The sequence below is a fragment of the Holdemania filiformis genome, from assembly GCF_003459085.1.
Taxonomy (GTDB): Bacteria; Bacillota_I; Bacilli_A; order Erysipelotrichales; family Erysipelotrichaceae; genus Holdemania; species Holdemania filiformis.
In genome coordinates this window covers 624-55,632 of sequence record NZ_QRUP01000023.1, presented here as the reverse complement: position 1 = coordinate 55,632, position 55,009 = coordinate 624, and the positions used below count along the sequence as shown (strand labels likewise).

General features: G+C 50.6%; 61 protein-coding genes (1 of these 61 running past the window's edge). 13 read left to right on the top strand and 48 right to left on the bottom strand.

All coding sequences use genetic code 11. The annotated features are described in order from the left end of the window. From DWY25_RS14935 to DWY25_RS14925, 3 genes are all read right to left on the bottom strand, one after another. On the bottom strand, window positions 1-246 hold the 5' portion of the coding sequence (locus DWY25_RS14935) for an Hpt domain-containing protein (RefSeq protein ID WP_208854942.1). Its footprint begins 126 nt before the window's first position; 246 of the gene's 372 nt are visible here — the first part of the coding sequence; the start codon lies at window positions 244-246; its stop codon lies off the left edge, out of view. A gap of 328 nt (window positions 247-574) precedes the next feature. Then, window positions 575-1,258 (bottom strand): rhodanese-like domain-containing protein, encoded by a 684-nt coding sequence (locus DWY25_RS14930; RefSeq protein WP_006058183.1) that lies wholly within the window; start codon window positions 1,256-1,258, stop codon window positions 575-577. 23 nt (window positions 1,259-1,281) lie between these two features. Beyond that, window positions 1,282-2,031: a hypothetical protein gene (locus DWY25_RS14925; RefSeq protein WP_006058184.1), complete on the bottom strand. Its 750-nt coding sequence runs from the start codon at window positions 2,029-2,031 to the stop codon at window positions 1,282-1,284. 234 nt (window positions 2,032-2,265) lie between these two features. On the opposite strand from DWY25_RS14925, the gene DWY25_RS14920 reads away from it, so the two are divergent. Beyond that, complete coding sequence (locus DWY25_RS14920) at window positions 2,266-3,483, top strand: FAD:protein FMN transferase (protein ID WP_006058185.1); 1,218 nt, start codon at window positions 2,266-2,268, stop codon at window positions 3,481-3,483. Continuing rightward, entirely contained in the window at window positions 3,473-4,156 is a 684-nt protein-coding gene (locus tag DWY25_RS14915; RefSeq protein ID WP_006058186.1) for a hypothetical protein, read from the top strand. The genes DWY25_RS14920 and DWY25_RS14915 overlap by 11 nt, the downstream gene beginning before the upstream one ends. A gap of 121 nt (window positions 4,157-4,277) precedes the next feature. Here DWY25_RS14915 and DWY25_RS14910 read toward each other — a convergent pair whose 3' ends face one another. The 11 genes from DWY25_RS14910 to DWY25_RS14860 all read right to left on the bottom strand — a co-directional run bounded on the left by DWY25_RS14910 (window position 4,278) and on the right by DWY25_RS14860 (window position 13,199). Then, window positions 4,278-5,201 (bottom strand): transketolase family protein, encoded by a 924-nt coding sequence (locus tag DWY25_RS14910; protein ID WP_006058187.1) that lies wholly within the window; start codon window positions 5,199-5,201, stop codon window positions 4,278-4,280. Next, the gene (locus DWY25_RS14905) at window positions 5,198-6,013 is read right to left on the bottom strand and encodes a transketolase (protein ID WP_006058188.1); all 816 of its coding nucleotides are present in this window, start codon (window positions 6,011-6,013) and stop codon (window positions 5,198-5,200) included. The genes DWY25_RS14910 and DWY25_RS14905 overlap by 4 nt, the downstream gene beginning before the upstream one ends. Continuing rightward, window positions 6,001-6,819, bottom strand: coding sequence for an HAD family hydrolase (locus DWY25_RS14900; RefSeq protein ID WP_006058189.1), 819 nt, complete (start codon window positions 6,817-6,819; stop codon window positions 6,001-6,003). Before DWY25_RS14900 ends, DWY25_RS14905 begins: the two co-directional genes overlap by 13 nt. Further along, entirely contained in the window at window positions 6,812-7,672 is an 861-nt protein-coding gene (locus tag DWY25_RS14895) for an L-ribulose-5-phosphate 3-epimerase (protein ID WP_244264301.1), read from the bottom strand. The genes DWY25_RS14900 and DWY25_RS14895 overlap by 8 nt, the downstream gene beginning before the upstream one ends. Beyond that, a complete protein-coding gene (araD, locus tag DWY25_RS14890; protein ID WP_006058191.1) occupies window positions 7,659-8,354 on the bottom strand; it encodes an L-ribulose-5-phosphate 4-epimerase in 696 nt (231 codons plus the stop codon). Before araD ends, DWY25_RS14895 begins: the two co-directional genes overlap by 14 nt. 10 nt (window positions 8,355-8,364) lie before the next feature. Continuing rightward, window positions 8,365-9,396, bottom strand: coding sequence for a hypothetical protein (locus DWY25_RS14885; protein WP_006058192.1), 1,032 nt, complete (start codon window positions 9,394-9,396; stop codon window positions 8,365-8,367). Window positions 9,397-9,467: 71 nt separating this feature from the next. Next, window positions 9,468-9,758: a PTS sugar transporter subunit IIB gene (locus DWY25_RS14880; protein WP_006058193.1), complete on the bottom strand. Its 291-nt coding sequence runs from the start codon at window positions 9,756-9,758 to the stop codon at window positions 9,468-9,470. Next, window positions 9,755-11,248 (bottom strand): PTS ascorbate transporter subunit IIC, encoded by a 1,494-nt coding sequence (locus DWY25_RS14875; protein WP_006058194.1) that lies wholly within the window; start codon window positions 11,246-11,248, stop codon window positions 9,755-9,757. The genes DWY25_RS14880 and DWY25_RS14875 overlap by 4 nt, the downstream gene beginning before the upstream one ends. A gap of 20 nt (window positions 11,249-11,268) precedes the next feature. Then, a complete protein-coding gene (locus DWY25_RS14870) occupies window positions 11,269-11,730 on the bottom strand; it encodes a PTS sugar transporter subunit IIA (protein WP_006058195.1) in 462 nt (153 codons plus the stop codon). Between the two features lie 195 nt (window positions 11,731-11,925). Continuing rightward, a complete protein-coding gene (locus tag DWY25_RS14865; protein ID WP_039863859.1) occupies window positions 11,926-12,558 on the bottom strand; it encodes a class II aldolase/adducin family protein in 633 nt (210 codons plus the stop codon). 11 nt (window positions 12,559-12,569) lie between these two features. Continuing rightward, window positions 12,570-13,199: a ribulose-phosphate 3-epimerase gene (locus DWY25_RS14860; RefSeq protein WP_006058197.1), complete on the bottom strand. Its 630-nt coding sequence runs from the start codon at window positions 13,197-13,199 to the stop codon at window positions 12,570-12,572. Between the two features lie 165 nt (window positions 13,200-13,364). Here DWY25_RS14860 and ulaG point away from each other — a divergent pair, with 165 nt between their 5' ends. Genes ulaG through DWY25_RS14845 form a run of 3 tightly spaced genes read left to right on the top strand, consistent with a single transcriptional unit; the run spans window position 13,365 to window position 16,005 of the window. Continuing rightward, a complete protein-coding gene (ulaG, locus tag DWY25_RS14855; protein ID WP_006058198.1) occupies window positions 13,365-14,471 on the top strand; it encodes an L-ascorbate 6-phosphate lactonase in 1,107 nt (368 codons plus the stop codon). A 41-nt stretch (window positions 14,472-14,512) separates the two neighbouring features. Further along, window positions 14,513-15,358: an L-ribulose-5-phosphate 3-epimerase gene (locus DWY25_RS14850; protein ID WP_006058199.1), complete on the top strand. Its 846-nt coding sequence runs from the start codon at window positions 14,513-14,515 to the stop codon at window positions 15,356-15,358. Beyond that, on the top strand, window positions 15,355-16,005 hold the full coding sequence (locus DWY25_RS14845) for an orotidine 5'-phosphate decarboxylase / HUMPS family protein (RefSeq protein ID WP_006058200.1): 651 nt from the start codon (window positions 15,355-15,357) through the stop codon (window positions 16,003-16,005). The genes DWY25_RS14850 and DWY25_RS14845 overlap by 4 nt, the downstream gene beginning before the upstream one ends. Before the next feature lie 164 nt (window positions 16,006-16,169). Here the strand turns inward: DWY25_RS14845 and DWY25_RS14840 are convergent, their stop codons facing one another. Both DWY25_RS14840 and DWY25_RS14835 read right to left on the bottom strand, forming a co-directional pair. After that, window positions 16,170-16,955, bottom strand: coding sequence for a DeoR/GlpR family DNA-binding transcription regulator (locus tag DWY25_RS14840; protein WP_006058201.1), 786 nt, complete (start codon window positions 16,953-16,955; stop codon window positions 16,170-16,172). Continuing rightward, complete coding sequence (locus tag DWY25_RS14835; RefSeq protein ID WP_006058202.1) at window positions 16,952-17,680, bottom strand: hypothetical protein; 729 nt, start codon at window positions 17,678-17,680, stop codon at window positions 16,952-16,954. Before DWY25_RS14835 ends, DWY25_RS14840 begins: the two co-directional genes overlap by 4 nt. Window positions 17,681-17,882: 202 nt before the next feature. Between DWY25_RS14835 and DWY25_RS14830 the strand changes: the two genes are divergently transcribed. After that, window positions 17,883-18,698 (top strand): BtpA family protein, encoded by an 816-nt coding sequence (locus DWY25_RS14830; protein ID WP_006058203.1) that lies wholly within the window; start codon window positions 17,883-17,885, stop codon window positions 18,696-18,698. Window positions 18,699-18,805: 107 nt separating this feature from the next. On the opposite strand, the gene DWY25_RS14825 is transcribed toward DWY25_RS14830, so the two are convergent. The 4 genes from DWY25_RS14825 to DWY25_RS14810 form a co-directional block, all read right to left on the bottom strand. Beyond that, window positions 18,806-19,648 carry a class II fructose-bisphosphate aldolase gene (locus DWY25_RS14825; protein ID WP_006058204.1) on the bottom strand — a complete coding sequence of 281 codons (843 nt, stop codon included), beginning with the start codon at window positions 19,646-19,648 and terminating at the stop codon, window positions 18,806-18,808. A 183-nt stretch (window positions 19,649-19,831) separates the two neighbouring features. After that, window positions 19,832-20,926, bottom strand: a complete 1,095-nt coding sequence (locus DWY25_RS14820) for an alpha/beta hydrolase (protein WP_117895888.1) — start codon at window positions 20,924-20,926, stop codon at window positions 19,832-19,834. 19 nt (window positions 20,927-20,945) lie between these two features. After that, window positions 20,946-22,811 carry a PTS glucose transporter subunit IIA gene (locus tag DWY25_RS14815; protein ID WP_117895887.1) on the bottom strand — a complete coding sequence of 622 codons (1,866 nt, stop codon included), beginning with the start codon at window positions 22,809-22,811 and terminating at the stop codon, window positions 20,946-20,948. A gap of 73 nt (window positions 22,812-22,884) precedes the next feature. After that, complete coding sequence (locus DWY25_RS14810) at window positions 22,885-23,805, bottom strand: 1-phosphofructokinase family hexose kinase (protein WP_181981852.1); 921 nt, start codon at window positions 23,803-23,805, stop codon at window positions 22,885-22,887. A 192-nt stretch (window positions 23,806-23,997) separates the two neighbouring features. Here DWY25_RS14810 and DWY25_RS14805 point away from each other — a divergent pair, with 192 nt between their 5' ends. Then, window positions 23,998-24,753 (top strand): DeoR/GlpR family DNA-binding transcription regulator, encoded by a 756-nt coding sequence (locus DWY25_RS14805; RefSeq protein ID WP_181981851.1) that lies wholly within the window; start codon window positions 23,998-24,000, stop codon window positions 24,751-24,753. A gap of 70 nt (window positions 24,754-24,823) precedes the next feature. Here DWY25_RS14805 and DWY25_RS14800 read toward each other — a convergent pair whose 3' ends face one another. The 8 genes from DWY25_RS14800 to DWY25_RS14765 all read right to left on the bottom strand — a co-directional run bounded on the left by DWY25_RS14800 (window position 24,824) and on the right by DWY25_RS14765 (window position 33,543). Then, entirely contained in the window at window positions 24,824-25,519 is a 696-nt protein-coding gene (locus DWY25_RS14800; protein ID WP_181981850.1) for an MBL fold metallo-hydrolase, read from the bottom strand. Between the two features lie 503 nt (window positions 25,520-26,022). Next, the gene (locus DWY25_RS14795; protein WP_244925991.1) at window positions 26,023-26,847 is read right to left on the bottom strand and encodes an SDR family NAD(P)-dependent oxidoreductase; all 825 of its coding nucleotides are present in this window, start codon (window positions 26,845-26,847) and stop codon (window positions 26,023-26,025) included. 142 nt (window positions 26,848-26,989) lie between these two features. Further along, window positions 26,990-27,682, bottom strand: coding sequence for an ABC transporter ATP-binding protein (locus DWY25_RS14790; protein ID WP_117895883.1), 693 nt, complete (start codon window positions 27,680-27,682; stop codon window positions 26,990-26,992). Between the two features lie 13 nt (window positions 27,683-27,695). Next, entirely contained in the window at window positions 27,696-29,237 is a 1,542-nt protein-coding gene (locus DWY25_RS14785; RefSeq protein WP_117895882.1) for an ABC transporter permease, read from the bottom strand. Between the two features lie 157 nt (window positions 29,238-29,394). Beyond that, window positions 29,395-30,633: a sensor histidine kinase gene (locus DWY25_RS14780; RefSeq protein ID WP_117895881.1), complete on the bottom strand. Its 1,239-nt coding sequence runs from the start codon at window positions 30,631-30,633 to the stop codon at window positions 29,395-29,397. Continuing rightward, on the bottom strand, window positions 30,620-31,306 hold the full coding sequence (locus tag DWY25_RS14775; protein ID WP_117895880.1) for a response regulator transcription factor: 687 nt from the start codon (window positions 31,304-31,306) through the stop codon (window positions 30,620-30,622). Before DWY25_RS14775 ends, DWY25_RS14780 begins: the two co-directional genes overlap by 14 nt. A gap of 88 nt (window positions 31,307-31,394) precedes the next feature. Beyond that, window positions 31,395-32,315, bottom strand: coding sequence for a magnesium transporter CorA family protein (locus tag DWY25_RS14770; RefSeq protein ID WP_117895879.1), 921 nt, complete (start codon window positions 32,313-32,315; stop codon window positions 31,395-31,397). A 232-nt stretch (window positions 32,316-32,547) separates the two neighbouring features. Further along, on the bottom strand, window positions 32,548-33,543 hold the full coding sequence (locus DWY25_RS14765) for an NADH:flavin oxidoreductase (RefSeq protein ID WP_117895878.1): 996 nt from the start codon (window positions 33,541-33,543) through the stop codon (window positions 32,548-32,550). 102 nt (window positions 33,544-33,645) lie between these two features. On the opposite strand from DWY25_RS14765, the gene DWY25_RS14760 reads away from it, so the two are divergent. After that, the gene (locus DWY25_RS14760) at window positions 33,646-33,993 is read left to right on the top strand and encodes a winged helix-turn-helix transcriptional regulator (RefSeq protein WP_039863865.1); all 348 of its coding nucleotides are present in this window, start codon (window positions 33,646-33,648) and stop codon (window positions 33,991-33,993) included. A gap of 163 nt (window positions 33,994-34,156) precedes the next feature. On the opposite strand, the gene DWY25_RS18100 is transcribed toward DWY25_RS14760, so the two are convergent. From DWY25_RS18100 to DWY25_RS14695, 13 genes are all read right to left on the bottom strand, one after another. Next, the gene (locus DWY25_RS18100; RefSeq protein WP_420809879.1) at window positions 34,157-34,315 is read right to left on the bottom strand and encodes a MarR family transcriptional regulator; all 159 of its coding nucleotides are present in this window, start codon (window positions 34,313-34,315) and stop codon (window positions 34,157-34,159) included. 620 nt (window positions 34,316-34,935) lie between these two features. After that, entirely contained in the window at window positions 34,936-35,316 is a 381-nt protein-coding gene (locus DWY25_RS14750) for a hypothetical protein (RefSeq protein ID WP_117895876.1), read from the bottom strand. A 77-nt stretch (window positions 35,317-35,393) separates the two neighbouring features. Continuing rightward, window positions 35,394-36,248: a peptide chain release factor N(5)-glutamine methyltransferase gene (prmC, locus tag DWY25_RS14745; protein WP_117895875.1), complete on the bottom strand. Its 855-nt coding sequence runs from the start codon at window positions 36,246-36,248 to the stop codon at window positions 35,394-35,396. Next, the gene (gene prfA / locus DWY25_RS14740; protein ID WP_072683188.1) at window positions 36,241-37,320 is read right to left on the bottom strand and encodes a peptide chain release factor 1; all 1,080 of its coding nucleotides are present in this window, start codon (window positions 37,318-37,320) and stop codon (window positions 36,241-36,243) included. Before prfA ends, prmC begins: the two co-directional genes overlap by 8 nt. 12 nt (window positions 37,321-37,332) lie before the next feature. Further along, on the bottom strand, window positions 37,333-38,709 hold the full coding sequence (locus DWY25_RS14735; RefSeq protein WP_117895874.1) for an MATE family efflux transporter: 1,377 nt from the start codon (window positions 38,707-38,709) through the stop codon (window positions 37,333-37,335). Next, a complete protein-coding gene (locus tag DWY25_RS14730; RefSeq protein ID WP_039864017.1) occupies window positions 38,702-39,307 on the bottom strand; it encodes a thymidine kinase in 606 nt (201 codons plus the stop codon). Before DWY25_RS14730 ends, DWY25_RS14735 begins: the two co-directional genes overlap by 8 nt. A 97-nt stretch (window positions 39,308-39,404) precedes the next feature. Next, entirely contained in the window at window positions 39,405-39,917 is a 513-nt protein-coding gene (locus DWY25_RS14725) for a DMP19 family protein (protein WP_117895873.1), read from the bottom strand. A 97-nt stretch (window positions 39,918-40,014) separates the two neighbouring features. Further along, window positions 40,015-40,221 (bottom strand): 50S ribosomal protein L31, encoded by a 207-nt coding sequence (gene rpmE / locus DWY25_RS14720; RefSeq protein WP_006058230.1) that lies wholly within the window; start codon window positions 40,219-40,221, stop codon window positions 40,015-40,017. A 260-nt stretch (window positions 40,222-40,481) separates the two neighbouring features. Continuing rightward, on the bottom strand, window positions 40,482-41,261 hold the full coding sequence (locus DWY25_RS14715) for a coenzyme F420-0:L-glutamate ligase (RefSeq protein ID WP_117895872.1): 780 nt from the start codon (window positions 41,259-41,261) through the stop codon (window positions 40,482-40,484). A gap of 96 nt (window positions 41,262-41,357) precedes the next feature. Then, a complete protein-coding gene (locus tag DWY25_RS14710; protein WP_117895871.1) occupies window positions 41,358-42,044 on the bottom strand; it encodes a hypothetical protein in 687 nt (228 codons plus the stop codon). After that, complete coding sequence (locus tag DWY25_RS14705) at window positions 42,031-43,530, bottom strand: ATP-binding protein (RefSeq protein WP_117895870.1); 1,500 nt, start codon at window positions 43,528-43,530, stop codon at window positions 42,031-42,033. Before DWY25_RS14705 ends, DWY25_RS14710 begins: the two co-directional genes overlap by 14 nt. Beyond that, on the bottom strand, window positions 43,527-44,186 hold the full coding sequence (locus DWY25_RS14700; RefSeq protein ID WP_181981849.1) for a response regulator transcription factor: 660 nt from the start codon (window positions 44,184-44,186) through the stop codon (window positions 43,527-43,529). The genes DWY25_RS14705 and DWY25_RS14700 overlap by 4 nt, the downstream gene beginning before the upstream one ends. Before the next feature lie 311 nt (window positions 44,187-44,497). Further along, on the bottom strand, window positions 44,498-45,949 hold the full coding sequence (locus DWY25_RS14695; RefSeq protein WP_117895869.1) for a glycoside hydrolase family 1 protein: 1,452 nt from the start codon (window positions 45,947-45,949) through the stop codon (window positions 44,498-44,500). 172 nt (window positions 45,950-46,121) lie between these two features. Between DWY25_RS14695 and DWY25_RS14690 the strand changes: the two genes are divergently transcribed. The 5 genes from DWY25_RS14690 (at window position 46,122) to DWY25_RS14670 (ending at window position 50,436) form a co-directional block, all read left to right on the top strand. Continuing rightward, on the top strand, window positions 46,122-46,496 hold the full coding sequence (locus DWY25_RS14690) for a RidA family protein (protein ID WP_117895868.1): 375 nt from the start codon (window positions 46,122-46,124) through the stop codon (window positions 46,494-46,496). Window positions 46,497-46,509: 13 nt separating this feature from the next. Beyond that, the gene (locus DWY25_RS14685; protein WP_006058242.1) at window positions 46,510-47,886 is read left to right on the top strand and encodes a PTS transporter subunit EIIC; all 1,377 of its coding nucleotides are present in this window, start codon (window positions 46,510-46,512) and stop codon (window positions 47,884-47,886) included. Between the two features lie 147 nt (window positions 47,887-48,033). Further along, window positions 48,034-49,245: a pyridoxal phosphate-dependent aminotransferase gene (locus tag DWY25_RS14680; RefSeq protein ID WP_117895867.1), complete on the top strand. Its 1,212-nt coding sequence runs from the start codon at window positions 48,034-48,036 to the stop codon at window positions 49,243-49,245. Then, the gene (locus DWY25_RS14675; RefSeq protein ID WP_117895866.1) at window positions 49,238-49,732 is read left to right on the top strand and encodes a PTS sugar transporter subunit IIA; all 495 of its coding nucleotides are present in this window, start codon (window positions 49,238-49,240) and stop codon (window positions 49,730-49,732) included. The genes DWY25_RS14680 and DWY25_RS14675 overlap by 8 nt, the downstream gene beginning before the upstream one ends. Before the next feature lie 35 nt (window positions 49,733-49,767). After that, on the top strand, window positions 49,768-50,436 hold the full coding sequence (locus DWY25_RS14670; protein WP_117895865.1) for a helix-turn-helix transcriptional regulator: 669 nt from the start codon (window positions 49,768-49,770) through the stop codon (window positions 50,434-50,436). Window positions 50,437-50,496: 60 nt separating this feature from the next. Here the strand turns inward: DWY25_RS14670 and DWY25_RS14665 are convergent, their stop codons facing one another. The 7 genes from DWY25_RS14665 to DWY25_RS14635 all read right to left on the bottom strand — a co-directional run bounded on the left by DWY25_RS14665 (window position 50,497) and on the right by DWY25_RS14635 (window position 54,879). Next, window positions 50,497-50,829, bottom strand: coding sequence for a thioredoxin family protein (locus DWY25_RS14665; RefSeq protein WP_117895864.1), 333 nt, complete (start codon window positions 50,827-50,829; stop codon window positions 50,497-50,499). A gap of 13 nt (window positions 50,830-50,842) precedes the next feature. Next, entirely contained in the window at window positions 50,843-51,856 is a 1,014-nt protein-coding gene (locus DWY25_RS14660; RefSeq protein WP_117895863.1) for a permease, read from the bottom strand. Between the two features lie 76 nt (window positions 51,857-51,932). Beyond that, a complete protein-coding gene (locus tag DWY25_RS14655; RefSeq protein ID WP_117895862.1) occupies window positions 51,933-52,223 on the bottom strand; it encodes an ArsR/SmtB family transcription factor in 291 nt (96 codons plus the stop codon). Window positions 52,224-52,449: 226 nt separating this feature from the next. Then, window positions 52,450-52,890, bottom strand: coding sequence for a pyridoxamine 5'-phosphate oxidase family protein (locus tag DWY25_RS14650; protein WP_117895861.1), 441 nt, complete (start codon window positions 52,888-52,890; stop codon window positions 52,450-52,452). 188 nt (window positions 52,891-53,078) lie between these two features. Next, window positions 53,079-53,612: an HdeD family acid-resistance protein gene (locus DWY25_RS14645; protein WP_181981848.1), complete on the bottom strand. Its 534-nt coding sequence runs from the start codon at window positions 53,610-53,612 to the stop codon at window positions 53,079-53,081. A 205-nt stretch (window positions 53,613-53,817) separates the two neighbouring features. Beyond that, on the bottom strand, window positions 53,818-54,669 hold the full coding sequence (locus tag DWY25_RS14640) for a hypothetical protein (protein ID WP_147336697.1): 852 nt from the start codon (window positions 54,667-54,669) through the stop codon (window positions 53,818-53,820). A gap of 48 nt (window positions 54,670-54,717) precedes the next feature. Then, entirely contained in the window at window positions 54,718-54,879 is a 162-nt protein-coding gene (locus DWY25_RS14635) for a helix-turn-helix domain-containing protein (protein ID WP_117895858.1), read from the bottom strand. Window positions 54,880-55,009: the final 130 nt, after the last annotated feature.

Sequence of the window (55,009 nt, the reverse complement as noted above, 5' to 3'; positions counted from 1 at the left end):
CAGCTCACTGATCACCCGGGCCTGGGACGTCAGGCTTAAATTCAACAAAACGCCTTTTAACGTATGGGAAGCACGGAACGCCGTTTCGTAATCTTCGTTTTCCAGCGCAGTTTTCAGCTGACAAAACGAATCATCCCGCAAAAGCATGCCCAGAAATTTAATTACCCGCTCATCTGTGCGCATCCGCCGGATAATATCCGCGTAATCGCCCCCGAGCTGTTTATAACATTGTTCGACAGTCATCATAAAATGATTTCCTCCTAGGTTTCTGAAATCTCCCGGTTCAGATCTGCGGTCAAAATAAACAAGTTGTTCGCCGCCAGGACGCCGAATTTCCGAAAGCATGACGGAATCTGCCATGAACCGCAGTCCTTTTCGCTAAGACCGCCGTCGTTTTCTTTAAACTTGACCAATAAATCAGCCCGGAACACAGGAACCGGCTGGTTATAAAAACATCATTATTATACCATTGTTAAAGCAGCGAACGCAATCGGCCCATCCCCTAAGGATCGGTAAAAAAAGCGCATAAAAAGCAGCGTAACGTTACGCTGCTTCTTTTGATTCAGAATTTAACTTATTTCGTAGCCGGTGTCAGACCTTCAAACGAATAGGTCGCTTCCAGAACGATTTCCGCATTGTCCGTCGTGTACGGAGCGAACTTGGAATCTGTGAACTGGCCCATGCCGCCGACATTGTAAACCTTGCTCATGTCATAGCCTAAGGAGTTCATCAGCTTCATCATCTGAGCGACACGTCCGCCGGACTGGCACATTAAGAAGATTGTCTTATCCTTCGGGAACATCGCTTCCAGCAGCGCTGCGGATTCTTCATACGTCGCAACCGGAGCGTCTAAAGTTCCGCCGTACAGCTGCGGCTTGCCTTCGGTTCCTGCAGCTTCGTCAAAAATCAAGGCGAAGTAAGGAATGACTTCAAAGTTTCTCAGATGCTTTTTCGCATAGTCGTTGTAATCGCGCAGGTCGATATACAGAACGTCGTCGCGGCCCAGGTATTCCGTCAGATTGTCGACGTTGATGCTGGAGCAGCCGGTAGCCCAGACTTCAGCGGTGCAGGCTTCGTCCGCCGCATCCTTGGAAGGCTTGTAGGTCTTTGTTGTATCACGCGGTTCTGGCAGCGGTGCCGGAGCCGCCGTCGTCGGTTCAGAAGCATCCGGTGTTGCGCACGGCGGGCATTCCTTCGGTGTGGAAGCGCAGCCGGCCAGCAGCAGAACAGACAGAGCGATCGCAAATAACTTTTTCATTGGAATTTTCCTCTTTTCCTTTTTTATTCAGCGCTGAAATATTCGTCAGTGCCGTGATATTCCATCAGCGCGTTCAGCATTCTGATGATGTTGTTGGACGATACGGAAGAACCGGTAAACGTATCGAGTGTCAGACCTTCACGGCCTTCACCGGCTGTATAATCTTCAGCCGCGATATCGTCGACCGTGCTCAGCGTCTTAATGTACGCATAGTCCTTGTCGATGAAGTACGGAATGTATTCCGCCTTGAACATGTCGTAAGTCGCGCCGGCCGGGGTCGGATTGCTGTCGCCCCAGAAGCCTGCCGTATACTTATCGGCGCTGTCGCGGTCAAACGACAGGAAACGCACCTGGGCGTCGTCCAGCTTCTTGCTTTCCGGCAAGGTCAGTTCAACATACGCTGTCATCCAGTAATTGACATCTGCCGAACGGCAGGTGCAGGATAAATACGTGATCTGATACTTGATGTAATTTCTCGCCTTGTACTTGAAATTGACAAAGGCATAGAAATCACTTTCCTCACGCGGACCGTTGATATGGCTGATTGGAACAACGGCGACGACGTTTGCCATCGAACCTTCGCCCATATCGGCGCTCTGATTCAGATATTCGTTGATGCTGTCGAGTGTGATCTCACCCTCCGCCGTGCATGGCGTCGAGGAGCCGCCCTCGGTTCCCTGAGTTGGCGCCGGTGTTCCGCTGCCGCTGTTGCCGCAGGCCGTTAACGTCAGCACCATCAGTGAGGACAGAAGAATTGCCCAAACTTTTTTCATGAATTCCCTCCTTGTTTTCTTTACTCCCTAAACTGTATTAAAGTGCCCTGCCGGCGTTCCCAGCGCCGCTCACAGACGAAAAGCAGTACTGGATGAAGCCTGCTTTTCTGCTTTTGATAATCACTGTGCGTAAGACTCTTTAATATGTTATTATTATAACAACTCGGCTGGCGGAAAACAACTGATGAAGTTGTTTCATATTTTCACAGCCGTTTGATTAAGGAGTCCCGATGGATGAGAAATTTTCTGAAAACGCTTTCTATTTCTAGTATTTTCCTTTGTTTAAGCCTGTTTTCCGGATGTCAAAAAAACATTCCTTATGAAAATACGGAGGGAAAAACTTTCACAAATTATTTTGATGTTTTTACGGACAGCGAGGGAAATCTCGTCCTGCCGCTGAATACGACAATCCAGCTGACAATGACGGATGAAAAAAAATTAGCGGAAGCGACGACGCTTGTCGAAGCCCAGCTGCCGTTCTGGCACAAACTGGCCGATTCCCATCATCGCTACCTTGATGATCAGGGAAACGAGCTGCACAACGTCGCTTATATCAATCAGCATCCCGGAGAAACTATTTCGATTGAGCCCGAACTCGCCGCGATGCTCAGCGCCGCGATCGAACTGTCGCAGCTGAGCGACGGTCTGTTTCATCCTCTTCTGGGATCCTTGAGCGCTTTATGGGAACCGAAATTCGCACCGTTTCCGACGGAAAATACCGATCCGGATTCCGCTCTGATCGCGCAGATCACCGGCTGCCTGCCCGCCGCGGCGGATCTGAATGAAGTCCTTCAGCTGGATCCGGAACGCCGGACTGTCCGGTTTGAGCCGGGGGCCTGTGAAAATTCGCTGCAAATCAGCCTGGGTGCGATGGCTAAGGGATATATTCTCGATCAGCTGGCCGCCGAACTGAAGCCGCTGAACACGCCGTTTCTGCTGGACGCCGGAAGCAGCTCGATCATCGCCTGGTCGCCGGACGACGCGCCTTACAGCTGGAAAATCGGCGTGCGTGATCCTTCCGGACAGACTTCGCTGCTCTATGCGTTTACGCTGACCCAGGGGGTCGTTTCCACCTCGGCTGACGATCAAAATTACTTTCTGATTCAGGATGGCGATCAACAAATCCGCCGTCATCACATTCTCAATCCCCGCACCGGCTACAGTGAGAACTGGCTGCGCAGCGTAACCTTAAGTGCGCCGGATCAGGCGGGAACGCTGGATGTTTTAAGCACTGTCCTTTATAATATAGAAGATGCGGCTCAGCGCCGCGCGATGATCGGCCGCTTTGAAGCCAAAACGCAGCTTGCGATGGACTACGCCTGGTGCGAACCCGCTGACGCCGGTTTAAAACTGACGGTCAGCGAAGGAATGGATCAAAAACGGATGACCTCCGCCGCCATTCCGGACTTTGTCGATTATCAAATTCAACGAGGTGAAAAACATGAAAAATAGAATTTTACTTTCCGTCCTCTGCGTTCTGTTAATCGGCGGATGCGCCGCCCAGCCGCAGACCCCGCCTGCATCAGACGACCTTCCAGCGCCTTCCGCACTGCCGGAGAAAACGATTCCGCAGAGCGCGCTGATGAGTGAATCGCCGATCAGTCCGACCAATCTGGACGACTATTTATTTCTTGACGATGTGCTCTACTTTGACCTGCGTTCCCCGGCGCAGCTGGCTGAGGAGGGCTCCGTCGCCGGCTTTGTCAACGTTCCGTTTTACGGCGTGCTGGTCGATTATCAGCGCGGGGACAATGTCTTATATCGGATGACAAAAGTTCGGGATGACAGCGGCAAGGTGATTGCGCAGATGGGTGACGTCGGCAGCTTCTTCCCTAATTATGAAGAATCGGAAAGTCTTGTCCGCGACTTGTTTCCGCAGGATCAGCCGATCGTCTTCATCTCCACCGCCGGGGTGGAAGCGGCGTACACAATCTGCCTGTTAGAACAGCTGGGCTACGATGGATCGCAGCTGTATAACGCTGGTACGTTCTCCAACGGAATGGGGAACATTATCGCCTACAAGGATTATCCAGAGGCAAAATATCATGTTCCGGGAACGAATGTCTATACCATTGCCAGTCAGTTTATCTGGAATGAATCGCTGACGCCGATCTTAGATGAGTAAGCTGGATAAATACCTTTTGATAAAAAAGCATCAGAAACGCCGATGCTTTTTTATTCTTGTAAAAATCCCATGACGCCTGGAAATCATGAAATTGAAATTTATTGACTTCACAGAAAAAACACTAACGAGATACGTTTTCTACAAAAGCCTGAATATGCCGGGCGTCCAATCCGTAATAGTCAAGCAGAGCCGCAGGTGTTCCGCTGCGTCCGAAAACATCCTGCATTCCCAAACGATAATGCCGGCAAGGAAGTCCCAGCGGCGAAAGCACCTCGGCTACGGCGCTGCCCAACCCGCCGATGACGCTGTGCTCCTCAACCGTTACGATCACTTCATGTGACCTTGCGGTTTCGATAATCAATGCTTCATCTATCGGTTTAATCGTAGGCAGATTGATTACCGTCGGCGTGATCTCAGTCATCTTCGAGACAGCTTTCAGACTTTCCTGAACCATCAGTCCGCTGCAAAGAATTGCCGTCCTCACACCTTTTCTCAATATGATGCCCTTCCCATATTCAAATTGATAGCTGTCGTCGTAAACATCTTCGACCGCCAGCCTGCCCAACCGCACATAACAAGGACCATCAAGATGATAAACAGCTTTGATCACAGCTTCGGTTTCACGGGCGTCGCAAGGCTGGAAAACCTTCATATTCGGCAAAGCACGCATTAAGGCCAGATCTTCTATCGCCTGATGTGAAGCGCCGTCTTCGCCAACACTGATGCCTGCATGCGTGGCGCAGATTTTTACATTCAGACTCGGATAACAAATACTGTTACGAATTTGTTCAAAAGCCCTGCCTGCCGCAAACATGGCAAAACTGGAAGCGTAGACAACCTTACGGCTGGCCGCCAGACCGGCCGCGACCGACATCATGTTTCCTTCCGCAATGCCCATATTAAAATGCCGCTGAGGACACGCTTTCTTCGCCTCAATCGTCTTTGTCGATTTCGTTAAATCCGCATCCAGCACCACGATATCCTTTTTTTCAACAATCAGTTCTGCGAGCGCACGGCCATAAGCTTCCCGGGTTGCGGTATTCATTCTGCTTTACCTCCTAATTCCTGCATTGCCTGACTGTATTGCGCGGCATCAGGCGCGGTCCCATGCCAGGCCGCTTTCTTTTCCATATACGAAACACCTTTGCCTTTTACGGTATGAGCGATAATGACCGTTGGTTTGCCTTTCAAGGTTTTCGCTTTGTCCAACGCTGTCAGAATTTCCGTCATGCAATGCCCGTTGATCTCCAGCGTATGAAATCCAAAAGCCGCAAACTTGGGTTGAAATGGTTCAGGGCTGATGACTTCTTGAAGATCACCGTCAATCTGAAGATGGTTATAGTCTAAAATCACGCATAAATTATCCAGCTGATAATGTGCGGCAGCCATGCAGGCTTCCCAGACCTGACCTTCTTCCGATTCACCGTCACCGATCAGAACATAAATACGATGTTCGTTCTGATCCAGTTTATTCGCCAGCGCCATGCCCACAGCACAGGATATCCCCTGACCCAGCGAACCGGTCGACATATCCACCCCGGGTACATAGTTCATATTCGGATGTCCCTGCAATTTGGAATTCAAGGTGCGGAAACCGTTTAATTCCGCATCATCAATCAATCCTTTTTCCGCTAGAACCGCATAAAGCAGCGGCGAGGCATGGCCCTTGCTCAGGACAAACCGGTCGCGGTCTATTGAATTCACATTCTGTTCGTTGATATCCATCACTTTGAAATACAGCGCGGTTAGAAGATCAGCGCTGCTCAGGCTGCCGCCCGGATGTCCGCTTTTTGCGAAATATACCTGCCTTACGATATTCTGACGAATATGTTTGGCATGATTGGTTAACTCGTCCATAATTCCTCCTTTGAATTTAATAGTTTTCTGATCAGATACTGACTGACGCCATTTTCATTATGGGATAGCGTAACTTCATCAGCGCTTTGCTTTACCAGAGAATCACTGTTGCCCATCGCCACACTGTGTCCGCTGATTTCAAACATGGCGATATCGTTGAAATTATCGCCGATGCTCAAAACATCGCAAAGTTCGATCTTCAGCGCTCCGGCAATGCTTTTCAGCGCTTGCCCCTTGCTAGTTCCTGCCGCCGTTATCGTATACAACGAATCTTCCGATCGCTTAAAAGCAATCTTCGGACATTTTTCTGTTACTTCCCGGACCAGATTTTCAATATCGGGATATTCCGCCGAATCCAACGTCAATTTATAAATATCCCCATCCGCAAATACCGCGTTTTCTCTGACCTGTTTCAGTTTTAACCGTCCTGAAAATAAACCGCGGATTTCATTCAATTTTTTTGAACTGGAAAAGCTGTAGCCGCATTGTTGATCAAAAAAAGTAAACGGAATCCCTTCTTCCATCAGCCGCGTGAGGATCCACTCTGAATCCTTTTTTTGTAGGCTTTCACTTTGCAATAACCGATGGCGACAGTAAATATTGGCGCCGTTATCCGCAGCATAAGGAATTTCAATGCCCAGCTGATCGACATAATCCCTGGCAATCGCTTCATTCCTGCCAGTGGCCAAAGTAAAAAGAATATGCTTCTTTCGCAATGCATCCAGCACTGGAAGAATCTGACTGTCCAGCTGTTTCCTGTCGTTAAGAAGCGTACCGTCCAGATCACAGACAATCAATTTAATCATGAAACACTTCATCCAGCTGACAACGCAGAAAACACGCGGCTTGCCGGCAAATTTCCGGATAATCAGGATTTTGCGCGGTATGCCAGAATTCGCCTGTGAACATCCGGACCCCAAGCTCTTTCAGTTTCCGCAGATCTTCCGGGTAGTTCGTATGTCCAGTCCCAAAAGGCACTTCCCGATAAACTCCCGGACGGGTCTCTTTCAGGTGCGCTGCAAACAGATGTCCTTTTCCTTTTTCAATATCCTTCGGGACGGGAACATGATACAGTTGGGAAGCATTGGTCAAATTTCCTATATCAGGATAGATTCCCAGATAAGGACTGTCGATAAGCTGAACATAATCCATGGCTTTTTCCACTGTATCCATAAACGGTGTTTCCATAGTTTCAAAGCCCAGGATTACGCCTTTTTTCGCCGCCATGCCTACCGCCGTGCGCAGATTCCTGATAAATTCGCGGCGAGTTTGATCTGAGCCTTCTTCATAATAAACGTCATAGCCTGCCAGCTGGATCAGTCGGATACCCAAGTCGGAAGCAAGGTCAATTGCCTTTGCCATAATTTCCAGCGAACGCCGATGACCTTTTGGATTCAGCGAGCCCAACGGGTATTTGCGATGGCCTGACAAGCACATTGTAGAAATCGGAACACCGCACGCCTGCATCGTTTTGATCAACGCCTGACGCTCACCTGGCGTCCAATCCAAGCGGCTTAGTTTCGCCTCTGTTTCATCAATGCTGATCTCAAGCCAGTCAAAACCAAAAGCCCGGCAGTTTTCCAGTTTTTCTTTCCAGGACAGATCTGCCGGCATACTCTTTTCGTACATTCCCAACAGATACGGTTTATTTCTGTCCATAATAAGCTCCTGGTCCATGCTTGCGCAGATAATGTTTGTCAAGAAGCGTCTGCTGCATCGAAGAAACCTCGGAATTAATCAGCCGGGTTTTCCATGCCATCTCTGCCAGTTCTTCCAGAACCACTGCGTTATGAACAGCGTCGCCTGGATTTTCTCCCCAGGTAAACGGGCCATGGCTTTGAACAAGAACGCCCGGCATCTGTGCAGCGTCAAGCTGCAGCGTTTCAAAAGTTTCCACAATCACTTTTCCAGTATTCAGCTCATAATCCGAACGGATTTCCGCCTCGCTCATCAGGCGGGTGCATGGAATCGGCCCATAGAAATAATCACCATGCGTTGTCCCCAGCGCGGGGATTGCTTTCCCCGCCTGACACCACGCCGTCGCATTTTGCGAATGAGTATGCACAACGCCGCCGATCGTTGTGAAGTGCCGATACAATTCAAGATGCGTCATCAGATCGCTGCTCGGTTTGTATCGGCCTTCGACCACCTTACCCTGCCAATCGCAGACGACCATATCCTCCGCCTGCATCGACTGATAGTTGACGCCGCTGGGTTTGATCACAATCAACCCGCGTTCTCTGTCAATGCCGCTGACGTTTCCCCAGGTAAAGGTAATCAGCTGATATTTCGGCAAAAGCAAATTTGCTTCATAAACTTCCTTTTTTAATTGTTCCAGCATTTCTTTTCTCCTATTCCACTACCTTATAGATTGCAGCTTCATTTTTTGTATGATTTGCGGAAAGGATATAGTCAATCCCCTCTTTATGAATCACTGCCACGTTTGCCGGACCAACACCGTCTTCAACAGAAGTCACCATATAGTTTCCATTCTGAAAGCGGATGATAAAGAGTTCAGCGTTCACCCGTCGGACGCCGCCTACAAAACAAGGTTTTCCATTTAACTGGGCGCCCACCAGCGTATGCGCAAATTCCACTTCTGTCGGATAGACAAAATCACATTCATAGCGGCCTTCTTTTAATTTATAAATTTTCATGGAATTTCCATGAAAAGGTTCAATGGTCATCATTTCTTCCAAGCCGTCGCCGTCGATATCGGCAAAGGCGATCTCACCAACCTGACCCTCAAGAATCTTTTCAACCCGCCATTCTCCGCCAGGACTATCCGGCGGCATCACCCGCAGCACGCCTTGATCGCTGGAAAAATAACCGCAGACACATCCTTCATAAGTTCCCCGGCAGTAGCCATGATTGCGGTAACACCCGTCGACCAGCAGGGTTAACGCAACACCCTGGGAACAATCCGGACCTAAAACACCGACGTAGATCTGCCCCGGTTCGCTCCAGTCTTCTTTATTTTGTTTATTTCTGGCAATCGTCGCGCAGATCAGATAATCAATTCCATCGACATGATATAGATCAAACCGATGCAGATAAGGCAGTGAGAAGACATCCTTTATCTCCCAGCCATTTTCTGTTTTTCGGCCATGAACAATTTTTGCCAGGCTTGGGGTCACTTTCAGATAGAATTCGTTGACCGCCAGAAACTCGCCTTCTCTTGTCTGAAATGGAACGATCGACATACAGCCGCCGCGATCATTCCAGACAACCTCACGGTTTTCAAAATTTTTGCCGGAATAGGAATAACATACGCTTTCCGGATTTTCACTGGCAAACAAAGCGTACGCTTCTTTGCCGATCGTGATGGAACTCGCACAATAGCAGCGTGTGATGTCGTCTAAATGAATCTTCTCAAATTTCATTATTTACCTCCCGTCAGTCATGAAGAAAGAAGAGCTATCGGTCAGGATAGCTCTCTTCTACTTCTTTGAATTTAAGAAATGTATCCCGCCGCTTTCAGAGCAGCAATAATTTCATCTTGAGAAAGCGGATTTTTCAGCGGATAAACATTAACGCCCGCAGCTTTGGCAGAATCAAACATTTTGATGAAAGCCGGAGAGGTCAGCACGAGATCATAGTTTCGTGCAGATGATTTTCCCTCCGCAATCGGGCAATGCTTGACATTGGCCTCCACGCCTGCGCTCTTACAGGCTTTTTGAGCGGTGATCGCCATCAGCTGGCTGGTCCCCGATCCGCTCGCACAGCAAATTAAGATTTTAATCATAAAGCAGCCGCCTCTTTCTTTTTCATATGTTCTTTATAAGCTTCATAATCGCTAACACACAGGAAGTACCCTTCCGGATCTTTTTTGTACTGCAGCTGAGGAATCATGACCAGAACCAGAATAACGATCGCAACGCCGATATACGACAGGTACTTCATGATGAAAGTGAAGATCGGCCAGATTACCGCCCAGTCAAACATTGCCATGTATCCGCCGAACTCAACCACGCCGATACCGTTATAAGTGAAGGCCATCGCTGCAATGACAGAGCAGACAACCTGCAGAATACCGGAGAAGAAGGTTGTGACCATCGCCGCTTTTGCGCCTGCTTTCGCATTGACATAAATCGCGATCGTCGCATTATCGAAGAAGACAGGGACGAATCCCGCAATCGCCAGAACCGGCGATTTAAAGAGAATCAGACCAATGATAGCCAGGAATTGACCTAACGCACCGAACATAAAGCCAAAGGTCACTGCATTTTCAGAACCAAAGCCATAGCCTGCAGCGCAGTCGACGCCGACGATAGCGCCTGGCAGCAATTTGCTTTGAATGCCCTGGAAAGACGCTGTCAGTTCACCGACGAAGGTTCTGACGCCGAGTTTCAGGATTGACAGGTAAACCGCAAAGGCCAGTGAGGTATCCAAAATATAGAATAGGAAGCTCTTGCCTTCGCCCAGCATACCGGCGCTGACCAGATAATCTTTACCCAGTACCAGCAGAATTACCGCAAAGAAGAGCGTCATCAGTAAAGCTGTGGAAACCATATCTTCATTAAAAATAGACAACCAGCCCGGCAGTTCGTAATCTTCAAGACGCTTAACTTTTCCATCTTTTCCCTTGAAGAACTTATAGCCAATCGCCGACCAGATCGCAATGCCGAACATCTGTTGATGGGCAACGCAGAACCCTGCACCATCCGTCAGATTCTGAGCTACTTCAACCGTTAAGTTTGAGCCGACCGCCCAATACAGTCCCAGCAGAACCGACATGATCAACATCAACGGCCAGTCGCCCAGCTGCGGGAAGCAGGTGAAGATAAACCAGAAAGCGATGGTCGCCTGCTGCGTCTGAATATGACCGGTCGTAAAGACGGCACGCATCTTCGTATATTTCTGGAACTTAACCAGCAGCAAGTTAAAGACAAAGGCAAACAGTAACAGAAGCATCGCCTGGGAGAAGGACTTCCCGGCAGCTTCCAACGCGGACTGCGCTGCCGCCTGGCCCATATATGTATCCAGAACGATAGCACTCAGATTAAACTTATCCTGCAGCGCCGCAATAATCGGCTTGAAGGTGCTGCTTAATCCGCCTGAACCCACCGTCAGAATTTTGTAACCTACAACCGCTTTAATAAATCCGGCGCAGGATTCGTGGAAAGGTTTTTTCATCAACATATAGCCGATGATGACCAGTAAACCGATAAAATATGCTGGCTGAGTCAAGAAATTGTTAACAAAATACGCCCAAATCAATTCGAGAAATCCCATAATACCCTCCTTATTAGTAATTATTCAGAATATTTGCAGTGTGCTTTCATCAAGTCATCGGCATTTTTTGCTTTTAATAAGTCTTCAATGGCCCCCTCTTTAAGTAAAAATTCAGCTAATGCAACCATATTGCTCAAATGTTTTTCATTATCGGTAGCTGCTAAAGTAAAGAACAAACGAGCATTTTTAGTTGGATCGTTTGGATCAAAAACCACTGGTTTTTCTGTTTTCATGAAGCTGATGCACGTATCATGCACTCCAGATCCGCCTAACGTTGAATGCGGCATGGCTACTTCGGGGGCAATTATAATGTACGGTCCATATTCTTTAACATTTTCAATGATGGCGTCAACATACGTGTTTTCAATAATCCCCTCGGCAAGCAGCGGAGCTGCCGCTGCCTTGATCGCCTCTGTCCAGTCGGAAAAACCTTCGCAAAAAATGTAATGCTTTGAATCAACGATATCCTTAAGAATTTCCAAACCCTCCTTTCCCGCTTAAGCTGATTAAAGTGTAACACGCCAAGAAACCACTTTCAATCAATTATATGAATCATTGTTCATATTTAAGATTTTTGTCTCTTTATTCCCAATGATCAGCCCAGTTTTGATAACATTTAATGATTATTTAATCATTTTTATGTTCTATTTTAAGTCTGACAAGATTATTGTTAACTCCTACTGTCCGTAGTTCAGCCAACCCGCAGCCTCTTTCGCAATCTCGTCTTCAGAAAGTTCAGGAACCGCCCCCATGATCCGCGCCATGCAATAGGTCTTCGCCGCTTCCTCAAGATAAACCGCAGAATACAGTGCTTCTTCAAGATCTTTGCCATAGGTGATTACGCCATGATGCTTCATAATCAATGCGGTCGCATCATTGGCATATTTCACAGCCAGCTGCCCCATGCCGACATTCGAGGAAGGAGTAAACGGCGCAACGGGAATCCGTGCATGCGCCGCGTCAATTAACGTTACCATACAAGCGGGCAAAGAGTCGTTATTAAACCCTATCGCCGTGGCATAAGGCTGGTGAGTATGGATGATCGCTTTTACCGGCAGATGATCAAAGATATAAATTAAAGCTGAAGCATCGGAAGAAGGTTTGCGCTTTCCTTCTATAACCTGACAATCATGATCGATCAGAACAATATCCTCAATCGTCATCTTTTCATACAACATGCCTGACGGTGTCACTAAATATCGGTTTTCGTCCACCACCATGGAAACGTTGCCTCCGGTCAGCGATATCAGATGGTATTCCTTCATTTTTAAGCAGGCATCCAAAATGGCCTGTTTCTCATTTTCGTACATCATTTTTCCTCCTATATTTTTTCAAAACGACGAATACTTTCAAGTGGGTTATCACAATTCCAAACGGCTCTTCCCATAATCATAGCATCAGCACCAGCTTCTTTTAATTGGTAAATATTTCCTTCGTTTATTCCTCCATCCGCCCAAATTTCAACATTTTGCGGCAAATACTCGCGGGCTTCTTTCATTTTTTCCAGCATGCTTGATTGAAATTTTTCTTCTTCGCCATCCGGCTCCGCAGTCATGATCAGAAGATACTCTATCTGGGACAAAAAGGGAGTCAATTCTCTGATTCCCGTTTTAAAATTCAATGCAATGCCCGGCTTAGCTCCCATTTTTCTGATAAGATTGATTTCCCGAAGTGGATAAGCCGAAGCTTCAAAATGAAAACAGATATGGGAAAAATGACAGTCGCTGATCTGCTGCAGAAACTCGTATGGACGTGTCGTCAACAGATGCAGATCATAAACAAAATCCGGATTCTGCATCAGTTTTCTGACCGTTTTCTGACCGAATGTGATATTCGGCAGAAAATTACCGTCTTCGATATCCACATGGACTCGTGGATGTCCTCTGATCTTGTCAAGCTCCTCTGCGATTCGTAACGGATCGGCAGAGGCTATTGATGGATAAACCTTCATGGTATCCCCTCCTTTGATTCTGTTTTCATTCTATATTCTTTTAAGCACATTCTGCTATATCATTCTTATTTTTATTCTTAAAACGTTCACATCGTTCATATAAAAGGCTATTCATCCTAAAAACTGGCATGTATAATGAAAACATAAATTAAAGGAGGTCATAAAATGCCTAACGTAAACGACGTAACACGCGAAAAATGGGTCCTCGGCACCTTCCCGGAATGGGGAACCTGGCTCAATGAAGAAATTGCCGAAACCACAGTAAAAAAAGGAACTTTTGCCATGTGGTGGCTGGGCTGCACCGGTTTATGGATTAAAACTGAAAACAACACAAATATAGCGATGGATTATTGGTGCGGTTCAGGAAAACGTTCCCACTATGATGATCAGGGAAAGCGAAAGATGATGGATCCGGATCATCAGATGGCCAGAATGTCCGGAGCCCGTCAGCTCCAGCCAAACCTGCGGGCCGTTCCAGCCGTTCTTGATCCGTTTGCGGTTACTGAAATCGATGCTGTTTTCGCTTCCCACACCCATACCGATCATATCGACATCAATCTTGCCGCCGCGGTTTTAAGCAACGTCAAGAAGAAAACAATCATCAACGGTGAAGAACGGGACGTCCCATTCATCGGTTCCAAATTTGCCACGGATTTATGGCGCAGCTGGGGCGTACCGGAAGAAAGGCTGATTACCGTCCGTCCAGGCGACGTCATCAAAATTAAAGACATTGAAGTTACTGCCGTTGAATCCGTTGACCGGACGATTTTAATTACCGCTCCGCCGCATGGCGACATTAAGGGCCTGCCCTGTGACGACATGGATGATCGCGCAGTCAGCTATGTCGTAAAAACGCCGGGTGGAACAATTTATCACAGCGGCGATTCCCACTTCGGCAATATGTATGCGAAGCACGGAAATCAATTTGACATCGACGTCGCCTTCGGTTCTTTCGGCGAAAATCCTCGCGGAATTACTGATAAGATGACAGCCAGCGATATTTTAAGAATGGGCGAAGACTTGAATACGAAAGTCATGATTCCTTACCATCATGATTTGTGGACAAATTTCAAAGCGGATACCAACGAAATTCTCGTTCTGTGGTATATGCGGAAGAATCGCCTGCAATATAAATTCAAGCCGTTTATTTGGGAAGTTGGCGGAAAATTCGTTTATCCGGATGATAAAGATAAGATTTCATATAACTATCCAAGAGGGTTTGACGATATCTTTACACACGATATAAATCTGCCATTCCCAAGTTTCCTCTAAACTTTGTCAGGAACAACTATCGGGTTGTTCCTTCTTTTGTCATGACAGATTTAGAACGCATTCCTCTTGGAATTTATGAAAAAGGAATCCCCCTGGCTCTATCCTGGCGCGATAAATTCGTCATTGCCAAAAAGGCCGGTTTTGATTATATCGAACTGAGCATCGACGGCAAAGATCCAAGAATCAAACGTCTGGATTGGACGGATGAGATGATCGCGGAATTGGGAAAACTTGCCGATCATTTTGAGATGCCGTTTCGGACAATGGCACTCAGCGCCAACCGCTTCTATCCCTTAGGCGATCCGAAGTACTTTGACGCAGGCATTGAAATTGTAAAAAAAGCGATCATCCTCGCCACAAAATTAAAGATCCCGATCATACAGTTAGCACCTTATGATGTTTATCAAAAAGAAAGCACCGCGGACACCAGAATCCGTTTTGCTTCCTCATTATTTGAAATTCTGGAACTGATTCAGGCTTATCCGGTCACGCTGGCCATGGAGGTCCTGGAAGATGTGCCTCATTTTTCCACAATTACTGAATGCGCAGCGTTTGTCAGGAAGGTGAATCATCCTCAGTTTAAACTTTATGCCGATACTGGAAATGTCGCTTATAACGGATTCGACGTCGTGAGCGACCTCGCCGGCGGTCAGGGTGAAATTGTGGCCTGTCATCTCAAGGACGCTATTTCAAAAGATGAACACAATATTCCCTATGGAACGGGATTAGTTGATTTCAACAGCGTCCTGAGACACTTTAAAAATACTGATTTTCAAGGGACTTTTACAGCAGAAGTCTGGTGTGAAGAAGAACTTGGTTTTATTCGCCAGCTTCCAAGTATTCAACGTTTTTTAAGAAATAAAATAAAGGAGGAGAACAAAGAATGAAAATCCCTACAGTGCAGCTTGCTTTAGACTGTTCCAGCACCGAAGAAGCGATCCGCGATTGCCAGACCGGTGTTGTTGACGAAGTTGATATTCTGGAATGCGGTTATTCCCTGATCGCTGCGGAAGGTGCCCGCGTCGTAAAAATTTTCCGGGAGATGTACCCGAACAAGCCTTTGCTTGCCGATCTGAAAATTGTGGATGCTGGAAGCAAAATTGGCGGAATGCTTTTGGATGGCCGGCCGGATTTCACAACGATCTTATGCGCCTGCGAGCCAGGCACGATTACTTCTGTTCAGGCAGAAGCGAAAAAGCGCGGATTAAACACAAAGCTGCAAATTGAATTGTATGGCCATTGGAGTTTTGAGGACGTTAAACTGTGGAAAGAATTAGGCATCTCACAGCTGACGCTGCAGCATTCCGGCGATAAACCCGGCGGTTGGGATGAAGAAGAAATCGCCACTTTAAAAAAATTATGCGACATGGGTATCGACGTTGCGGCTACCGGCAGTATCGGCTATGACGATCTGGAGAAATTCCGAGGGATCCCGGTTTCCTGTTTCATCTTTGGACGGGCAATCCGCAAAGCTGCGGATCCAGCTAAAGAAGCTCGCCGAATGAAAGAAAAAATCAAAGAAATCTGGTCATAATCGAAAAAAGCAATGAAATCCACTCAAAGATTTCATTGCTTTTTCATTATGGAGATCCGGTTTTGTTTTTTCTATTCTGAGACTTTCTGTATTGAAAATGAGCTTTTCATGGAGATCAGGCTACCGTTTTCCGACACCGCGCTCATTTTTCATACAGTTCAATTTTATATTTTCCATCCGCCTTTTAGCGGTTCCACTTTGATGACGTTAATTCCGGTATTCTCTTTTACTTTTTCGATCACTTCGTCATCTGCTTTCACATCCGTTATCAGATAATCAAAGCCTTTCAAACTGGAATAGAAGAATGAATAACTGACGCCGATCTTCGTACTGTCACATAAAACGAAGCGTTGGCCGCTTGTCCGTTTGATCATGGTCTGATTGATTAACATCTCTTTCATTAAACCTGTTGAGATTCCATTCTCAGTCAAACCGCTGCAGCCTACAAAACACTTGGTCGCCGTAATATTATTCAGAGCCGCCACCGCAAAATCTCCAGTCATTGAATTTTTAGGGAAGCGCACCTCCCCGCCGGTGAATATGATGAGAACCTTGGGATCCGGCGTATAATTAATCGCTCTGGCATTATTGGTAATAATCGTTACGTGTTTGTCCTTGATATAATCGACGATCATTAAAGCTGTTGTGCTGGAATTAATAAAGATGACGTCGTCTTCCTCAATATATAAAGCTGCCCTCTTGGCGATTGCTTTTTGAAAGGTCGTTCTTTCATATTCTTCATCTTCAACAAATTCCTGGATTAACGATGCTCCTCCATAATTCCGGATAATCGCTCCCTTGTCTTCCCAATACTGGAGATCGCGACGAATTGTGATTGGAGAAACATGATATTTTTCGACAAGCTCATCCACGCTGACTGAACGTTTTTCCTCAATCAGACGCATAATTTTAACCCGCCGGTCATTGACTATTGCTTTGCTTACTTTCATGGATTTGCAACTCCTTTTAATTGCGCTATTCTGCGCTGATACTCCGCACGTTCCTCACCTGCGGTGAGTTCTGCCAGCTGACTGTAAATAAAGAGGATTTCCTTGGGATTCATTTTTGAACCGTCCACCTGTTTAAAATAGTCGCAGGCTTTCTTTTTATTTCCCAATGCCAGTTCATGCAATCCGTCCAACTCATGATAATTGATGATATTCGGTCTTTTTTTCATTTTCCGAATTACCAGAGCGTCGCTGTAAACTTCATTTACTTTTTTAGCATTTCCCAACAACAGATAAGCTCTGATTTGATAATAATACATAATGATTAACAATTCAACATTGCTTCTAAATCTCTTTTCATTTTTTTTAATCAATTCCAGCGCTTTAACAGGGGCGTTTTTTTCGATTGAAATCATTACCTCAAAAATCCCTGTATTTTTTTCATAATTATGGGTGATATCAAGTTTGCATAATTTTTTATATTTCTCCTCTGCGGATTGCGGATCCAGTAAAAAGTTTAAAGTATACAGAGCATCGTTATATAAATACTTTAAATACTCATAATAGAGCGCGCACGCAAAGATACCGAGACAGATCAGCAGCATTGCCCAATCCAGTCCTGTTTTCTTTGATTCAAAAAACGTTGAAAGCGTTAATCCCAGAAAGCCTAAAAAAATCGCCGCGTTTACCAAAGTAACGATCCGTTGTTTCATCGAATATTTTTTCATCTTCTGTTCCTCCGCTTCTATTATAACACTTATGATTGATTTTTTATGAATGTTTTCTATTATTTCCTATGTTTTTTTCGTTTATAGACAAATTTTATGATTTATGAACAATTAATTCGTTATACGATTGATCATTATCGATCACTAGAAACATAAAATTGGTTGCACTATAATGGGGTTGTTCAAGGAGGATTGATTAATTATGAACAACTGGCTAGAAGAATTATTTGGTGTAAAAAAACCGATCATCGCGATGTGCCACCTGCAGCCGCTTCCTGGAGACCCTTATTACGATAAACAGGGCGGAATGGCTAAGGTTCTGGACTGCGCCAGAAGAGACCTTCACGCTTTGCAGAACGGCGGCGTCGATGCCATCATGTTTTCCAATGAATTTTCGCTGCCCTATCTGACGAAAGTTGAGCCGGTAACGATCGCGGCCATGGCTCATGTTATCGGTGAATTAAAGAAAGAAATTACCGTTCCTTATGGTGTGAACTGCCTTTGGGATCCTATTGCTTCCTTAGACCTGGCGGTTGCGGTTGACGCCAAATTTATTCGTGAAATCATTTCCGGCGTTTATGCCTCTGATTTTGGCTTATGGAATACAAACGTTGGGAAAACGGTACGTCACAAAATGGCAATCGGCGCACAGGACGTTAAAATGTTATTCAACATCGTCCCGGAAGCCGCAAAATATCTGGCAGATAGAAATATCGCAGAAATCGCGAAATCCACGGAATTTAACAATCGTCCTGACGCCTTATGTGTTTCCGGCTTGACTGCCGGCAGCGAAACCGATACGCAGGTTCTCTCTGTTGTCAAAAACTCAGTGAAGCGTACGCCAATTCTTTGCAATACGGGCTGCAATAAAGATAATATCACACGGCAGTTATCCGTCGCTGACGGTGCGGTCTGCGCGACAACCTTCAAAATTGACGGTATTTTCGAAAACGCGGTTGATGAACAGCGGGTTAAAGAATTCATGGATATCGTTAAAGAATTCAGAAAAACATTATAAAAAGACGAATACTGGGTTACTCCTGTCATAAAAATAAAATCCACATGAGCCGTACTCCCAAGCTCTGTGGATTTTATTTTATATTCTTCTAAAGCGAATGAAATACTTTAACCCGCTTTCCCAACGGAACCGTAGACCTCGATCATCTCCTTCATTTTCGCTTTCACCGCTTCATAGACCACCGCGCTGAAATCATAGGCATGATTGCCTTCCAGATCGGCAGTTTTCGCCGCCTTGGCCGCGGCCTGGCATAAATCATTAGCGATATTCACTTTATTAATCCCCATCCGGCAGGCCTTTCTCAGCGTTTCATTATCAGTGCCGGAGGAACCATGCATTACCAGTGGGAAATGGCCGGTCTTTTCCTTGATCGCCGCGAGCCGTTCAAAGTCCAGCTTCGGCTTCATGCCCTTGGGATACGCCCCGTGAGCGGTGCCCACAGCGACCGCCAGACAATCCACGCCGGTCAGCCGAATGAATTCCGCCGCGGTTTCCGGTTCCGTCAAGGCTGCGCTGCCGTCGGTTTCATATTGATCTGCCATACCGACATGGCCCAACTCCGCTTCCACGGAAATCCCCAGAGCGTGAGCCAGCTCAACGATTTCCTTCACTTCCCGGACATTCTGTTCAAACGGGCACGCCGACCGGTCGATCATCACGGATGTAAAACCTGCCCGGAAGGCTTCCAGCACTTCTTTTTTCGATCCGCCGTGATCGAGGTTAATCGCAACCGGAACGGTTGCCCGTTGGGCGAAATACCGGGCAATCTGACAAAGCAGAAACAAATCCGGATTGGCCGGGTAGGCAATATCCAGGATCAATGGCGCCCGCAGCTCCTGAGCAGCGTCGATCACCGCCCGCGCGTCTAACTCCGTCCATAGATTCGGGGCTGCCACCGCGTAATTCCCGGCGCTGGCCGGGTCGAGGATTTCTTTCATCGTTACCAACATAGAGACTCCTTTCCTCCTTCATTTTCGAAGGAATGTACAGGAGAAGATCCTTCCTCCTGCTTCTTTACTCTCATTATCGCACAGGCTGACTGCCGCTGCACAGCTGAAATTGCCAAACTGAGTCAGTACGTCAGGAAAAAGTTCAGCTCCGGGAAAAAGGACGGCGCTGCCGTCCCTTCGGCCTTATTTAGCCATTGTCCGGATTTCCCCGGCGATCAAATGACAGAGATCTTCGGCCTGCACAATCGTGCCGAGCAGATCGAGGAAACCATGATCGCAGCCGCAATAGCGCACTGACTTCACATCCACGCCCAAGTCCCGCAGCAGTTTGACAAAATAATCGCTGCCGACGCGCAGATAATCATACTCCGCGCTCACAATCGTCAACGGCGGAAACTGCGCCAGTCTTTCCGCCGGGGCATAAATCACCGAAACCAGCGGATTTTCATAATTTGTCTTTCCTTGAAGATACAGACTTTCCGCCTCGCTCACGCCGACGCTGTTCTTAATCCGGTCAATCCGGCTGAACGCGTCTTCGAACTGTTCCTCCACAATCGGATAAGCGTCGTAGGACCAGGAATAGCGGGTTTGTTTCCGGTAATCCGTACTGTCCACGGCCGGGTAGATTTCAAATGCTTTTTTGATCAGGCCGTTTTCATCCTTTAATAAACAAGCGTTCGTCAGCGCGCCGCCGGCACTGTCACCGGCCACCATCAGGCGGTTCAGATCGACATTCAGCTCGTCGGCATGTTCCGCAACCCACTGCACCGTTCCCCAGGCTTCTTCAATCGAAGCGGGATACGGACATTCCGGAGCCAGCCGGTATTCCGGGAACACGACTACAGCCTGGGCCAGTTCAGCGATCAACCGCATCTGATTCGCAAACAGCCGCATATCCCCGGCCGTCATGCCGCCGCCATGCAGATAAATAAGCACAGGCAGGCAGCCCTGATCTGCATGACGACGATAGAGATAGATGTCAATTTTATGATCGTGACCGATATCGATCAGCTTTTCATCCACATCGATTTCCACGGTGCACAAATCCTCAGTTACTTTATCCGGACGATAACGTTCCTGCGAAAGCCGGTAGCCCTTCTGTGCCCGCTGGGCAAACATTTTTCGTTTCATCCGGATCACGTCCAGCAGCCGCGGATCCAGCACATACGGCCGGTCGTCGTCCGGCACCGGTTTCATTAAGACAGGGACGCCGTCCACGGTTTCAACATGTTCCTTCGCGTGAATTTGATCCAACAGCTGTTTCGCATATTTCCGCATTCCGATTCCTCCTGTTTCTCTACGCCGCGGCGATCAGCTGCTGCCGCTGATCATCCACATGAACCTGAGTATAAGCCGCGCTGTTTAACAAGATCACGATAATTGTATCGTCCAGTTGTTTCGCCGCGAACGCTTTACGGTCGATCTTCGCAATCGGCTGATGCCGGTTAACGGCTTGACCGGTTTGAACAAGTGTTTCTATTTCATGGTCTCCCAGTTTCATCGAATCGATGCCGATATGCACCATCACCTCGGCCCCGCCGGCCGTCTTGATTGTCATGGCGTGCCGTGTCGGAGCGATCGAATTGATTACCCCGTCCACCGGGGAGAGAACTTCATCCGTTTCCGGGCGGATTCCAAAGCAGGCGCCCAGAGTGCCGGCCGCGAAGACCGGATCGGCGATATTCTCCTGGGCAATATAGACTCCCTGCGCCGGCGCCGTCAGCTCCACGGACGTCAGAACCGCCGCAGCGTTTTCTGCTTCACTGTCTTCCTCGTTATATACGCTGTCGTCCCACTTTGTCATAAATACGAAGACAAACGAGCAGACTGCCATGATCCCGACGCCGATCAACGCTTTAATGAAATTAGTCGTATCGCCGTTTTCGCCCAGATAAAGCAGGATATTCGTCAATGAATAGCCGCCGAAGCCAAAGCATTTCAGATGCACGATGCCCGCGTACAGCCCGGTGATCAGCGATGTCGCGATGCTGCAGAAGTAGACCTTCGGCATTTTATAGGAGATACCGTAGGTCGTCGGCTCGGAAATACCGCCGAACAGCGCTGAGATCGAAGCCGGGAACGCGATTTCCTTTAACCGGCGGTTCTTGCTTTTCAGTGCCACTGCCAGCGCGATGAAGCCCGGCGTGATCGTGCAGCAGAAGAACCAGATGTTGATAAAATCGTCGTAGCCGACGGTGGCCAGACTGGTCGTCGCGATCGGAATCAGCGCCAGATGGAAGCCCGGGCACAACAGACCGATCGTACTGGCAAAGATGATGATTGCCGGCACCGCCGCCCAGCTGGCGTAATTGCGGATCCAGGCGATGAACATTGCGATATAATTCGTGACTAATCCGCCTAACGGGCCGGTCAGTGTCAGCGTGATAATCGACGTGATCAGAATCAGCAGAAACGGTTTCAGGAAATGCCGCACTGACAGCGGCAGCGCTTTTTTCAGCAACTGATCGATCTTAGACATTACCCAGACCGACAGAATGATCTGTAAGACCGCGCCGTTATACGTAGTCAACAGCGCCGGAATACCGAAATAGCTCGTGTAGCCGCCGGCTCCCGCCATCGCGACCCAATCCGGGTACAGCAGCCAGCACGCCAGCAGCATCGCCAGCACCGGCTCGGTATCGAATTTCTTCGCCGAGGTATAAGCGACGAAGACCGGCAGGAAATAGAAGACGGACTGCGCTAAATTATTCAGAATGACATAGGTGGAATTGGTCGATTCCAGTCCGAAAACCAGATTTAAAAGCAATAACAGGCAGGTCAGAAAGCCCGCGGCGATCAGGGACGGAATGACCGGACTCATGATGCCCGCCATCAGCTGCAGGAAATTGGAGAAGACCGCGACAAGCTTTTTCTCCTGCGGTTTACTCGATCCTCCTGTGCTGGACTTTCTGACGCGTTTTTCCACTTCGAGAAACAGATCCTCGATGATCTGACCGACGATGACCTGAACCTGATTCTCGCGGACCTCCACGCCCAGCACGCCGTCGATTTTCTTCAGCGACGCGGCGTCAACCTTGGATGGATCGCGGACAACCACGCGCAGTCGGGTCGCGCAGTGATTGACGTTGGTGAGATTTTCCTGAGTGCCCAGCTGCGTAATGATCGCGGCGGCCATGTCGGCGTAATTCAATTTTTTTGCCATGGTTTTTCTCTCCTCTTTTTTAATTTGTTCGTTTTATTTCCGGATTTTCATCTTTGCGATGACGGATGTTTGTCTACAGCTTGTGAACGTGCATGCGGTGAAGCCCTTCAGCGATCTGATCGGCGCTCACTTCGTCATGGGTCATCGCGACGCTGCTTCCCGCCGCTCCCGCCCAGGCCAGGGCTTCCGCTTTCGTACAGCCTTCCGTTAACTTGCCGACAAACGCTGCCAGCATCGCGTCGCCGGAACCGACCTGGTTGACCGCTTCGATGGGCTCCTGCGTCAGCCGATAAATTCCCTCGGAGGCCGCCAGCAGCGCGCCTTCCGCTCCCAGCGAAACGAGGATGTTGTCCACACCGCTTTTCCGCAGCTTCGCGGCTGCATCCGGCAAGTCCGCTAGCGTCAGGCCGGGTTGTCCCGTCAGCAGCTTGAACTCGTAGAAGTTGGGTTTGATCAAGTCCGGCCGGCAGCGTTCGATCAACTGGGGCGACAGGGCTTCCATATCAATGACCAGTCTGGCCTGCCGCTGATGCACTTTCGCGCACAGTGCCGTCAGAAAATCCGCGTCCAGTCCGCGCATCATATTGCCGCACACCAGAACCCAGTCGTTCTGTCCCGTTGTTTCCATCAAATCCAAAAGCGTTTGACAGACAGCGGCGTCTGCTTCAGGACCCCGGGCATTGACACACAAAGTTCCCGGCCCATGATACAGCTTGACATTGATCCGGTTCATGCCGTCAACCGGCACCCGCGTCAGTTCAATCCGCGGATACGGCCGCAGTGCCTGTTCAATATAATCGCCGGTGAAGCCGCCGAGCAGTGCGATTGCCCGCGACGGAATCTTCAGCTTATCCAGCGTCATGGACACGTTCAGCCCCTTGCCGCCGACCTTCATCTGTTCGCTGGTAGTACGGTTGACTTCCACGTCCAGCAGCGGTTCGTTAACCGTCATCGTGTAGTCAATCGAAGGATTCAGCGTGAGTGTAATGATCATGAAGTGATGCCTCCTTACAAACCTAATGTAAGCGATATCAAAGCTTATTTCAAGCATATTCTGATCGTTTCTAAAAATAATCACACACACTCGCTCAAACAATCATGATTCTTGTTTGAATTATGAATCATTTTGATCAAATTCAATCACACACCATGAATCTATGTTATAATGACCTCGGAGGCGAAAACGATGATAAAACAACAACGCTGGGCGGCCATCATCGATCTGTGCCGCGAAAATACCTCGATCAGCGTCGCGGAACTGGTCCCGCTTCTGCGTGTTTCCGAAGCGACGGTGCGCCGCGATCTGCAGCAAATGGAAGACCTCAACATGGTCAGCCGGTATCACGGCGGCGTCCGGCTCAACGACGGCCAGTCCGAAGAACCGCCGATGTTGATCAAATCGGAAACTAACGTTTCAAGTAAGAATCAGGTCGCACGCCTGGCCGCAAGTATGATTAAAGACAATCAGATGATCTACATCGACGCCGGCAGCTCGACGTTTGAAATGTTAAATTATGTGCGTGCGAAAAACATCACCGTCGTCACGATCGGTCTGCCGCACATCGCGAGGCTCAAGCGCAGCTCCACGCACACGATCTTACTGGGCGGAACAATTCGCTGGACGACGGAAGCGGTTACTGGCAACCTGACCTTGAAACAACTGGACGATTTGTTTTTCGACGTCGCGTTTATCGGCGTTAACGGTATTCACGAAAAGGTTGGCTTAACCACGACCAACGAACAGGAAGCTGCCGTCAAAGCCAAGGTTATCGCTCACTCCGGCAAGACGTATGTTCTGGCTGACGGCTCCAAGTTCAACAAGCTCTATCCTTCAAAATTCTCCCGGCTGGATCAGGCGGTCATCCTCAGCGATGAAATTGTGGATTTTGATCCTTCGTTAATCCGCTATCAGCTGACCAGCGGAGAGAGCCGGCTGGATTAAACACATCTAAAAAACAGAACCGCTCACAATTCCTGCAATGCTTGCCGGGATAATGAACAGTTCTGTTTTTTTATTCTTTGTCCTGAGCTGGATAATAAATCGCCGCGTCCTGGCTGCGGTACTCTTGAATATCGCCGGCGAAGCGTTCAGCCGGAACCCCCTGTATCTCACCACGTTCCACCTGTTCGCCCAGCGCGATCAACTCGCCGATCCGGGACGGCGGGACTTCCACCGGCCCATGCGAGCCGTAGATCACATCCAGCTGATCCGCAATCGCCGCCAATTTCCGCAGACTGTATAAATACGCCCGCAGATTCCGGCCTTCGCCGAACATAAACGTCGTCGCATTCGTCACGCTGTCGCCGCTGATCAAAAACCGTTTCTCTTTTTCCCACAATGCAATACTGCCGGGCGTATGACCCGGGATCAGCACCACCTCAAAATGATAAGGCTCAAAATCAAGCCGATCCCCTTCCTGCACGGCAACAAACCGGCTTTGGGTTTTCCGCTTCTGCGCCAGCCGGGCCATTTCGGCAGGATGCACCAAAATTTCCTCAAACTCGCCGCACGCCGCCGTATGATCCGGATCGCTGTGCGTTAATAAGAAAGTCAGCGGCTTGGACGTCTGTTTTTCCACCATTTCCCGCAAGCCCGCTTCCACTCCGCCATCGATGACGAGCGCCGCGTTTTCCCCTTCGATCAGAAAACAGCGCACATAGCCTTCCTCCACGCTCATCAGATGATCTTGAATGTGTTTGATTTCCATATCTGTTCCTCCAAGGAGCCGCGCTCCTTTATTCATCGCTGATACAACTTAAGTTTCTACCAAAACGATCAAAGTTTCAAGCTTTTCCACAATTCTGATTTTAATCTGCGGACAGGACATTGATGATTCTGAATTAATTGATTCTCTTTTCCTTTCGTCGAGAAGACGCAGAAAAAACCTGCCGAGGGGAGCGGCAGGCTTTTCCGGAAGACAGGAGGGGAAGCCTGTCTTCCAAATATTATTGTTAAGAGGGGGAAAATATTTTATGAAAAGGGAACTTATTGATTGATGCTTTCTCAGCTGATTTCTGTCTTAGATTCCTCCTTCCTTGTATGCTTGTATTATAGGCAAACATTATGGGATCATGATCAAAAACACGTGAAGGTTCCGTGAACTTCCTGAAGACTTTCTTAAGACTTCTGGTTCTCCACGCACAAGCTTCAGTTAAAAAGAAAACAGAAGCAAGCTTCCGTTTTCCTGGTTGGTTATCAGATTTTAAAGACTTAATAGACAGTGAAACCGCCGTCGGCGACGACGATCGAACCGGTGATGTGACGCGCTTCGTCGGAGGCGAAATACAGAATTGTCGACGCCTGTTCTTCTGAAGTCGCGTTGCGGCCCTGCAGCGTCTGAGTCTTGCCGGCAATCATGGAATTCTTCATGAATTCGGAAGGATCGATGCCCTGCGCCTTCAATTCGGCAATCTTGGCATAGATCTTTTCCTTGGCCGCTTCAGTCAGCGGCGTATCGGTGCCCGCCGGGCAGACCGCGTTGCAGATGATATTGTTTTTAGCGTAGTCCATCGCTGTGGATTTCGTCAGGCCGACGACGCCGTGCTTGCTTGCGACATAAGCCGGGCCGGCCGGCGTGGCGCGGATCCCTGCAACGGAAGCCGTGTTGACGATCGCTCCGCCGTTTTCATTTTTCAACATATATTTGATTTCTTCCCGGATGCAGTAGAACATCGCGTTCAGATTGGCATTGACGACACTGAACCAGTCATCGTCCGTCAGATCTTCGATCTTCTTGGAATCGCCGACGATGCCCGCGTTGTTGATCGCGATATCCAGCTGTCCGTAAATTTCAATCGTCTTGGCATACAGATTAATAATGTCCTCTTTTTGGGTGACGTCGCATTGGATGAATGTCGCCTCGCCGCCTGCCTCGCGGATTTCCTTTTCAATCGCTTGACCGCGCGCCTGATTCCGTCCGGCGATGACCACCTTTGCGCCTTCCGCACCCGCTCTTAAACATACAGCTTTGCCGATACCCGAGGTTCCTCCGGTCACGACCATGACCTTCCCGGCAAACCGATCCTGAATGATCATAATTTGTTCCTCCTTTTAACTACATTCATTATACCTCGGCGGGATTTGAAAGGCTACGGTTTTGTTACTTTTTTCACATTTTAAGCAGGCGGCGCTTTATTCGTTTCTGAAAAGCACAATCCAGGTTCTGCCCTCAAGACCCTCAGGCCGTTATCGCCTCCGCGGCCGGAGACAATCGCCGCAGCTGACCGTTCTCCAGCAGCACCCGTTCGTCACTGAACTGCGATACCGTTTCGGAATGGGTGACGACGATCACGGTCTTGCCGAATTCTTCCGCCAGCTGACGGAAAATCCGGATGATTTCCTGTTCGGTTGCCGTATCAAGATTTCCGGTCGGTTCATCCGCAAAGATCAAATCGACGTTGGCCGCCAGCGCCCGGGCGATCGCAATTCGCTGCTGCTCGCCGCCGGACAGCTTGGAAATCGGCCGTTCCGCTTTGGAGCGCACAATGCCCACTTTTTCCAGCAGCGCGTAAGCAATTTCCCTGCGGTTCTTCGGCATGGCGTTGTCTGTCTCCGTCATCGCCAGCTCGACGTTTTCAATGCCGGTCAGATAATTGATCAGATTGTATTGCTGGAAAACGATGCCGATCTGATTGCGGCGGTAATGGTACAGCCGGTTGGCTGTGATCTGTTCGCCATTGTACCAGACCTCGCCGCTTTCAGCGCTGTCCAGGCCCGCCAGGATCGAAAGCAAAGTCGTCTTGCCGCTGCCAGAGGGGCCGAGAATCGTATAAAACCGGCCGTCCTCAAACGTGTAGGAACAATCCTGCAGGATGCTGCGGCGATTTGCGCCGTCGGTGTAGCCATAATTTAAATTTACTAATTTTAACATGCGGTTATCCTTTCTAATTCTGGCTCATCAGAATCTTTTTCGGGTTGAAGCGAAGTACCATCATCGACGGTATCAAGGTACTGATGAAGACCACGCCGACGCCCAGAATAAAGATCTGAATCAGAATGCCCGCGTCCACGCCGGCATGATAGCTGGCTGTCACTTCCTCCTGGCTGACTTCGTTAAACAAGGATTCCGAGGAGGAATACGCGAAGCCGCCCGATTCACTCGTCTGGTTTTCCTGCACCTGCATCGCCAGCGCTTTTTCACCGACGCTCCCGGCAATCATCGAACCGCTCACCGACGCCAGCACAAACCCGATCATCGCCGTGATCAACAGCTCGGAAAACAGCTGGCCGACAATCTTTACCTTGGATACGCCGATTGAAAGCAGGATGCCGATTTCCGTTTCCCGCGTCTTCAGCGTCAGCGCGCTGACCAGGGTGATGATGACGACGGCGTTGATCAGGACCACCGCTACGATCAGATCGGAGAACACCGTCAGGGTGTCAAGCGGCTTCGACAAACGCTGGTACATCTCGTCATTGGCGTCCATGATCAGATATTCGTCAAGATTCTGATTATACTGATCGCGGAAGGCATCGACTTCCAGCGGGTCGTTGAGTACAAAAACTACGCTGGACGGATCATAATCCTCAGGCTTGGCTTCCATCACCTTGGGATTCGCCTGATGGAATAACGTCATCAAGGCAAGATCACGCTGAGCGTAAAGCGGCAGCGGCACCAGCACCTGATTTGCCGGATGAGAATATTCGCTGGCCCATTGCAGTTCCTCGCTGCTCAGTTCTTCCGCACTGTCAAGAATTCCGACAATTTCCAGATCGAGAACGTTATCGTTCTGTGTATCCGCGATCGCGTTCATTTCCTCGTCAGAATACAGCTTAATCTTAATGAAATCGCCGACCGACAGATTATTCGCTTCCGCCAGCCGCTTGTCGATAACGGCGACCGGACTGCCGTTCTCAATTTCTTCCTGCGTGATCATCCGGCCCTGGGCAAGGCTCCATGTGCCGTCCGCCAGCTTATTCATCTGCGGAGAAAGCAGTCCGAGCAGCGTCAGATTCGGCTTCTGTTCAGTCTTTTGGCCGCTGCCGGACAGCGTTTCCGACACGACGATAGAACTGGAAAACATTCCGCCGTCATCCTCATCCTCCTCTTTCTGAGGCCGCTGAATCTCCACTGGCGCAAAACCATCCGCATATCCCATCGTGGAACGCGTCCAATCCGCGGATTTCACGCGGGAATCGGCTAGCATTTTCTTAACCAGCTCCGGATCCGGTTTGGGATACGCGAATGTCTTGCGTTCTTCCTGATCCAGGCTCATATATTTTTCATACCAGGCGTCAAAGTCCATCGTAAACTCAACGACCGGATTCATTTTGCGGCGAGTTTCCGTCTTGGCCTCTGCTGCGGCCGAACTGATTGAAAATCCAACGACGACAAAGTTGGCGATTAGAAAAAACGTTAAAGTCAGAAGCAAGGATTTCGTCTTGCTTCGGGTTAAGTGCCGAAAGGCACGCTGAATGAAATTCATAGTCTGTTTCCTTTCCAGGGGCGCAAGGAAAACAACTTTCCTTCAAAAGCCCGTTTATTTAAACTTGTATTCATTATCGAATCATCGACGTCCGTCTTAAAATTTCCTTCCGGCCGCTGGCCGGATCGAACTGATTCTCACAGTTCTCCGCTTTGAATCAGACTGGAAATCGGATCTGGATCTGAAATTCACCCTCCTGCCAGACTGCCTGAATCGTTCCGCCCAGGCGGGTGACGATTTCCTGCGTGATCGCCAGCCCCAGACCGCTGCCGCCTAATTTGCGGCTGCGTGAAGCGTCCAGCCGGTAAAACGGCTGAAACAGCTGGGTGCACTGACTATCGCTGATCGGCTCTGACGGATTGGCGATTACGATCTGAAGCTGTTTTTCGGTTTTGTTTAAATCAATCCGGATCGTACTGTGTTCCGGCGTGTATTTCACGGCGTTTTCCACACAGTTATACAGGCATCGGAGCAGCAGTGTCGGATCGGTATCCAGACAAGGGTAAGTCTCAGCCAGCTCGACGGTCAGCTGTTTCTGTTGAATCCGCGGATCCAGTTCCTCGATAATCGTGCATAAGCAGTCGTGGACAGAACAGCGCTGACGCTGTTCGATCACCTGCGTGCTGTTGAGCTGAAGCAGGTTTTCCGCCAGCTGGTTCAGGCGGCGGATATTGCGCTGGGTGACTTCCAGAACCTCGGCCGCTTCCTCGGCGGTGTATTCCTCATCCTGACGCAGGGAATCCAGATTGACCTGAATCGAGGCCAGCGGTGTTTTCAGCTCATGCGCGGCATCGGCGGTAAACCGTTTCTGCCGTTCGAAAGCTTCATCCAGCCGGCCGATCATCTGGTTGAGCGAATGGCTCAGTTCCGCAACCTCCCGGATCCCATCTTCTTCTAAGCGGACCGACAGTTTGCCTTCGTCCAGTGCGCCGATGGAGGTTGACAGCTGCCGCAGCGGACGCGTCAGGCGGGAAACGGTCAGATAGATGCCCAGGGTTCCCAACAGAATAATCGCCACCATTAACCCGACGACCTGAACTTGGATCTGATCATTGGCCGCGGTTGTGATCGCCACCATGCTTTGTTCCACCTGTTCCGGAACCTTTCCCTCTTCAAGCTCGGCGAGTTTGGAATTAATGATAATCTGATCGACTTCGATTTTCTCCATGTCAGCATCACTCATGGATTCCGGATCCAGCGTTTGGGCCGGCAGCACGCTGTACGCATCTTTAAACGAAACGGCGTAATCCGTAATCACCATCGTGGCCTGCTCAGCCACGCCGACCAATCCGCGTGAACTGAACAGCACCGAGGAAACGGTAAGCAGCACACAGGCCGCCGTCAGAATCGCTGTGCATAACAGCGTGATTTTCACCTGAAGACTAAGCTTTTTCATCAGGATTCTCCTTCAGGCAATAGCCCAGTCCGCGCTGACATTCAATCCAGTCTTCACCGCTGGCCGCTGCCAGCTTGCGGCGCAGCGAGGACAAATGCACTTTAAACGCGTTGGAGAACAGGTCTTCGTCCTCGCCCCACACCTGGCTGATAATCGTTTCCGCGCTCAGCCGCTTGCCTTCGTGCAGCGCCAGCGTTTCCAGAATCTGCGTTTCCTTGGCCGTCAACTTCAGCCGCTGATCCCGCACATAGACCTGATGGCTGCCGGTGTCGATCCGCAGCGAACCGCGGCAGACGACAACATCCTGGCGTATGAAACGCCGTCCGGTCAGATTGCGGATGCGCGCGAGCAATTCTTCAAAGTGAAACGGTTTGACCAGGTAATCATCCGCCCCCAGGTCAAGCCCCTTCACTTTATCCCCCACCGAACCGCGGGCCGATAAGATGAGAACTTTCTGCTGCGGCTTCTCCGCGCGCAGCCGGCGAAGCAGATCTAATCCGTCCAGCCCCGGCAAATTTAAGTCGAGCAGAACGCAGCCGTAATCCTCGGCTAACGCCAAAGCCAGGCCGTCGCGGCCCTCACCGATCCATTCAACCTCATAGCCGTTTTTCCGCAGCCCGCGCTTCAGGCCCATCGCCAGATCTTCTTCGTCTTCCACAATCAAGAGTTTCATGCGTTTCTCCTTTCTATCCCCGGACATCTACGATTATAAACGCCCGCGGGTTAAGCTAAAGTTAAGAAAAGAGCCGGGCGGCCCGACGCTATCCTTTTTTCCGTTTTAATAAAATGATCACCAGACTGACGACCGCAACACTCAATCCGATCACATAGAGATAGCCATAGCGCCATTTCAATTCCGGCATCGCTGTAAAATTCATACCATACCAGCCGGCGATCAGCGACAGCGGCAGGCAGATCGTCGTGACCAGCGACAGCGTCTTCATCGACTTGTTCAGCTGATAGTCCAGCTGAGCCTGATAGGATTGCTGCGCCTGAGTCAGACGGTCGCGCAGCAGCTGCACATTGTCGCGGTAACGGAGCATTCTCTCATTCAACAGCGCGAAGCTGCGCAGCTCGTCCTCAGCGAACAAATCGTTGCTGTTTTCTTCCAGATGCTCGTTGATATTGATTAGCTGCTCATAATAGCGGTTCAGTGTCAGCAGCTCCTTGCCCAGCTGCAGGGTCTGCTGCCGGAAGTGCGGTGCTCGGGCGTCGAACACTTCTTTCTCCAGCGCATCAATCTGCATTTCCAGATCTTCATGAATATCCGGATCCTGAATTAAAATCTCCCGGAAAAAGCCGGCGACCAGCCGCGGCAGCGTCGCTTTCTCCGGCCTCAGCGTCTGCAGCATCCGCTGAACCGCTTCGCCGGTGCTGTCGTCTTCGTCGTACAGATCGACGACCAGGAAGCAGTTTTTCAGGATCAACAGTCCAATCCGATCGCGCTGTCCCAGGATCCGGCCAGGATTGATAAGATGCAGTACGCACCAGAACGCTTCCTCACTGACGCTCACCGCGTTGCGCATCAAGGACTCGCGTTCCTCAGGAACCGCCAGATGCAGCCCGGCTTCCGCAGCCAGCGCATGCAGCTGATCCTCACTGATAAAGCCGACAGTCAGATGACCGCAGGGATAGCTCAGTTTTTCAATCGTTCGGTAGGTTTCTGCAATTTCAACAATCATATCAATTTTCACTCCTTTGGCCGCCGGTGAATTCCGTCATCGCCGGCCGTCCGCCTTCATTATACAACAGAAAACAGCCTGGAACGATCACGCATTCGTTGAACCGAGTCTCTCACGTCGCAACGTAATTTTCTTGATCCTAAACTCGCGTAAATAAAAAGATTTTTCCGCCTGATGATTCAGAGAATCGGTCGGTGGAAAAATCTTGTCGTTTTTTTCCTGTTTTAGTCTTTTATTGAACTGCGCAGACCGCGTTTTTCGCCCAGTCGGAATCCTTGAGAAGCGCCCGGCCGACGCCGATCAGATCCGCCTTCCCGTTTTGCAAGAGCGCTTCCGCAGCCGCAGCTTCCGTGATTCCGCCTGTCAGCAGCACAGGAATAGAAACCGCTTGTTTCACCGCGGTGGAAAAATCCTGGAAATAGCCTTGTTCGCTGTGACCTGGACGAACATAGCCGCCTAAGCCGCCGGTGATGTCGATCAAATCAACGCCAGCCTTTTCAAACTGAACGCACGCGGACACCGCGTCTTCCATCGTACTGCCGTTTGCGAGACACTCGCATGCGCCTAACCGCAGCGCCAGCGGATACTCCGCACCCACTTGACTGCGGATCGCTTCGATAATCTGGCAATGCAGGCGAATCCGGTTTCCCAGCGTCCCGCCGTATTCGTCCGTCCGATGATTCGTCAGCGGCGAGTAAAACTGGTTGAGCAGATAGCCGTGGGCGGAATGGATTTCCACACCGTCAAAGCCGGCGGCCTGAGCCCGGCGGGCAGCTTCCTTGAAATCCGCGATCACCTTCTCAAGATCCTGCGCTGTCATGGCCTTGGGCAGGCGGTCGTCCTTCGCCTTGGGATGCTTCAGAGCACTGGGCGCTAACGGGACATAGCCGGTGACTTCTTCTTTCGCCGCGCTTCCGGCATGATTGAGCTGAGCGAATACGGGTGAACCATTGGCATGAATCGCCGCTGTCAATTCACGCAGCCCCGCCAGGTCCTTATCGCTGGAAACCGACGTCTGGTTTGCGCTGGCCTGCCCTTCCGCTGAAATAAAGCTGTGTTCCATGATGATCAAGCCCAGTGCGCCGCCGTCAGATTTCTCCTGATAGTAGCGAATCAAGTCCGGCGTAACCTTGCCGTTTTCCGCCTTGGACGTCGCCATCGGCGGCATGACCAGACGGTTTTTCAATATTAAGTTTCCTACCTGAACGGGTGAAGTCAGTAATTTCATGGATGTGTCCTCCTCTTGACATTGTAATTCAGTTATATCATAATTCTTCCAAATCAGTAAGTACGCACAAAAAAGTGAGAGCCTATCTAAAAGGAGAGTATGATGAAAACACAAGAGAACGTGAAGCCCGTCGACATCCGGCCGTTTGCCTACGCCATCTCGTTGATCGACGGAAAATGGAAGATGCACATCCTGTTCTGGCTATGGAAACAAGACACGCTGCGTTACAGCGAACTGAAGCGCTCACTCGGCAATGTAACGCATAAAATGTTAAGCTCCCAGCTGAAAGAACTGGAAGCCGACGGATTGGTGCTGCGCCGGGAATATCCGCAGGTTCCGCCGAAGGTGGAATACAGCCTGACTGAGAAAGGCAAATCAATGATGCCGATTCTCAGTGAGCTGTGCCGGTGGGGAAACCAGAATGTCCCGGACGGCTGGGAACAGAACTGACGTTTCTTATTCCTGAACCGCAAACAGAATTAAAGAAATTAGCCTTGTCATCACGCCAGAATACCCACTTGCGGGTATCGCCGGTAAGTTCTTCATTCAGCTGGTCTATGATTTACTTTGAATTTAGCTCTGCCAGCTGCTACTCCTTCTGACTGATAATGAACTATTTTCCCCTTCTGCTGGAGCCTTGCCGCTCAATCACGCCACGCTTTTGCAAATCGACCATCAGCCGCTTAACGGTTATGATGGAGACCTGCATTTTTTCTTTCAGCTCAGCTTGCGTAATAAACAGATTCTCATGGATTAGATTCAGAACTTGGATATCATTTTCTAACAGATATCATTGGTATCAGTTTTGGTATCATCGGTATGAGATCCTTCTTTTTCAGAAAGCTGCTGAAACATATTCACCCAGAAATCCCCGTCAAAATCAATAAAATCAGGTTCCGGCAATCCATACTCGCTGCACTCATGGAGAATCCGGGGAACCCCATTTTTCAATGATCTTCATGGAAGCAAAGACGCAGGCAAGGACACGGGTTCACGGCTTGGAATAGCCTTACTTCAATCTCCGCAGATCTCATTCAAATTATAAAACGGATACTTTTCCTTGCTGAAACACATAAAAAAACGGAAGAAACGACCTTAGTCCCTGTTCCTTCCTACTCTATGAGCCTATTTATCATATCTTGAAAAATCAAATTTGTAAATACCCTTGCGATCAACTTTAACCTGAAGAGAAAACCATCCTGTTTTCCAATTCTGAAAAATATTCATTTTTGGAAAATAGATTCGTTAAATGTGTTGACCGTCGATCCATCTTTGAGCCATAGACCTCTCAATAAAATTGTTTTATTTCTTTTTACTTTTTTTAATAACGCAGTCATGTCTGCGCTTTCTTGAACACGAATGCATTTAAGCTCCTCGATAAACCTGAATTGATTATTCATGTCCGAATAGTTCCGCAATCCAGGATTTCGGTTTCACCGGGCGGCCGCAGCTGAACGCATCGAAGCTGCCATGGATCAGGCTGCCTTTGCCGTCCCCCTGCGTGATCACCACGGTGTTATTCTGATATTCCGCACGGATGTCCTCGTTCACTTCAAATCGTTTGATATTCTGAGCGACGATCACCGGGCGGGACTCTGCGTCCACGCCGTCGGTTAACTCGGAGTACACCGCATAGATCTGATTTTTCAGGCCGGCTTCTTCATGAATACGGGAATCCGCCTGAATCTGAAATCGAACTTCTTCCGTTTCCCCGACGATCGTGCAAAGGGAACAGAACAAACATAGACTCATCATTACCATCAGCTTCTTCATAAAAAATCCGTCCTTCCTGTTGCTTTCAGGATGGACGGATTTTCCATTTTTATACCAAGATCTTGCACAGAACAAGCTTACAGATTGAAGTAGACGAACAACATCCGGTCCTTGCCATTGATGTCCTTGACCACCTCGGCGCGCACATCGCCGAACGTTTTTCTGACCTCCGCCAACAGCGCCGCTTTCTGATTCCAGCCAATTTCAAACGCCATCATCGCTTTGTCCTTCAGCACCTGCGGCGCAGCCGCAAAGACCTGACGGTAAAACTTCAAGCCGTCTTCGCCGCCAAACAGTGCGACGTGCGGTTCATAATCCTTAACCGAAGCTTCCAGCGTTTCCTCCTGCGGAATGTACGGCGGATTGCAGATCAGAAGATCAACCTTCATTCCCGCGTCGATCACGGGCTGCGCCATATCGCCGACCAGAAACTTCACATCGACGCCTAAGCTCGCGGCATTTGCTTTCGCCACATCCACCGCTTCCGCGCTGATATCGGTAGCGCTCATGCGGATTTTAGGTTCTTCCTTGGCCAGCGACAACGCGATCGCACCGCTGCCGGTTCCGATATCCACCGCGTCGATCGTTTTTGCCTCTGCGAAATATTCATCCAGATCCGCCAGGATATTCGCGACCAGCTCTTCCGTTTCCGGACGGGGGATCAGAACATTTTCATTAACCTGAAACCGGTAGCCGTAAAACCAGGAGTAACCCAGGACATACTGCATCGGCTCCTGTTTCAGAATCCGTTTCATTCCCGCCTGATATTGTTCAACCAGCTCCGCCGGCGCTTCGTCCTCATAATGCAGGTACAGATCGTAGCTTTCTTTCTGACTGAGCTCCAACAGAAATACCTGCGCGGTTTCCTGCGGAATCTGCGCCTGTTCCAGTAACGGCAGCGCTTCGTGAATCAGCTCGCGGAAACTAGGCATTATTTTCGCCTGCCAGCTTCTGCCGCTGTTCTTCCGCCAACAGCGCCGCAATCACATCGTCCAGCTTGCCTTCCATAATCCGGTCCAGCTGGTTGATCGTAAAGCCGATCCGGTGATCGGTCACGCGGTTCTGCGGATAGTTGTATGTCCGGATCTTTTCCGAACGGTCGCCCGTTCCGATTTTCGCCCGCCGGACTGCACCTTCTTCTTCCTCTTTCTGACGATTGAGTTCTTCAAAGACCCGCGCGCGGATTAAGCGCAGCGCGGTTTCGCGGTTTTCATGCTGGGAACGGCCTTCCTGACAGTTGACTGTAATTCCGGTCGGCACATGCACGATCCGGACCGCGGAATCAGTCTTGTTGATATGCTGCCCGCCGGCGCCGGAAGCCCGGTGTGTTTCAAAAGTCAGATCCGCCGGATCGATCTCGATATCCGTTTCTTCCGCGTCCGGCAGCACCAGGACGGTCGCTGTCGACGTATGAATCCGCCCCTGGGTTTCCGTCTTCGGCACCCGCTGCACACGGTGCGCGCCGGATTCAAATTTCAGCTGACGGTATACCTCGTCGCCCTTGACCAGAAATGAAATCATGGAGAAGCCGCCGGCTTCCGATTCGCTCATTTCCAGCACCTGGATTTTCCAGCCCTGCGTTTCCGCATACCGCACATACATCCGGTACAGATCGCCGGCGAAAATATTCCCTTCGTCGCCTCCGGCTGCGCCGCGGATTTCCACGATGCAGTCGTGATCGTCGTTCGGATCCTTCGGGATCAGCAGCACTTCGATCTTCGCGATCAGCGCTTCTTTCTTGGGAAGCAGTTCCTCCAGCTCCATCTGCGCCATTTCCTTCAGCTCCGGATCATGTTCCTTCGCCATTTCCTCCGCCTGCTCGATATGCGAATTCAGGCCCTTTAATTCCTCGTAAGCCTCTACGGACTGTTTCAGCGAGGCCTGTTCCTTGCCCAGCTTCGCCAGCCGTTTCGGATCGGAAACAATTTCCGGAGACATCATTTCCTCGTTGATTTCATTGTAACGTTCTTCAATCGACTGAAGCCGTTTCATCATTGCATCCATTATTTACCCTCCTTATGCAGTTTTTACTTCCTGCGTTAAATCGATCAGCCATGCGCCCTTAAAGTAACGCTTTAAGCCGATGACCATGCGTACCAGCTGTTCCACCTGAATGATCAGGAAGACCAGCGCAATGCTTGTGAAATGCAGACCTTCAACGAGAATGAAGGCCAGCGGCAGGCCGACGATCCACATGATTCCCGCATCCAGAAACGCCAGGAATTTGGAATCCCCGCCGGCCCGCAGCGCCGAGAACACCAGCACGTTGAACATCCGCAGCGAGATCCGGATTGAGAAGATCCGGACGATCAGCACCGCTTCCTGAATCACGTTCGCGTTCTGTAAGCCGAACAGATCGACCATCGGATGGGCGAAGCCCAGAATCAGCAGCGACGACACGGCCGACAGCACGACGGCCAGCGCCACAAACCAGTTTCCCTGCCGTTTTGCCAGCTCCAGATCACCCTGGCCTAACGAAGCGCCCAGAATCGCGCCGTTGGCGCTGTTTAAGCCCTGGACGATAAAGAAGAACATGTTGGAGATCTGGTTGCCGACATAATAAGCGTCCATCGCTTCGGTGCCCAAGCGCCCGAAGGCGCGGATATATAAAGTATTGCCGAAGCCGAAAAATAATTCATTCAGCACTAACGGATACGCCCGGCGTAAGATCGGCTGGACAAAGTCAGAGCTGAGCGCGAACATTTCCCGCGGCGTTCCGATGAACGACTGTTTCGATTTATAAGCGTAGACGATGTGAATCATCAGCCCCGTCGTCTGCGCGATCAGCGTCGCCAGCGCCGCACCCTGCACGCCCATCTGCGGAAATCCGAAGTGACCGAAGATCAGACAGTAGTTCAGGACGATATTCACCGCCATACTGACAAGGCCGATCAACATCGGCACATGCGTTTTCTGAATGCAGCGGTAGGCGAACGAGAACATCGTGATCAGCGCCCCCGGCAGATAAGAGATCATCGCGATCATCAGATACTGCAGCGCGGATTCGATGACCGTCGGATCCGGAATGTAAAAGCGCATCAGCTGACGACCGAAGAAAATCGAAGCCGCCATCCAGACCAGCGCGTTGATCAGGCTCAGGATCACGCCCAGACCAAACGCCTTTTTCTCACTCTTTAAATCCTGCTTGCCGAAGAACTGCGACATGAAGATTCCCGCGCCGCTGGCGACGCCGAAGCCCACCGTCATCATCAGATTTTCAATCTGGGCCGCGGTGCCGACGGCGGTCACCTGCCCAATCCAGGAAACCATCATACTGTCGGCGATCCCCATCGCGCTGTTGAGTAGCTGCTGCAGCGCCAGCGGAACGGAAATCAGAAATACTTTTTTATAGAAATCTTTCGGTGCGATCCACTTTTTCAGCGCTTCAGTCATGGTCCAGCCCCAGATGGGACGGCTTGTTTTTAATCTGGTGACAATGCCGGCAGCGCGCTTCATAGCTTTCCGACGCGCCGACCAGGATGATCGGATCGTCATAATTGGCCGGTTCGCCGTTGACTAAACGCTGCGTGCGGGTCGCGGGAGCGCCGCAGATCGTACAGACGGCCGTCAGCTTCGTGACAAATTCCGCCTTGGTGATCAAAATCGGCATCACGCCGAATGGTTCGCCCTTGAAATCCATATCCAGGCCGGCCGCCATCACCCGCTTGCCTTTTTTCGCGTAGTAATCGCAGATTTCTATAATATCTTCATCAAAGAACTGAACCTCGTCAATGGCGATCACATCGACCGAATCATCGACGTAGTTCAAAATTTCCTTTGCTTCCCGGATCACGATGCTGTCGACCTCGCTTCCGGCATGGGAAACGACTTTGGTTTCGCTGTACCGGTTATCAATCGCCGGCTTAAACACCAGCACTTTTTTCTTCGCAAATTCCAGCACCTTGATGCGCCGGATCAACTCTTCGGTTTTACCCGCAAACATACACCCGGAAATGACTTCCACATAGCCCGGGCGGTATTGATGATACATCATAATTCCGCTCCTTTTCTTTCCTTGAACGCTTTGTTTAATTTATCCTTTCCTATTGTACAGGAATTGATGTCTACTTTCCACCCTTGGAGAACGGTTAAAAGCCGAAAGAATCAATATTTTCATGGATCACGCGAAGCAGCGTCTTCTGATACTCCGCCTGATGTTCCGGCGTATAAATCTCGCTTTCCAGATCATCATACAGTCCTTCCGCCACGTTCCCCGGATCCGCGGCGCTGCGCCGGATCGCTTCCTTCAGCGCCTCGGCATAGAAATTCAGGCCCCAGGCTTCGGCCGCTTCCTTGCCATAAATTAACATGTCCATGCCATGATTCACCAACAGCTGAGGAATGCCGCCGCAGCCGATTTCCTCGTTGACGATCGGCAGGGTTAAAACATGCCGGTGAACATCCGGAATCTGCACGAGCAGCTCGGGTTCTTCCAGACCTTCATGATAATAATGGAACAGCCAGTTGCTGACAGCCGTCAACAGCCGGTTGTCCGTCATCCTTTTCAACTTTTTCTTCGTTACATTCCGATCCTTAATCATTAAAAACAAACCGTAAATCAGCGCGAGGACAAACAGCGCCCCGCTGAACATCGCTAACATCAACGTTCCCCCCCAGCCTTATTACTAAAGCAGATTTCACTGCCCCCAAAAATCAAAAAAATAAGGGGCTTGCGCTCCCTTATCCTTTTTCGCGTTGTTATTTCTTCAATCCGTACTTCTGATTGAACTTTTCGATCCGGCCCTGAGCGGCTGCGAAACGCTGTCTTCCTGTATAGAACGGATGGCAGTTTGAGCAGGTATCGACGCGGATATCGTCTTTGACTGAACCTGTTTCAAACGTATTGCCGCAAGTTGTGCAGGTGACTGTGACCTTATGGTAGTTTGGATGAATTCCTTTTTTCATAATTACTCTCCTTCCGCCTTGGACCTCTTCGCGTGTCCAAAGTAAGTGCTTATATATCTTAGCATAGCGCCTTCGCAAAAGCAATCCCAAATTTCTTAATTTTCGCCTTAGTTAAGCGCTTTTTTCACCATGGAAGGAAGGGGTTTCCAGATCGAAAATGATGTCTTGGCCAAACTCGGATTGCTTTGAGAAAATTGAATGGTTTTCCGCTGATAAACGCCATACTGCCGTTTATTCAAAGAAGACTTCCGCCCTTCGCTCTAATTCGTGCTTGTTGAATGATCCGTTTGACATTCCGTTAAACCGCTGGTCATCGCGTCCAGCTTCGCGCAGACTTCAGCTTCCCTTTCGCCAACCGGGCGCAGAATCCCAACCGGCGTTCGCTGGCAGCTCTGCCCCAGCGGATTATCCCGCAATGCGGCGGCCAGCCGGCGTCGGGGCAGGGACATGGGCCACAGCCCCAGAATCTCAACGCCGTAATCGTTGGCGTCGATGATTGCGGCCGGATGATGTAGCCGCTCGGCGCAATGCCGGGCAACGGCCTGCGGATCGGAGGGACCCAGCACGACGTAATGATTGTAGGGCGGCAGGGTATAGCCGCACGGTCCGTCGATCGTCGACGCTTTTTTCCCCGCCACCTGATAAAACCAGCCTTTCTGACCTGACAGCCGGCCCAGCGCACCCGCCAGTGCCGCGAACAGAATCCGGATCACGCCGCATTCCTCGATGGCCATCTGCATTGTTTCCGGCATCCCCAATCCGATGCCGCGCGGCGTCTTCGTCACAAACCGGCTGAGCAGCCGCGCCAAGCGCCCCGGCACAATCGCCGACAACGGAATCGCCCGGCCTTGGGTGCAGGCCACCATCTTTTCGCTGATAAACACCAGATCGCCAGCTTCCAATTCGGGCAATACAAGCTGCGTTAACAAGACATCCAGATCATCGCCGGGCCCAATAACCGGCGTCGGGATCGCGAACCGGTCGTAACTCCAGCCTTCAACTTCGATTCGTTTCTGTTTCTGTTCATTGACTTTCAACATCGGCACTTCCTCATTTCCTGAGGATAGTCTAGCCCGCAGTTGTTCTAAAGCTGTATTTGATTTGTCATGAAGTTGTAAAAGATGTCGGTCTTTTTATCATTCCACGATTGAATAAACCTCCGTTTCCAGAGAGCGCAGTAAGTCCTGAACAAACTTGCCCGTACCGAACGCCAGCGGCTGTCCGTCGGACAAGCGCATATACAAATAGCCCAGCTTTCCGCTGCCGTCGCTCAAGACCGCAAGACCCATGTCATTGTCCAGCTTCCGGATCTGAATCTCTGACAACGAATCGGCGTTAAAATCCGGGCGGCAGCGCTGAAACCAGGCGGAGGCATAATTCCAGATCTTAAGCTGCGTTTCAGCATCAGTTAACTGAGATGAGCCAGCGTCAAACGCCGACTGCGCCGCCAGCACCTCCTGCGTTTGATCATCAAGACATAATCCATAGCCCATCTCGTAAGTCTTCTTATCCATCAGGAAAATAACCGTGTAGGTTTGGTTCGTTTTATCCACATCCCAATAGGGCGATTCCGCGATCATCTGATAACTGAAATTCCAGTCTCCGGGATCCAATGCCAGATTAAAATACTGATTCAGCGTATCCACGGTCTGGGCTTTTTGTCTTTCTTCCGCTGTCGGCGGCGGCGTGACGACCGCCGTCCGGTTCATCGGATAATCCCGCACGATCAAGGTCTCTGAATCAGCGCAGCCCGTCAGCGTCAGAATGCCCAGCAGAAAACAACAGGATTTTAAACTTCGGCTTTTTCCTTTATTGTTCCTCATGCGTCTTCTCCTTATCCTGTTCGGACTTTCCCGTCCGTGCTTTTGTTTGCGAAGCTTCCGCTTTCGCATCCGCAATCAGAGTTTCCGGAGGAAAGACAAACCGAACTTCCGTGCCGTGCCCTGGCTGACTGTCAATCTCCACCATTCCGCCATGAGCCTGGACGATCCGCTGAGTCAGCGCCAGTCCCAGTCCCGCGCCATGGTGCTTCCGGCTGCGCGCCTGATCTTCCATCACAAAGGGCTGAAGCATCCGTTCCGGATGCGGATCCTGAATTCCGCAGCCTTCATCCCGCACCGCGATCTGCCAGCCGGTTTCCGTCGTTTTCGCCTCAATCGTAATCAACGTTTGGGGTTGGCTGGCTTTCACCGCGTTGTCCAAAACGTTACGCAGCGCCGCCTGCATCAGTTCCTCGTCGATCAGCACCGTCAACGGTTCACACTCGACGCAGAGCCGCAAGGATTTTTCACGCAACGCCGGTTTTAGCCGCAGTACCGCCTGTTCAATAAAAGAATCCAGCGCCGCGGCAGAACATTCGCTTAACGGCCGGGCCGCGACGATCAGCTGCATCAGCCTTGACGACAGCCGTTCCATTCGGCGGGCTTCGGATTCGATGATATCCAGCGCCTGTTCAGCGTCCTGCGGTGACATCTTCGTCCGGCGCAAAAGCTGCGTATAGCCCAGAATTGAGGTCAGCGGCGTCTTCATTTCATGGGATAAATTATTGATAAAAATCTCTTTTTCCTGATTTTCAGTTTCCAGCTCAGCCACCTTCTGTTCAACAGTTTCCGCCATCCGGTTAAAGTTTTCCGCCAGCGCTTTCAATTCCTGCGCCCCGCTCACCGGCACCCGCTGGCTCCAGCGGCCGCCCGCGATCTGCCGTTCCCCTTCCGCCAGCTGTTCGACCGGCTGCGTCAGATGGCGGCTGACCACGATCATCGCGAGCCAGTACACCGCATAGGCTGCCAGATTGATGAAGAAAAACAAACCGAGCTGATTCTGAACATCCCGGCGAAGCGTCCTGAGATCCGCGCTGGACTGGATGATCAGGCGCGTATCATTCAGCGGCAGCACATGCGCGGAAATCAGAACCGGACCGGCCGCGGTATTTTTAATTTTCATCCAGATCTGATCGTTTTGCGGCGTTTCCATCTGGGCGTCGTCAATCTTGGGGAATCCGCTGTCCGCCAGGATCCGGCCTTCCTCATCTAAAATCCGCACGCCGGTTTCCAGCGCGCTGTCCGCCAGAATTTTTTCCAGCTGGTTTTGCAGCTGCCGCTGCGGAGAAAAGGAGGACGGCGTAAACGCCATCAAGGCGGCCGCGCTTGAAAGCATCCCGTCGATCGCACGGTTCTGGGCGATCAGCGCGTCGATCTGATCCTGCTGCCGCAGCCGGGCACTGATTTCAATCAACGTTAAGCCGGATCCGCTGAAAATCAGCGCGAAGACCGCGAACGCGCTCAACGCCAGCTGATGCCGGAGCTTCATGAACGATCCTCCAGCCGGTAGCCGATCTTATACACCGAAACGATTTGTTTGCTCAACCTCAGCTTTTTACGCAGCGATGCGACGTGCATATCGACGGTGCGGGTCGTGCCTTCATAATCGTCATGCCATACCTTTTCCAAAATTTCCTCCCGGTACAGCGCGATATTGCGGTTGCGGATCAAAAAGACGAACAGATCGAATTCTTTCGGCGTCAGCTCGATCACGCCCGCCGGGCCATACACCTGACGCTGGTCTTCATCGATCGTCAGATTTTGAAATTTCAGCACGCTGTTTTTCCGGCCGGTCCGGCGCAGAACGCTTTCCACCCGCGCCAACAGCTCCATCATCTCAAACGGCTTGGTGATGTAATCGTCCGCGCCGGCCTGCAGCGCCTGGACTTTATCCGCCAGCTGACTGCGGGCGCTGACAAAAATCACAGGCACCTGATAACGGCGGATCTTGTCCAACAGCGTAAAACCATCCTCGCCCGGAAGCATCACATCCAGCAGAATCAGATCGATCCCGCCCTGTTCCAGCGTTTCAATCAAGGTCCGGCCGTCGCTCATTTCCAGCGCTGCGTAACCCGCTGTCGTCAGCGCCATCCGCATCAAGGTGCGGATTGGTGCTTCATCCTCAACTAAGAGTAGTTTTCCCATGATCAAGCCTCCCTGTCTGGATATGATCGGTTTGTGGAAAAGATTCTTCCCTGATTCTCTGTCTTCATTATAACAGCCTGCTTTGTTCGCAATCTTTACGAAAAACGAAAGATCATGACAAAGTTCAGCGGAACCGTCAGACTTTTGACAGAGTCAGCCCAATCCCGACAAGCTTAGCTGCTTTTTAATCATCATTGGATTCCATAAACACGCCATGAAACAAGACCTGCAAAAAAAACGTTCCTCCTCTGCTTTTAACAGAAAGAAGAACGTGAAATATTGCTTACCTCAGGAACAGCTCAGTCTTGCATTCAATCCAAATCCTCGCCGTTGGTTTCAATGACCTTTTTATACCAGAAGAAGCTGTCCTTGCGGTACCGCTTCAGATCGCCGCGGCCTTCGTTGTCCTTATCGACATAGATGAATCCATAGCGCTTCTCCATTTCGCCGGTGGACACGCTGACCAGATCCATCGTCGACCATGGTGTATAGCCGATCAGCTCCACGCCGTCGTCGATCGCCAGCCGCATTTGTTCGATATGCTGACGCAGATAATCAATCCGGTAAGCATCATGAATCTTACCGTCCGCCGTCAGCGTATCGCGGGCGCCCAGACCGTTTTCCGTTACCATGACCGGAATGCCATACCGATCATAAATATGATTCAGCGTGTAGCGCAGGCCTTTCGGATCGATCTGCCAGTCCCACTCCGTCGCGGTTAAATACGGGTTCTTTGCTCCGCCCATGACGTTGCCGGACACCTGTGCGCTGGCCGGATCCGAGCTGATGCAGTTGGACATGTAATAGCTGAACGAATAGAAATCCACCGTGCCCTCGCGCAGTTCCTTTAAATCCTGTTGAGTGATCTCAAATTCAATCCCATGACGCTCAAAGTAACGCTTTATATAATAAGGATAAACACCCTTGACCTGCACGTCGCCGCTGAAGCAGTTGCGCATCAGGTCTTCCTGCTGAGTCATCAGCACGTCGTCCGGATTGCACGTCAGCGGATACACCGTGATGTGGCAGATCATCGTGCCAAACTGGAAATCGGGATTGATCGCTTTGCCCAGCTTCACCGCCCGGGCGCTGGCGACAAACTGATGATGCAGCGCAGCAAACCGCAGGTTCGGGTTATCGACCTGATCGGTGAAGAACTCCGTGCCTTCGTTGAGGATGCCGGCATGATTCCAGTTGCCCAGCTTGGTCGTCAGGCAGTTGATTTCATTAAACGGAATCCAGTATTTGACGACGTCTTTGTAACGCTCAAACAGAACCCGGCAGAAATTCAGATAATAGTCGATGCAGCGCCGGTCGGCCCAGCCGTTGCATTCCTGCGTCAGCGCGAACGGATTTTCATTGTGATAGATCGTAACCAGCGGCTCGATGCCCGCCGCTTTCAGCTCGGCGAACACGCGGTCATAGAACGCCAGACCGGCTTCATTCGGTTCACTTTCATTGCCGTTGGGGAAAATCCGCGTCCAGTTGACGGACATCCGGAAGATATTGAAGCCCATTTCCTTGCACAGCGCGATATCCTCTTGATAATGGTGATAGAAATCGACGGCTTCATGACTTGGATAGAAGTAGCGGTCTTCGTCTATCACCGGGGTGATCCGGCGCGGTTCTTTATGCGTGCCGTTGGTCATGACGTCGGAAATACTGACGCCCTTACCCTCGGCCTGCCAGGCCCCCTCGCATTGGTTGGCCGCCGAAGCGGCGCCCCAGAAGAAGTTTTCCGGAAAGCTTTTCAGTTGTTTCATTGGTTTACTCCTTTTCTTCGATTTACTGAACTAAATTTCATTTACACTTTCATTATAGAGCATGTAACCGGTTAAATCAATAAAAATAATTTCATTATTTATTGTTGACTAAATTATTATTCAGTGATAATCTGAAAGTGTAAAAATTAATTTACCAAAAAGGGGGATTCAGATGAGAGAAAAGATTGCAACACCCAAAGCACCGGCAGCGATCGGGCCTTACGCCCAGGCTGTCCGGCTGAACGATTTTTTATTCGCTTCCGGTCAGATTCCGGTCGATCCGGAAACCGGCGAGATCGCGGGCGACACGATTGAAAGCCAGACCCGGCAGGTGATGAAAAACATTCAGGCAATTCTGGAAGCGGCGGATATGACTGTCAGCGACGTTGTGAAAACGACATGCTTCTTAGCGGACATGAGCGATTTCGCGGCGTTCAATCAGATCTATGGCGAAACCTTCACCCACTGCCCGGCCCGCTCCTGCGTCGCTGTGCGGGAGATTCCCAAGGGCGTCTTGTGTGAAGTCGAAATACTAGCACATAAATAAGGAGGAAAACAGAATGAAAAACAAACAACTGGTCGAAAACATCCTCAAGCATGTCGGCGGCACCGCCAACATTGCCACCGCGGCTCACTGTATGACCCGCCTGCGTCTGAACTTAAAGGATACCTCACTGGTTGACGAAGCAGCGCTCAATCAGGTCGACGGTGTGATGGGCGTCGTCAACAAGGGGAAACAGACGCAGATCGTCATCGGCACCGACGTCGCCAACGTGTATAAGGATTTCATCGAACTCACTGGTCTTTCCGAAGAAGCGGCGGTCGAAGAAAATCTCGACGACGTCAAATCCGATCTGAAAAAGAAGAAGGGAAATCTTTTAACCGGTTTCTTTGAAACGATCGCGGGCATCTTCAATCCAATCGTTCCCGCACTGGCCGGCGCCGGCTTAGTCCGCGCCATTCTGACGATTGCCGTCGTATTCGGCTTAGACAGCTCCGGCAATACCTACTTTGTGATCAACACAATCGCCAATGGAATCTTTACCTTCCTGCCGTTCTTGTTAGCGGCTTCCGCAGCGAAGCAGTTCAAGATGAACCAGTTCGTCGCGCTGACGATCTGCGCGGCGATGATGTCGGGCAGCTGGGCCGGCTTAATCGCGGAAGGCACAACGACGTTCTCCTTCCTGGCGATTCCGTTCACGGTTGTTAATTATTCATCCTCCGTGCTGCCGATGGTCTTTGCGATCTGGTTTGCTTCCTGGGTGGAACGCATGATCGACAAATTCATTCCGGGCGCGCTGAAGATCATTCTGGTTCCGTGCTTAACGATGTTAATCGCAACGCCGATCGCCTTGATGACAATCGGGCCGGTCGCCAACTGGGTGGGCCTGCAGCTGGCTGCGGTTGTGACCGTTCTGTTTGAAAAAGGCGGCGTCTTCGCTGGTCTGATCTATGGCGGCATCTATTCCGCGATGGTCGTTCTGGGCATTCACCACGGCATGGTTCCGGTTCTGGTACAGGGCATCACAACGCAGGGCTTCAACTATATTTCGCCAGCCAGCGGTTCCGCGAACATGGCGCAGGCCGGCGCGGCATTCGGTGTCTGGCTGAAATCCAAGAACCCGAAGACCAAAACGATTGCGGCGTCCGCTACGATCGCCGCGGTGACCGGCGTTACCGAACCGGCGATCTACGGCATCAACTTCAAGTTTAAGAAACCGTTTATGGCTGCGGCCATCGGCGGCGCCTGCGGCGGTGCGTTCGCTTCCTTCTTCGCTTTGAAAGCCTATGCGATGGGCGGCCCGTCGTTCCTGAACTTTGCGATGTTCATCGGCGACAATCCGAGCAACGTCTGGCTGGTCATGGCGGCGTTTGCGATCTCGTTTATCGTCTCCGCGGTGCTGACAGTCGTCTTCGGCTTCGACGAAAACCGCTGAGTCTGACCCTTTCCGCTGAACTGCCGGTTCCTCCCACGCCGGCGGTTCAGCTTGCCGCTCCCTTGGAAAAAGGGACATAGTCTGCAATGCATGATGAGAACAGGGCTGCGCCAGGCAGCCCCTGTTTCATAGAAAGGAAACAACATGATGAAAGAGAAAATGATTCCGGCTTTCCGCAAAGCCGAGGGCGGTTTGTTTACCGCTGTGGAAAAGGCGGATGTCGGCAGCGCCTATCAAGAAATGGAAAAGCAGGGCGTTGCGTTAATGGGCTGGGCTGATCCGTTTATGCCGGACGCCTCCATGCCCAAGCATGTCGAGCAGGCGTTGATCGACGCGATCCGGCACCCGTCCGCGCCGCACTACACCGCGCCGATCGGTTCCTCCCAGCTGAAAGCAAAAATCGCGGAAAAGCTGAAAACAAAGAATCACCTGCTTGTCGATCCTGAGGGCAACATCCTGATCACGCCCGGCTCGGACAGCGGCCTGTACTTCGCGATCCTGCCGTTTATTGAGGATGGCGACGAAGTTCTGATTCCCTCGCCCAGCTATCCTAACAACACGCTGAACATTGAAATTATGGGCGGACGCGTCGTTCCGGTTCCGCTGCGTCCGGAAACCGGCTATCAGCTGGAAGCGGAGCTGCTGGAACAAAGCGTCAGCGAAAAAACAAAAATGATCGTGCTGACCCATCCGAACAATCCGACAACCACCGTTTATAACCGGCAGTCGCTGGAAATTCTGCGGGACTTTGTGATCCGCCACGACCTGATTCTGGTCTGCGACCAGGCGTTTGAAGACTTCTGTTATGAGAATGAAATGATCACCCCGGCGGCCATGGACGGCATGTTTGAGCGCACCGTGACGGTCTTCTCCTTTTCCAAGGGTATGGGCCTGAGCGGTTTGCGCGTCGGTTATCTGGTCTGCGGCGATGAGATCATGGATTCGCTGTACGCCAACGCGGTTTCCGTTTTGGGCGCGACCAACACCGCCTGCCAGAAAGCGCTGATCGCCGCTCTGGAGGATCCGTCGTTTATGCAGGAATTTGAACGGGCGTTCGACATCCGCCGGCAGGCCGCGGAAAAGATTCTCAACTCCATTCCCAACGTGCACGCCGATCTGCCGCAGTCCGGCTTCTTGTGCTGGGTGGACGTGTCCCGGTTGGGCGATTCCTCGCAGATCGTGCAGTATCTGGTGAAGCACGCTCAAGTCGCCGTCAACGATGGGAAAAACTACGGCCCGGGCGGGGAAGGTCATCTGCGCATCGTGCTGGGCGTGTATCGGGACGACGCCAAGGTGATCGCCGCTTTAGAACGGATCAAGGCCGCGCTGATTCAGTGGCAGGAGGAAAACCATGTTTAACTTGTTGAAAAAGAAAGAAACCGAACCGACGGTGCTGGCTCCCTGCGACGGCCGGATCATTCCGCTCGAGCAGGTGCAGGACGCGACGTTCAGCCAGAAAATGATGGGCGACGGCTTCGCGGTCATGCCTGCCGGAGAGTATATCGTCGCGCCGTTTAAAGGCACGGTGCTGATGGTCTTCCCGACGCTGCACGCGATCGGTCTGCGCGCGGAGGACGGCCTGGAATTTCTGATCCACATCGGCATGGACACCGTGAACGAAAAGGGCAAGGGCTTTGAATGCTTCGTCCGAGAAGGCGATAAAATCAAACCCGGCACGACCTTGATTCACTTCGATTTGGAAGCGCTGCAGGCGAAAGGGTATGATATGACGATTCCCTGCGTGATTACCAATGGAACAGAATTCTCAATCACCCGCTTAATCACGGCGGAAAACGCCAAAGCTGGAAAAACAAGCGTACTTACATATAGCCAGAACCGGGGTTGATCGTTTACAATAAATGGAAGAAAAGAGGAAAGACTATGGCTTATCAATCTGTCGACCTGACCCTGGTAGATCAGGAAATTCTGAACTCCTATTCCAACATGATCGAAGGGCTGGCCTGTTATCTGGGGGAAGGGTATGAAATTGTCCTGCACTCCTTAGAAAATTACGAACATTCCGTGATCAACATCATCAACGGATCGCATACCGGTAGAAAGATCGGCGCGCCGATCACCGATCTGGCGTTAAACATGCTGGAAAAGATTGAAAATACGGACAAGGATTATATCACCTATTTCAGCACGAATAAAAAAGGCGAACCGCTGAAATCGACGACGATTGCGATTCGCGGAGAAAAGCGCAGAATCATCGGCCTGCTTTGCATGAATCTGTATATGAACACCTCGCTGAATGATTTTGTGAAGACGTTAGTCCCGCAGACACCGGGGTTGTTAGGCCAGCCGGCGATGGAAAACTTTGCGGACAATTCTGACGAACTGATCGAATCGACGCTGCGCAGCATCCGCGAACGGGTGATGAACGATTCATCCATCGCGCCGTCGAATAAAAACAAAATGATCGTGATGGGACTGGATGATTACGGGATTTTCAACATCAAGGACGCGGTGATCAAGGTCGCCAATCTGTTGGATATTTCCAAGAACACCGTCTACATGCATCTGCGCAACAAACAGAATAGCAAATAAAAAAACTCCGGGAAGCATGCGTTTTCCGGAGTTTTTTCAGGATGGGCGAAAACAGCGCTATCAACAGAATGGCTTCAGCAGGGTCTTCGCTTCATCGACGCTCAGCACTTTGCCATAAGAAACGACTTTCCCGTTCACGACCAGCGCCGGCGTGCTCATTACGCCATAGGCGGCAATCTCAGTCCAGTCCGTCACATGGGCGATCGGCCAGTTCAGTCCCAGCTCTTCCGCAGCTGTCCTGACAGCCTTTTCCAGCGCCGCGCATTTGGCGCAGCCGGAACCCAGAATCTTAACCGCAGCTTCCGTTTCGTCCGGATTCACTGCGGCCGCTTTGATGGAAGGCGCCTGACAGCCGCAATCCTTCCCGGCAGTTTGTTTTCCAAAAATCCGCATAGCTTTTTCCTCCTTAGATTAAAAATCCCTGAAAGCCGTTAAACAGATAGCCGACCAGAATAATTCCAATCGTACAAACGGCGATGAACACCGCCAGCAGCTTCGGTTTCACAGCTTTTTTCAGCATGATCATCGACGGCAGACTGAGCGTCGTCACCGCCATCATAAACGCCAGAATCGTGCCCAGCTGCGCCCCTTTGGCCAACAGTGCTTCCGCAACCGGGATGGTGCCGAAAATATCAGCGTACATCGGAACCCCGACTAACGTCGCAAGGACGACGCCCAACGGATTCTTCGTGCCGAGCAGCGCTTCGATCCACGCTTCCGGAATCCAGTTATGAATCACCGCGCCGACGCCGACGCCGATTAAAATGTAGGGAAACACCTTACTTAACGTTTCCTGAACCTGTTGGCGGGCATAAGTCAGCCGGTCTTTCCGTGTCATGACGACATCCTCCACAGCCCCGGCCCGGGCTGAGCGGATAAACTCCTCAACCTGATCCTCAAGCCGCAGCTTTTCGATCAATGTCCCGCCGGCTACCGCGATCACTAAACCAATGATCACATACAGCACGGCGATTTTCGCGCCGAAGATACTCATTAATAAAACCAAGCTTCCCAGATCCACCATCGGCGATGAAATCAGAAATGAGAACGTCACGCCTAACGGCAGCCCCGCGCTGGTAAATCCAATAAAGAGCGGAATCGACGAGCAGGAACAAAACGGCGTCACCGTGCCCAGCAGCGCGGCAATCAGGTTCGCCCCAACGCCATGGAAGCGCGTCAGAATTTTCCGGCTGCGCTCCGGTGGAAAATAACTCTGAATATAAGAAATCAACAAGATCAGCAGGCACAGCAGCACCGTGATTTTAATCACGTCATACAGGAAGAAATGCACGCTCCCGCCCCATCTCGACGTCACATCCAGACCCAATTTCTCCAAAAGCAGGCCGATCCCTTGATTCAGCCACCGCATTCCCAGAATCTGATCCTGGATCAGCAATAAAAGGTTTCGTAAAAACTCCATTTTACACTTCCTTCCTCATTCAAATCAAAATATTTTGATATGTTGGAATTTTTTAAAAGTCATCCGCGGATGACTTTTACATTTCGTCCGTTTTCCGACCCGTCAGGAAAGTCAGTCTTCGCACAGCCTGTTCAATACCTTCCTCGTTCAGCCGGTAATGCGTCCATTTCCCATCCTGACGGCTGACAACGATACCCGAATCGCACAGAATCTTCATGTGATAGGATAACGCGGACTGACGGATATCCAAAATCTCGATCAACCGGCAGGCGCACTTTTCGCCGTCTTTGAGCAGCTCCAGGATTTTCAGCCGGTTTTCATCACAAAACGCTTTAAAGATTTTGGTATCGCTGGAATATTCCATCATCGTCCCCCTCCTCAGATCAAAATTTTTTGATGTGTTTCAATTATAGATGAATTCACGGTGTTTGTCTATTCTTATATCAAATTTTTTTGATATGTCCGCAACAAGAACACAAGGATCAAGGTCGCCAATCTGCCGGATATTTCCAGGAACACCTTCTGCCTGCGCAGCCAACAGAATAACAAATTAAAAGATCTCCGGGTCGTTGGGCTTTGGAGATTTTCTTTATTTATACGGAGTTTTCTTTCTGTGTAAAATCCAGATCGTACCGCGTTCCATGGCTCATCAGCACGCCCTGGGTCAGGCGGATCCGCAACAGGATCGTGTTCGGATTATCAAGATCGATATGGCCGTTGCCCAGCCAGGCGGAGAAAGCGGTTTCCAGCCACTGCCGCTTAGCCTGATTCTGTTTCAGCTTCAGCGCGCCCAAATTCTCTCCGATGCCTGAGGCGCTGAACCAGAATCCGCAGACCGCGACCTGCGGATGAGCCGCGATCTGTTTCATCTTCCGCGACCGTTGATCGGTAATGACGTAAAATGAACCGTCCTGATAAACGCTGTTGACGATCCGCACCGCCGGTTGTTCGCCGTCCAGCGTCGCCAGGGAGAGTTCCGTATCCTTGCCGAACCGTTCATTCATGAGCGCCAGCGCTTGTTCCATAGCTTTCATAAGCCGCTCCTCGCTTCCTGGATAGCGGACCTTCAATCCGCTTATTCTTTATTTTCATTCTAAAGAACGACTGACACGCTGTCAAACTGTTTACGGGGAAACGTTAAAAACGGGAAGCCGGTATTGGGATTGCTCAATCCCTTTGTACGGTCTTCCCGTTTTGTTTCGTCTGTGCTGATTTCAGAAAGTTACAGCCAGAAGCGCTGGGAATAAATCCCGCGCAATAAGGCGTGCACGCCTTCTACGATCAGGGCGATCGCGAAGATTGTCGACAGTGCCACCGTGCCGATCATCGGCTTGAAGAATGTCAACAGCCCCAAAACCGTCATCGCCGCACCGATCAAAACCAGCCAGCCCCAGCCATCAAAGTTCAGCTTTTTCAGATCGAAGCCGCCGACCAGCTTGGACAGACCGGAAAACATGATCCACATGCCGAAGATATACGGCAGAACGGAAGCCACCAGCACGCTGTTGCCCAGAAACATAAAGCCGACCAGCACGCCCAGGATGCCGTCCAACAGCTGCCATCCGGCCCCGAGCATCAGATCATGAAAAACAAAATAAATCGTCAGGTTGAAAATGCCGCTTAACAGAATGACAAACCCGATCATCCCGGCCATCGAGATCAGCGAAGCATCCGGTCTGAACAGCAGCGTACAGCCGGAAAGGATCAACAGGATCCCCGCGATAAACCACAAAATCCGAGTCATTGAATTCTTCATCATGTCCACTCCCTTTTCGGTATCAGATCTTTACTCTGATTCTATCTTTATCATAGTCTTCTTTATCCCGAAATGAATAGACAGCCGGAGAAATCTGTCGAAATCGTGAACAATTGGCTTCCTTTGTCCAAAGGATGTCATCAGTAAGTCCGAATACAACTTTCAATCCTCTTTAAAGCTACATCTGCGATCAGCTCACCGCGGATCAAGCGGGATCCGCCGGGGGTAAATAGCGGGAAACAAATTCCGCATACGCCGGATCTTCGCGTAAGAAGGCCAGTTTCTCATCCCGCTGCAGTTCTTTGAGCAGCGAGCTGCTTAAAAGGCTATTGAACGAACCGACATCATTGGTATTTTTAATATGCGGATAGAGCGGCGAAGCTGACGGATCCCACGGTTGTTTGAGCGCTTCCAGCATGCGCTGCAGGGCGTCCAGACACGTCTTTGCGTCCTTCTTCTGCAACGCCAGCAGGAAATCAGCGATCGCGTGATCGTAAGGCATCAGATCGAACTGTTCCGCAGTCTTGCGCGACAGCTCGCCATAGCGCTCAGCCCGCTCGCACTGCCCCTGCTTCCAGCTGAGATCCATTAAATTGCTCAGCTGCGTGATGAGGTTGTTCGCCGTCTTTAACAGCTGGCGTTCCATCAGGTCCAGCGCTTTTTCCTGCTCGCCGCTGGCAAGATGCAGATTGATTTTCAGCTGCTGCTTATCCACCGCCAGCGGTTCAGGCAGCTGATCGAGCAGCGTCCGGGCTTCGTCCAGCGCTTTCCGTTCCAGAGCGTCGGAAAACAACATCACAATCGCGGATTCCCGGATATGCCGGTTTTCCCCGTTCGCGCACAACCGCAGCCAATCGTCAGCCTGCGCCTTATACCGCGGGGCGTCCTCCGGCCGGGTCATCGAAACGGAGCCTTTGATCATCGTGGCCATCCCGTAGATCAGCGTCATGCAGTTAGGATATTCCCGCACCCTGTCCCGCGCCATTTCAAACGCGGCTTCCAGATCTCCGGTTTTCACCTGCTCCGCGACTTCGTTCATCAGGTTGGCAACTTCCAAGTCTGTTAGCTCGTCTTGAAAGGAAAGCAATGTGTTCAAATCTGTTTTTTACAGCCGGGCTAACGGCGGCAGCAGCGTGATATCGGGATAGCTGTTGCCGTTTTCCCATTTGTTGACAGCCGGGGCGGAAACCCCCAGCAGTTCGGCGACGCGGTCCTGCGTCAGGCCCAGCTCCTTGCGGCGCTGGCGGATCACTTCGTTTATTTTCATGGTGAATCTCCTTTCAGGTAATTTGCGGATCGTTAAGAAAAAGCTTTTTCTAAGTTTATCTTAACAGCCGCAGAGCCTGGACACAATTGAAAGGACAGAAGGTTTTGGTAAACTTTCTTAACCTGCGGTT

What these genes read in the sequence shown, in the direction of transcription:
- DWY25_RS14820 (WP_117895888.1), bottom strand. Translation starts at nt 20,926, where the DNA reads ATGCGGAAATATGCGAAACAGCTGTTGGATCAAATTCACGCGAAGGAA.
- DWY25_RS14675 (WP_117895866.1), top strand. Translation starts at nt 49,238, where the DNA reads ATGTTTAACTTGTTGAAAAAGAAAGAAACCGAACCGACGGTGCTGGCT.
- DWY25_RS14905 (WP_006058188.1), bottom strand. Translation starts at nt 6,013, where the DNA reads ATGGACGAGTTAACCAATCATGCCAAACATATTCGTCAGAATATCGTA.
- DWY25_RS14700 (WP_181981849.1), bottom strand. Translation starts at nt 44,186, where the DNA reads ATGGGAAAACTACTCTTAGTTGAGGATGAAGCACCAATCCGCACCTTG.
- araD (WP_006058191.1), bottom strand. Translation starts at nt 8,354, where the DNA reads ATGCTGGAACAATTAAAAAAGGAAGTTTATGAAGCAAATTTGCTTTTG.
- DWY25_RS14635 (WP_117895858.1), bottom strand. Translation starts at nt 54,879, where the DNA reads ATGAAAATAAACGAAGTGATCCGCCAGCGCCGCAAGGAGCTGGGCCTG.
- DWY25_RS14695 (WP_117895869.1), bottom strand. Translation starts at nt 45,949, where the DNA reads ATGAAACAACTGAAAAGCTTTCCGGAAAACTTCTTCTGGGGCGCCGCT.
- DWY25_RS14660 (WP_117895863.1), bottom strand. Translation starts at nt 51,856, where the DNA reads ATGGAGTTTTTACGAAACCTTTTATTGCTGATCCAGGATCAGATTCTG.
- DWY25_RS14775 (WP_117895880.1), bottom strand. Translation starts at nt 31,306, where the DNA reads ATGAAACTCTTGATTGTGGAAGACGAAGAAGATCTGGCGATGGGCCTG.
- DWY25_RS14900 (WP_006058189.1), bottom strand. Translation starts at nt 6,819, where the DNA reads ATGATTAAATTGATTGTCTGTGATCTGGACGGTACGCTTCTTAACGAC.
- DWY25_RS14785 (WP_117895882.1), bottom strand. Translation starts at nt 29,237, where the DNA reads ATGAATTTCATTCAGCGTGCCTTTCGGCACTTAACCCGAAGCAAGACG.
- DWY25_RS14750 (WP_117895876.1), bottom strand. Translation starts at nt 35,316, where the DNA reads ATGAAGAAGCTGATGGTAATGATGAGTCTATGTTTGTTCTGTTCCCTT.
- DWY25_RS14680 (WP_117895867.1), top strand. Translation starts at nt 48,034, where the DNA reads ATGAAAGAGAAAATGATTCCGGCTTTCCGCAAAGCCGAGGGCGGTTTG.
- DWY25_RS14920 (WP_006058185.1), top strand. Translation starts at nt 2,266, where the DNA reads ATGAGAAATTTTCTGAAAACGCTTTCTATTTCTAGTATTTTCCTTTGT.
- DWY25_RS14725 (WP_117895873.1), bottom strand. Translation starts at nt 39,917, where the DNA reads ATGTTAGCGATGTTCAGCGGGGCGCTGTTTGTCCTCGCGCTGATTTAC.
- DWY25_RS14780 (WP_117895881.1), bottom strand. Translation starts at nt 30,633, where the DNA reads ATGAAAAAGCTTAGTCTTCAGGTGAAAATCACGCTGTTATGCACAGCG.
- DWY25_RS14850 (WP_006058199.1), top strand. Translation starts at nt 14,513, where the DNA reads ATGACAGATTTAGAACGCATTCCTCTTGGAATTTATGAAAAAGGAATC.
- prmC (WP_117895875.1), bottom strand. Translation starts at nt 36,248, where the DNA reads ATGCCTAGTTTCCGCGAGCTGATTCACGAAGCGCTGCCGTTACTGGAA.
- DWY25_RS14650 (WP_117895861.1), bottom strand. Translation starts at nt 52,890, where the DNA reads ATGAAAGCTATGGAACAAGCGCTGGCGCTCATGAATGAACGGTTCGGC.
- DWY25_RS14730 (WP_039864017.1), bottom strand. Translation starts at nt 39,307, where the DNA reads ATGTATCATCAATACCGCCCGGGCTATGTGGAAGTCATTTCCGGGTGT.
- DWY25_RS14765 (WP_117895878.1), bottom strand. Translation starts at nt 33,543, where the DNA reads ATGAAATTACTGACTTCACCCGTTCAGGTAGGAAACTTAATATTGAAA.
- DWY25_RS14925 (WP_006058184.1), bottom strand. Translation starts at nt 2,031, where the DNA reads ATGAAAAAAGTTTGGGCAATTCTTCTGTCCTCACTGATGGTGCTGACG.
- DWY25_RS14915 (WP_006058186.1), top strand. Translation starts at nt 3,473, where the DNA reads ATGAAAAATAGAATTTTACTTTCCGTCCTCTGCGTTCTGTTAATCGGC.
- DWY25_RS14865 (WP_039863859.1), bottom strand. Translation starts at nt 12,558, where the DNA reads ATGTACGAAAATGAGAAACAGGCCATTTTGGATGCCTGCTTAAAAATG.
- DWY25_RS14645 (WP_181981848.1), bottom strand. Translation starts at nt 53,612, where the DNA reads ATGAAGAATTCAATGACTCGGATTTTGTGGTTTATCGCGGGGATCCTG.
- DWY25_RS14895 (WP_244264301.1), bottom strand. Translation starts at nt 7,672, where the DNA reads ATGGACAGAAATAAACCGTATCTGTTGGGAATGTACGAAAAGAGTATG.
- DWY25_RS14665 (WP_117895864.1), bottom strand. Translation starts at nt 50,829, where the DNA reads ATGCGGATTTTTGGAAAACAAACTGCCGGGAAGGATTGCGGCTGTCAG.
- DWY25_RS14790 (WP_117895883.1), bottom strand. Translation starts at nt 27,682, where the DNA reads ATGTTAAAATTAGTAAATTTAAATTATGGCTACACCGACGGCGCAAAT.
- DWY25_RS14860 (WP_006058197.1), bottom strand. Translation starts at nt 13,199, where the DNA reads ATGAAGGTTTATCCATCAATAGCCTCTGCCGATCCGTTACGAATCGCA.
- rpmE (WP_006058230.1), bottom strand. Translation starts at nt 40,221, where the DNA reads ATGAAAAAAGGAATTCATCCAAACTACCATAAGGTCACAGTCACCTGC.
- DWY25_RS14670 (WP_117895865.1), top strand. Translation starts at nt 49,768, where the DNA reads ATGGCTTATCAATCTGTCGACCTGACCCTGGTAGATCAGGAAATTCTG.
- DWY25_RS14705 (WP_117895870.1), bottom strand. Translation starts at nt 43,530, where the DNA reads ATGAAGCTCCGGCATCAGCTGGCGTTGAGCGCGTTCGCGGTCTTCGCG.
- DWY25_RS14885 (WP_006058192.1), bottom strand. Translation starts at nt 9,396, where the DNA reads ATGAAATTTGAGAAGATTCATTTAGACGACATCACACGCTGCTATTGT.
- DWY25_RS14815 (WP_117895887.1), bottom strand. Translation starts at nt 22,811, where the DNA reads ATGGCAAAAAAATTGAATTACGCCGACATGGCCGCCGCGATCATTACG.
- prfA (WP_072683188.1), bottom strand. Translation starts at nt 37,320, where the DNA reads ATGGATGCAATGATGAAACGGCTTCAGTCGATTGAAGAACGTTACAAT.
- DWY25_RS14800 (WP_181981850.1), bottom strand. Translation starts at nt 25,519, where the DNA reads ATGGAAATCAAACACATTCAAGATCATCTGATGAGCGTGGAGGAAGGC.
- DWY25_RS14910 (WP_006058187.1), bottom strand. Translation starts at nt 5,201, where the DNA reads ATGAATACCGCAACCCGGGAAGCTTATGGCCGTGCGCTCGCAGAACTG.
- DWY25_RS14760 (WP_039863865.1), top strand. Translation starts at nt 33,646, where the DNA reads ATGAAAACACAAGAGAACGTGAAGCCCGTCGACATCCGGCCGTTTGCC.
- DWY25_RS14690 (WP_117895868.1), top strand. Translation starts at nt 46,122, where the DNA reads ATGAGAGAAAAGATTGCAACACCCAAAGCACCGGCAGCGATCGGGCCT.
- DWY25_RS14805 (WP_181981851.1), top strand. Translation starts at nt 23,998, where the DNA reads ATGATAAAACAACAACGCTGGGCGGCCATCATCGATCTGTGCCGCGAA.
- DWY25_RS14825 (WP_006058204.1), bottom strand. Translation starts at nt 19,648, where the DNA reads ATGTTGGTAACGATGAAAGAAATCCTCGACCCGGCCAGCGCCGGGAAT.
- DWY25_RS14845 (WP_006058200.1), top strand. Translation starts at nt 15,355, where the DNA reads ATGAAAATCCCTACAGTGCAGCTTGCTTTAGACTGTTCCAGCACCGAA.
- DWY25_RS14795 (WP_244925991.1), bottom strand. Translation starts at nt 26,847, where the DNA reads ATGATCATTCAGGATCGGTTTGCCGGGAAGGTCATGGTCGTGACCGGA.
- DWY25_RS14880 (WP_006058193.1), bottom strand. Translation starts at nt 9,758, where the DNA reads ATGATTAAAATCTTAATTTGCTGTGCGAGCGGATCGGGGACCAGCCAG.
- DWY25_RS14835 (WP_006058202.1), bottom strand. Translation starts at nt 17,680, where the DNA reads ATGAAAAAATATTCGATGAAACAACGGATCGTTACTTTGGTAAACGCG.
- DWY25_RS14715 (WP_117895872.1), bottom strand. Translation starts at nt 41,261, where the DNA reads ATGTTGAAAGTCAATGAACAGAAACAGAAACGAATCGAAGTTGAAGGC.
- DWY25_RS14735 (WP_117895874.1), bottom strand. Translation starts at nt 38,709, where the DNA reads ATGACTGAAGCGCTGAAAAAGTGGATCGCACCGAAAGATTTCTATAAA.
- DWY25_RS14770 (WP_117895879.1), bottom strand. Translation starts at nt 32,315, where the DNA reads ATGATTGTTGAAATTGCAGAAACCTACCGAACGATTGAAAAACTGAGC.
- DWY25_RS14685 (WP_006058242.1), top strand. Translation starts at nt 46,510, where the DNA reads ATGAAAAACAAACAACTGGTCGAAAACATCCTCAAGCATGTCGGCGGC.
- DWY25_RS14930 (WP_006058183.1), bottom strand. Translation starts at nt 1,258, where the DNA reads ATGAAAAAGTTATTTGCGATCGCTCTGTCTGTTCTGCTGCTGGCCGGC.
- DWY25_RS14830 (WP_006058203.1), top strand. Translation starts at nt 17,883, where the DNA reads ATGAACAACTGGCTAGAAGAATTATTTGGTGTAAAAAAACCGATCATC.
- DWY25_RS14710 (WP_117895871.1), bottom strand. Translation starts at nt 42,044, where the DNA reads ATGAGGAACAATAAAGGAAAAAGCCGAAGTTTAAAATCCTGTTGTTTT.
- ulaG (WP_006058198.1), top strand. Translation starts at nt 13,365, where the DNA reads ATGCCTAACGTAAACGACGTAACACGCGAAAAATGGGTCCTCGGCACC.
- DWY25_RS14840 (WP_006058201.1), bottom strand. Translation starts at nt 16,955, where the DNA reads ATGAAAGTAAGCAAAGCAATAGTCAATGACCGGCGGGTTAAAATTATG.
- DWY25_RS14810 (WP_181981852.1), bottom strand. Translation starts at nt 23,805, where the DNA reads ATGATCATTACACTCACGCTGAATCCTTCGATTGACTACACGATGACG.
- DWY25_RS14655 (WP_117895862.1), bottom strand. Translation starts at nt 52,223, where the DNA reads ATGATGGAATATTCCAGCGATACCAAAATCTTTAAAGCGTTTTGTGAT.
- DWY25_RS14875 (WP_006058194.1), bottom strand. Translation starts at nt 11,248, where the DNA reads ATGGGATTTCTCGAATTGATTTGGGCGTATTTTGTTAACAATTTCTTG.